The 42032-nt window shown below is 69.2% G+C and carries 47 protein-coding genes and 2 pseudogenes; 23 read left to right on the top strand and 26 right to left on the bottom strand.

What is annotated here, in order from left to right; translation table 11 throughout:
• The 6 genes from ACTWPW_RS47590 to ACTWPW_RS47615 form a co-directional block, all read right to left on the bottom strand.
• The coding region (locus tag ACTWPW_RS47590) for a hypothetical protein (protein ID WP_443172655.1) at positions 1-318 on the bottom strand (318 nt) is incomplete at its 3' end.
• Between the two features lie 1000 nt (positions 319-1318).
• Entirely contained in the window at positions 1319-2410 is a 1092-nt protein-coding gene (locus tag ACTWPW_RS47595; RefSeq protein ID WP_443172656.1) for a hypothetical protein, read from the bottom strand.
• Positions 2411-3553: 1143 nt separating this feature from the next.
• Positions 3554-4474: a TetR/AcrR family transcriptional regulator gene (locus tag ACTWPW_RS47600; protein WP_443172657.1), complete on the bottom strand. Its 921-nt coding sequence runs from the start codon at positions 4472-4474 to the stop codon at positions 3554-3556.
• 210 nt (positions 4475-4684) lie between these two features.
• Positions 4685-4900, bottom strand: a complete 216-nt coding sequence (locus tag ACTWPW_RS47605) for a hypothetical protein (protein WP_443172658.1) — start codon at positions 4898-4900, stop codon at positions 4685-4687.
• A gap of 14 nt (positions 4901-4914) precedes the next feature.
• Positions 4915-5478, bottom strand: coding sequence for a hypothetical protein (locus ACTWPW_RS47610; protein ID WP_443172659.1), 564 nt, complete (start codon positions 5476-5478; stop codon positions 4915-4917).
• Positions 5479-5593: 115 nt separating this feature from the next.
• A complete protein-coding gene (locus ACTWPW_RS47615; RefSeq protein WP_443172660.1) occupies positions 5594-6088 on the bottom strand; it encodes a hypothetical protein in 495 nt (164 codons plus the stop codon).
• A 30-nt stretch (positions 6089-6118) separates the two neighbouring features.
• Here ACTWPW_RS47615 and ACTWPW_RS47620 point away from each other — a divergent pair, with 30 nt between their 5' ends.
• Positions 6119-6253: a hypothetical protein gene (locus tag ACTWPW_RS47620; protein ID WP_443172661.1), complete on the top strand. Its 135-nt coding sequence runs from the start codon at positions 6119-6121 to the stop codon at positions 6251-6253.
• Positions 6254-6455: 202 nt separating this feature from the next.
• On the opposite strand, the pseudogene ACTWPW_RS47625 reads toward ACTWPW_RS47620, so the two are convergent.
• A pseudogene (locus ACTWPW_RS47625) lies at positions 6456-7249 on the bottom strand (SAM-dependent methyltransferase).
• A 549-nt stretch (positions 7250-7798) separates the two neighbouring features.
• Between ACTWPW_RS47625 and ACTWPW_RS47630 the strand changes: the two are divergent.
• From ACTWPW_RS47630 to ACTWPW_RS47645, 4 genes and pseudogenes are all read left to right on the top strand, one after another.
• Entirely contained in the window at positions 7799-8440 is a 642-nt protein-coding gene (locus tag ACTWPW_RS47630; RefSeq protein WP_443172662.1) for a hypothetical protein, read from the top strand.
• Between the two features lie 12 nt (positions 8441-8452).
• Positions 8453-9034, top strand: coding sequence for a class IV adenylate cyclase (cyaB, locus tag ACTWPW_RS47635; protein ID WP_443172663.1), 582 nt, complete (start codon positions 8453-8455; stop codon positions 9032-9034).
• A gap of 847 nt (positions 9035-9881) precedes the next feature.
• A complete protein-coding gene (locus tag ACTWPW_RS47640) occupies positions 9882-10310 on the top strand; it encodes an STAS domain-containing protein (protein ID WP_443172664.1) in 429 nt (142 codons plus the stop codon).
• Positions 10311-10408: 98 nt separating this feature from the next.
• Positions 10409-10777 (top strand): annotated as a pseudogene (locus ACTWPW_RS47645) (ATP-binding protein); the annotation flags it as partial.
• Positions 10778-10888: 111 nt separating this feature from the next.
• Here ACTWPW_RS47645 and ACTWPW_RS47650 read toward each other — a convergent pair.
• Both ACTWPW_RS47650 and ACTWPW_RS47655 read right to left on the bottom strand, forming a co-directional pair.
• A complete protein-coding gene (locus ACTWPW_RS47650) occupies positions 10889-11239 on the bottom strand; it encodes an STAS domain-containing protein (protein ID WP_443172698.1) in 351 nt (116 codons plus the stop codon).
• A gap of 287 nt (positions 11240-11526) precedes the next feature.
• Positions 11527-12444 carry a hypothetical protein gene (locus ACTWPW_RS47655; RefSeq protein ID WP_443172665.1) on the bottom strand — a complete coding sequence of 306 codons (918 nt, stop codon included), beginning with the start codon at positions 12442-12444 and terminating at the stop codon, positions 11527-11529.
• Between the two features lie 1518 nt (positions 12445-13962).
• Between ACTWPW_RS47655 and ACTWPW_RS47660 the strand changes: the two genes are divergently transcribed.
• Positions 13963-14262, top strand: coding sequence for a DUF4193 domain-containing protein (locus ACTWPW_RS47660; RefSeq protein ID WP_443172666.1), 300 nt, complete (start codon positions 13963-13965; stop codon positions 14260-14262).
• 246 nt (positions 14263-14508) lie between these two features.
• Positions 14509-15060, top strand: a complete 552-nt coding sequence (locus tag ACTWPW_RS47665; protein WP_443172667.1) for a hypothetical protein — start codon at positions 14509-14511, stop codon at positions 15058-15060.
• A 344-nt stretch (positions 15061-15404) separates the two neighbouring features.
• On the opposite strand, the gene ACTWPW_RS47670 is transcribed toward ACTWPW_RS47665, so the two are convergent.
• Positions 15405-15692: a hypothetical protein gene (locus ACTWPW_RS47670; protein WP_443172668.1), complete on the bottom strand. Its 288-nt coding sequence runs from the start codon at positions 15690-15692 to the stop codon at positions 15405-15407.
• Positions 15693-16501: 809 nt separating this feature from the next.
• Positions 16502-16720, bottom strand: a complete 219-nt coding sequence (locus ACTWPW_RS47675; protein ID WP_443172669.1) for a hypothetical protein — start codon at positions 16718-16720, stop codon at positions 16502-16504.
• 24 nt (positions 16721-16744) lie between these two features.
• Here ACTWPW_RS47675 and ACTWPW_RS47680 point away from each other — a divergent pair, with 24 nt between their 5' ends.
• Positions 16745-17587, top strand: coding sequence for a phosphopantetheine-binding protein (locus ACTWPW_RS47680; RefSeq protein ID WP_443172670.1), 843 nt, complete (start codon positions 16745-16747; stop codon positions 17585-17587).
• Positions 17588-17622: 35 nt separating this feature from the next.
• On the opposite strand, the gene ACTWPW_RS47685 is transcribed toward ACTWPW_RS47680, so the two are convergent.
• Genes ACTWPW_RS47685 through ACTWPW_RS47695 form a run of 3 tightly spaced genes read right to left on the bottom strand, consistent with a single transcriptional unit; the run spans position 17623 to position 19595 of the window.
• On the bottom strand, positions 17623-18249 hold the full coding sequence (locus ACTWPW_RS47685) for a response regulator (RefSeq protein ID WP_443172699.1): 627 nt from the start codon (positions 18247-18249) through the stop codon (positions 17623-17625).
• A gap of 2 nt (positions 18250-18251) precedes the next feature.
• Entirely contained in the window at positions 18252-19421 is a 1170-nt protein-coding gene (locus ACTWPW_RS47690; RefSeq protein ID WP_443172671.1) for a sensor histidine kinase, read from the bottom strand.
• Between the two features lie 3 nt (positions 19422-19424).
• A complete protein-coding gene (locus ACTWPW_RS47695) occupies positions 19425-19595 on the bottom strand; it encodes a hypothetical protein (RefSeq protein WP_253748043.1) in 171 nt (56 codons plus the stop codon).
• Between the two features lie 520 nt (positions 19596-20115).
• Between ACTWPW_RS47695 and ACTWPW_RS47700 the strand changes: the two genes are divergently transcribed.
• Genes ACTWPW_RS47700 through ACTWPW_RS47710 form a run of 3 tightly spaced genes read left to right on the top strand, consistent with a single transcriptional unit; the run spans position 20116 to position 21118 of the window.
• Positions 20116-20640: a hypothetical protein gene (locus tag ACTWPW_RS47700; RefSeq protein ID WP_443172672.1), complete on the top strand. Its 525-nt coding sequence runs from the start codon at positions 20116-20118 to the stop codon at positions 20638-20640.
• A 6-nt stretch (positions 20641-20646) separates the two neighbouring features.
• Positions 20647-20886, top strand: a complete 240-nt coding sequence (locus tag ACTWPW_RS47705; protein WP_443172673.1) for a hypothetical protein — start codon at positions 20647-20649, stop codon at positions 20884-20886.
• 46 nt (positions 20887-20932) lie between these two features.
• The gene (locus tag ACTWPW_RS47710; protein ID WP_443172674.1) at positions 20933-21118 is read left to right on the top strand and encodes a hypothetical protein; all 186 of its coding nucleotides are present in this window, start codon (positions 20933-20935) and stop codon (positions 21116-21118) included.
• A 454-nt stretch (positions 21119-21572) separates the two neighbouring features.
• On the opposite strand, the gene ACTWPW_RS47715 is transcribed toward ACTWPW_RS47710, so the two are convergent.
• The 4 genes from ACTWPW_RS47715 to ACTWPW_RS47730 form a co-directional block, all read right to left on the bottom strand.
• The gene (locus ACTWPW_RS47715; protein WP_443172675.1) at positions 21573-21878 is read right to left on the bottom strand and encodes a DUF6504 family protein; all 306 of its coding nucleotides are present in this window, start codon (positions 21876-21878) and stop codon (positions 21573-21575) included.
• Positions 21860-22492 carry an SMI1/KNR4 family protein gene (locus ACTWPW_RS47720; RefSeq protein ID WP_443172676.1) on the bottom strand — a complete coding sequence of 211 codons (633 nt, stop codon included), beginning with the start codon at positions 22490-22492 and terminating at the stop codon, positions 21860-21862. The genes ACTWPW_RS47715 and ACTWPW_RS47720 overlap by 19 nt, the downstream gene beginning before the upstream one ends.
• Positions 22489-22764 (bottom strand): hypothetical protein, encoded by a 276-nt coding sequence (locus tag ACTWPW_RS47725; protein ID WP_443172677.1) that lies wholly within the window; start codon positions 22762-22764, stop codon positions 22489-22491. The genes ACTWPW_RS47720 and ACTWPW_RS47725 overlap by 4 nt, the downstream gene beginning before the upstream one ends.
• Positions 22765-22935: 171 nt before the next feature.
• Entirely contained in the window at positions 22936-23856 is a 921-nt protein-coding gene (locus ACTWPW_RS47730; RefSeq protein WP_443172678.1) for a hypothetical protein, read from the bottom strand.
• Positions 23857-23986: 130 nt separating this feature from the next.
• Here ACTWPW_RS47730 and ACTWPW_RS47735 point away from each other — a divergent pair, with 130 nt between their 5' ends.
• Both ACTWPW_RS47735 and ACTWPW_RS47740 read left to right on the top strand, forming a co-directional pair.
• Positions 23987-24502, top strand: coding sequence for a SigE family RNA polymerase sigma factor (locus ACTWPW_RS47735; protein ID WP_443172679.1), 516 nt, complete (start codon positions 23987-23989; stop codon positions 24500-24502).
• Positions 24489-25217: a hypothetical protein gene (locus ACTWPW_RS47740; protein WP_443172680.1), complete on the top strand. Its 729-nt coding sequence runs from the start codon at positions 24489-24491 to the stop codon at positions 25215-25217. Before ACTWPW_RS47735 ends, ACTWPW_RS47740 begins: the two co-directional genes overlap by 14 nt.
• A gap of 15 nt (positions 25218-25232) precedes the next feature.
• Here ACTWPW_RS47740 and ACTWPW_RS47745 read toward each other — a convergent pair whose 3' ends face one another.
• Positions 25233-25559 carry a RidA family protein gene (locus tag ACTWPW_RS47745; protein WP_443172681.1) on the bottom strand — a complete coding sequence of 109 codons (327 nt, stop codon included), beginning with the start codon at positions 25557-25559 and terminating at the stop codon, positions 25233-25235.
• A 97-nt stretch (positions 25560-25656) separates the two neighbouring features.
• Between ACTWPW_RS47745 and ACTWPW_RS47750 the strand changes: the two genes are divergently transcribed.
• Both ACTWPW_RS47750 and ACTWPW_RS47755 read left to right on the top strand, forming a co-directional pair.
• Positions 25657-25860, top strand: a complete 204-nt coding sequence (locus tag ACTWPW_RS47750; protein WP_443172682.1) for a hypothetical protein — start codon at positions 25657-25659, stop codon at positions 25858-25860.
• 1153 nt (positions 25861-27013) lie between these two features.
• Entirely contained in the window at positions 27014-27790 is a 777-nt protein-coding gene (locus ACTWPW_RS47755; RefSeq protein ID WP_443172683.1) for a hypothetical protein, read from the top strand.
• Positions 27791-28418: 628 nt separating this feature from the next.
• Here the strand turns inward: ACTWPW_RS47755 and ACTWPW_RS47760 are convergent.
• Positions 28419-28715, bottom strand: a complete 297-nt coding sequence (locus ACTWPW_RS47760; protein WP_443172684.1) for a hypothetical protein — start codon at positions 28713-28715, stop codon at positions 28419-28421.
• A 148-nt stretch (positions 28716-28863) separates the two neighbouring features.
• A complete protein-coding gene (locus ACTWPW_RS47765) occupies positions 28864-29043 on the bottom strand; it encodes a hypothetical protein (RefSeq protein ID WP_443172685.1) in 180 nt (59 codons plus the stop codon).
• A gap of 296 nt (positions 29044-29339) precedes the next feature.
• Between ACTWPW_RS47765 and ACTWPW_RS47770 the strand changes: the two genes are divergently transcribed.
• From ACTWPW_RS47770 to ACTWPW_RS47785, 4 genes are all read left to right on the top strand, one after another.
• Positions 29340-29801, top strand: a complete 462-nt coding sequence (locus tag ACTWPW_RS47770) for a hypothetical protein (RefSeq protein WP_443172686.1) — start codon at positions 29340-29342, stop codon at positions 29799-29801.
• Positions 29802-30218: 417 nt separating this feature from the next.
• Complete coding sequence (locus ACTWPW_RS47775) at positions 30219-30557, top strand: hypothetical protein (RefSeq protein ID WP_443172687.1); 339 nt, start codon at positions 30219-30221, stop codon at positions 30555-30557.
• Positions 30558-31158: 601 nt separating this feature from the next.
• The gene (locus ACTWPW_RS47780) at positions 31159-31404 is read left to right on the top strand and encodes a hypothetical protein (protein ID WP_443172688.1); all 246 of its coding nucleotides are present in this window, start codon (positions 31159-31161) and stop codon (positions 31402-31404) included.
• A gap of 606 nt (positions 31405-32010) precedes the next feature.
• Complete coding sequence (locus tag ACTWPW_RS47785) at positions 32011-33969, top strand: hypothetical protein (RefSeq protein WP_443172689.1); 1959 nt, start codon at positions 32011-32013, stop codon at positions 33967-33969.
• A gap of 394 nt (positions 33970-34363) precedes the next feature.
• On the opposite strand, the gene ACTWPW_RS47790 is transcribed toward ACTWPW_RS47785, so the two are convergent.
• On the bottom strand, positions 34364-34552 hold the full coding sequence (locus ACTWPW_RS47790; RefSeq protein ID WP_443172690.1) for a hypothetical protein: 189 nt from the start codon (positions 34550-34552) through the stop codon (positions 34364-34366).
• A 501-nt stretch (positions 34553-35053) separates the two neighbouring features.
• Between ACTWPW_RS47790 and ACTWPW_RS47795 the strand changes: the two genes are divergently transcribed.
• Positions 35054-36196: a WD40 repeat domain-containing protein gene (locus ACTWPW_RS47795; RefSeq protein ID WP_443172691.1), complete on the top strand. Its 1143-nt coding sequence runs from the start codon at positions 35054-35056 to the stop codon at positions 36194-36196.
• Positions 36197-36390: 194 nt separating this feature from the next.
• Here ACTWPW_RS47795 and ACTWPW_RS47800 read toward each other — a convergent pair whose 3' ends face one another.
• Both ACTWPW_RS47800 and ACTWPW_RS47805 read right to left on the bottom strand, forming a co-directional pair.
• Positions 36391-36657, bottom strand: a complete 267-nt coding sequence (locus ACTWPW_RS47800; protein ID WP_443172692.1) for a hypothetical protein — start codon at positions 36655-36657, stop codon at positions 36391-36393.
• 503 nt (positions 36658-37160) lie between these two features.
• Positions 37161-37472, bottom strand: a complete 312-nt coding sequence (locus ACTWPW_RS47805) for a hypothetical protein (protein WP_443172693.1) — start codon at positions 37470-37472, stop codon at positions 37161-37163.
• Here ACTWPW_RS47805 and ACTWPW_RS47810 point away from each other — a divergent pair.
• The 3 genes from ACTWPW_RS47810 (at position 37428) to ACTWPW_RS47820 (ending at position 38777) form a co-directional block, all read left to right on the top strand.
• Positions 37428-37997: a hypothetical protein gene (locus tag ACTWPW_RS47810; RefSeq protein WP_443172700.1), complete on the top strand. Its 570-nt coding sequence runs from the start codon at positions 37428-37430 to the stop codon at positions 37995-37997. The two genes, ACTWPW_RS47805 and ACTWPW_RS47810, sit on opposite strands and share 45 nt — an antisense overlap.
• Before the next feature lie 103 nt (positions 37998-38100).
• Complete coding sequence (locus ACTWPW_RS47815; RefSeq protein ID WP_443172694.1) at positions 38101-38367, top strand: hypothetical protein; 267 nt, start codon at positions 38101-38103, stop codon at positions 38365-38367.
• Entirely contained in the window at positions 38364-38777 is a 414-nt protein-coding gene (locus tag ACTWPW_RS47820; protein WP_443172695.1) for a hypothetical protein, read from the top strand. Before ACTWPW_RS47815 ends, ACTWPW_RS47820 begins: the two co-directional genes overlap by 4 nt.
• Positions 38778-38994: 217 nt before the next feature.
• On the opposite strand, the gene istB is transcribed toward ACTWPW_RS47820, so the two are convergent.
• Both istB and istA read right to left on the bottom strand, forming a co-directional pair.
• A complete protein-coding gene (gene istB, locus ACTWPW_RS47825) occupies positions 38995-39867 on the bottom strand; it encodes an IS21-like element helper ATPase IstB (protein ID WP_443172696.1) in 873 nt (290 codons plus the stop codon).
• Complete coding sequence (gene istA, locus ACTWPW_RS47830; protein ID WP_443172697.1) at positions 39864-41489, bottom strand: IS21 family transposase; 1626 nt, start codon at positions 41487-41489, stop codon at positions 39864-39866. The genes istB and istA overlap by 4 nt, the downstream gene beginning before the upstream one ends.
• Positions 41490-42032 lie beyond the last annotated feature (543 nt).

The following is a 42032-nucleotide window of genomic DNA, read 5'->3' on the forward strand; positions in this document are numbered from 1 at the left end:
CGGCAGCCCGCCCGGCAGCCCGCCCGGCAGCCCGCCCGGCAGCCCGCCCGGCAGCCCGCCCGGCAGCCCGCCCGGCAGCCCGCCCGGCAGCCCGCCCGGCAGCCCGCCCGGCAGCCCGCCCGGCAGCGCGCCCGGCAGTGCGGCCGTCGGCTGCGCTCCGGTACACGCCGGCTCAGCCGTCTGACCAGGCGTCGCCGACTGTCGGGGGTGAGCGCGCAGCCGCGCGTTGTCCGCTTCCAGTTCGGCGATGCGCTGCAACGCCATGTCGAGCATGATCCGCAGTTCAGCGGGATCATCCCAGTTGTACCCGTAGACCACTCCACGATGATCGACACAGCGCCGCCTGAGCGCAGGAGAAGGAGAAAACATCCACAGATGCCCTGCTCCATCCGTTGAATACCGTTCCGTGCACATCCGTCACGAGGTCGTCGCATTGCGTCGTCGATCGGATGGGCGCGGCTGGTCGGCCAATCGCGCCAGCTCGACGCCATCCGCACCGACCCCGTCCACTCCCCTCCTTCACCACCGCCCCTCGCCACCTGTTCATCACCGGCTTCTTCACGGCGACGCCTGCACTGCCTCGGCGCTCCCTGCTCGCCGCCGGGGTGCGGCGAGGCGCTGCCCGACGCCGGCATCGCCGAGCGCACCGCATGCCGGTTCCGGCCGTACCTGATGATGCACACGGCCGACGATTCGTTCGTGCGTGCCCTAGGTAGCCCCGTTTTCCGCACATGCGTGATCTTCAGCTCAGCCGTGCGTCCGCTTACCCAAGGCAGTCTCGTAAACACGCATCGTCCACACGATCGTGACGCGTTCGTCCGGCCTGGACGGGCAACTCGCCAAGATCCCGAACCCGCCCCGCTGCTTTCATATCCGCATTTGCCCGATTACTAACAGCGAGCAACAGCTGATGGCGCACCATAGCCGTTGTCAGGGGGCAGAGGGACGCGGCGTTCGGCGGTTCCCACCGGAGCGGCAAACGCGAGCAGCCTACTTGCCTTACGTGGCTGACAGGCCTTCAAGCCGTTGACCAGCTACTTCGCTTGAGAACCCCAGATAACCATCGCGGGCGGTTGCGCAAGGCTGCCTGCCCCGCCCAAGGTCGCCTGACCTCGCAACCCGGAAGCGCGACGATTGATACCTGCAGGTGCCGCTCATGGCTGTCCCGCTGTATCACGCGTCAGTCCACCCCGGGCCCGTGGTGGCGGCGCATGGAGCGGGCAGCCTCGCCGCCGGCCCCCCAAAAAAGAAGACTCCCGCTTCGCGGGCCGCTGGCGGGAAACGCTGCAGGACGCGCGCACCTCAGGTGGAGGGCCGATCAGGTTTCGTCGATGACCTTGGCGAGACCCGGTGCCAGGAGCAGGCCGTTGGCCAGCGGAACGAGCAGGCCGTCGCGCTGGAGGATGCCGAAGGCCTGACGAAGGTCATCAGTCTGAGTGAAGGCCTTGACGAGCTGCTCGTCCTCGAGGACGTCGAAGTTGCCGGTGATGATGTAGGGCATGGCCACGGCCGCCAGATCCAAGAGCGCCTGATCGACGGGGATCTGGTCGCCGTAGCGGGCCAGGATGCGCTCGAATTCTTCGACCATCGGCGGGTCGGGTTCTCCCTCGCATGCGTCCAGCCAGGGATGGTGGGCGATCTGCTCCGGGGTCCAGGTCGTGCCGGTCACCGGGTAAAGACCCTTGACGGCGAACTGGAACTTGCTGGCATAGATCAGTTCGTCCAGCGTGGGAATCTCATCGGCGGGCAGCGGGTTGAGCCGGAACCGTGTATGCAGGTGGCTGGCGGTTGGCCAGCGGCGAACGTGCGACGGTGCGGGCGGCACCCGCTGCAGGAAGAGGCCGGGGGCATCGAGGAAACCGTCCGCCATGGGGGTGATCCAGCCGTCACGGTGCAGGATGCCGAGCGCTTCGCGCAGGTCGGACGTCTGAGCGAGAGCCGTGACATGCTCCGCTGTGCATTCGATGCCGTACTCGTTCCAGGTCGTGACACCGATGAAGGACCGGGCGCTGAGGTCCAGCAGCGCGACATCGGCGGGGATCTTCCCGCCGTAGCGGATCAGGACTTCCTCACGGGCCCGATCCACCTCGTCATCGCACAACTCGGGGATCCACTCCAAAGCCAGGAACTCCTCGGGAGTCCACCACTGGCCGTTGACAGAGACGTGATCATCGCCGGTGATCCCGTGCCGGACCGCCAACTGCTCCAGCGTCCCTGCCGTTTCGAGCGGAACCAGCCGCCTCACCGGGGGCTGCCAGCCGAGGTCGACCCACGTGGGCCCAGGCGACGGCAGAAGATCGCCCTTCAGCCCGTCTCGCGACTCCTTCGCGTTCATCTGGCGGCCGGCGCGCCGCTGCCTGCGACGTGCCGCCTTCTGCGCGCGACGCTGCTCCCGATTGGGCTTCCCCATGAGTTGTGTCTCCCCTCGCGGAATGACGTACCGCAGACTTTATAAGTAGCTTTGACTGACAGCAAAGGTGAGAGTAATGGTCCCACTGGAGCGATCCTGTTAAGTGCCCGCACCGATCTGAGACCCGCCGTGCACCAGGAACTCGATCGACGGGAACGACACCGCGACCTGCACCGCACAACCTGCACCACGGCACCGCCGAGTAGCAGGCGCGGCCACGTCCAGCGTCCCCAGCCTGGTGATCGACGGCCGGCCACCGGTCTCAGCCGTACCTGGCCGTGGGGCTGGACATGCTGCCAGAACAGTGGGGGTCAGCCCGCGCCCGTCGGCGGACGTCGGCCAGGGCCAGAGCGCTGACTTGCCCGCCGCCCGCGCCCATTGCTGTGCACCGGCACCACCGCCGTGGTGCCCCTCCACCGGACCTCTTTACCATCACCGGCTGACCGTGTCGATCGGAAAGCGCATCGCTGCCTGGGCATGCGCCGCCGCCCTGTGCCCCTGTGACACCCCGCCCTGGAAGACCGGTACTCCAGAGCGCGTTCGAATAGGTCAGTGCGACGCCGCTACGGCATACCCCCGTGCGCTGACCTCCGGCCCGTCCTACTCCAACCCCCCGCACATGGGGCGAGCAGCACCTCAATGGCGATCCAGCCCAGCACGGCCAAGATGATCAGCAGCGCGAACATGCACCACGCCCACCGCCTCATGCCGTCACCCTACGTGACCGACCATCGGGGCATCTGACCTGCGGGCGGGGACGCCCTCCCACCATGCAAGCGCATTCCATCCCGCCCCCGCGTCGCCGTTCCACCCCCGCGCATTTCCTGATACACAGGGCCACCGCGATCGTCGGAGGCACACCACCGCTCGTGCGGGCCGCCCGGCTTCCCAACGCACCGGGCTGCCCTCTCTTTCGCCTTTCTGTTGGCTCTGCTCCGTACCACCCCGGTACCGCGCCCAGGCGGCCCGGGTGAAGGGCGGGCCGGCCTACGCCCCGGCCCACCACCACCCCCGCAGGGCCGTGGACCGACGCCAGCCATGCCACCTCGCACACAGCCCCCGACTCCCCCTGCGGCAGGCACGAGCATGCAGGGCCGACACCCCTCCGCCCCCGGGGGTCAGCCCCGAGGATGTCTCAACGCCTCAGCACACGGGCTCACGCTCGCCCAGGCCGGGCATCTCCAGCATGGCCCGCAGCACCCTGCCCGCCACCTCGACGATCTGCCCCGTCGGCAGGTCCTCACCGTGATACCGCTGTGTCAGCAGCGCATCCACCGCCCCCGTCACCGCGCCCAGCACCAGCCTCATCCCCGCCACCCCCACACCCGCACCCGCCTCCGCGCCCGCGCCCGCTTCTGGCACGTCCACCTTCAGCACGCCCAGCACCGTCAATAGCGGATTCGGCCGCGCATACGCGCCGATCAGGTGGTGACGCTCCACATACACGATCCGATGCAACCGGCCATCGGCCGCCACCATCTCGACATGCGCCGCCACCACCGCGCATACCTCCCCCACCCAATCCCCGCCCGGCTTCCTCCACCGCGCCCGCGCCTCACCCGCCAGCTCCGCCGCGCAGCGATCTATCACCGCCGCCAGCAACCGCTCCTTACTCCCGAACAGGGTGTAGTACGACCGCATGGAGCACCGCGCCTCCCGCGCCAGGTCGCCAATCTGCGTCCCGGCCAGCCCCACCCGGCCGAACAGGTCGAACCCAGCCCCGATCAGCCGCCGCGCCTGATCATCTTGCTGTTGCCCGCCGCCCTTGCCACCCCACGCCTTCTCCGCAGCAGCCTGCCCCGCCGCCAACCCATCCCCGGCCGCCGCATGCCTGGCCAAACTGAAAGCCACCCGCGCCCGCCAACGGTTGCCCGTATCCATGGCCCGAGCCGCGTCCGAAAGCTCCGACTTCACCACTACGCCCTCAGCAGCCAGCCGCGCCAGCGCCTTGCGCAGATAATCCCGCGTCACCCGGACCGGTAACCGCAGCCGCAGCTCCTCCAACGTCAAACTCTCCGGCTCCACCGGCAGCCGCTCCACAATCTGCTCACGCACCACCGACACGCCCCACACTCCCATCATCCGTTTTATGCCGTCCTCATCGGATCGTTGTGAGCGGCTCTGTACCCCGGCGGTCAGGCTCCGGGTTCAGATCCGCCGCTCTGCTTACGCGCCTGTTCTCCCGCCGCCGCAACGCCCGCTGCCCGCGACCGGGACTCGCCCGGCAGATTCGCCTTGGTGTCACGTCCCCAGATCTTCGACGGCTGCTCATGCTCATGCCACAACCGCAGAAATTGCAGCCGTGCCACCCACAACAGCGTCGTGATACTGCCCCGAGCCACCCCCCAGCGCCACCGCCTCCGGCGTCACATGCTCCGCGTACGCGGCCAGCACTTCCTGGTTCCGCTTCGCCAGCCGCCGCCAGATCTGCGCCAGCGCCAGCACCTCAATAGTCCGCTCCTCATGCGAGACCACCGGCCCCGGCAGCATCCCGCCAGAACGCCTCAAAGTTTCGGCGACAGTCCGCCGTGACCCCGGCTGTGACGCTCGGCCAGGCCACGCGAATGCCAGTCGGCCAGCACATGACTGGTGATCGCGCGCTCACCACACCCCAGCAGCTCCCCGTCCGCAGGAGGGTCTGCCTCAGCACGCGCGTACAACTCCTCAGCCATCGCCGACCACGCCACCTCATACCGGTCATCGGCGCTGATACTCCGGCTCGTCCACCGCGACCGATACAGCGCCACCCGCTCCAGATCAGCCAGCGTCACAGCAAAGCGCAGCGGAGTCTCCGCCGCCCGCCGACGCACCTCCACATTCACCAGCGCCCACACTCCTGCCACGTTGTTGTCACCGAAACTTTGTGAGCGGCCCCCGCCACACCCGGCACAGGTGGGCAGGCGGGGGCCGCTGTCCCTGGTCGAGCGGACGATGCCGTCAACGCCGTCAACGCCGTTCAGCGCCGCCGTCAACGCCGTGATGGCCGGCCAGGGGAACGCGACCAGCCTGAGGACAACGGGGGCGTGGCCGGGGATGACCACTGCCCTCCATCCGATCGCCAAGCACATGCAGCACACCTGTGGCCCCCGGCCCGCCATGGCACCCACGACAGCCCGAGGGCTGCTCTTCCTGGCTCACTCGAGAGCGGCCCAGCGGCCGCCACCAGGAAGGCGCGACCAGACCTCAGGACGAGGAGTCGGAAACGTCCCCCCGCTGATCGCCCGCCTCATCCACGCCCAGCACCCTGCCCAGCAGCCACCCGTCAGGCATCCGCCCGTCACTTACCGGCGCGTCGTCCTCGCCCGCCCGCCCGTTGACCGGCGCCCGCAGCGCCGCCGCAGGCACGCCGCTCCACAGCAGCACGGCCAGCTCCGCGAACGCGCCGGCCCGCACGCCGTTCACGAACCGTTCCCAGACCAGGTTCGGCACCTCGAACACCTTCGGCTGCCAGCCCATCGGTGCCACCCCGTCGAATCGCTCCTCGATCCGCGCCCGCACCCAGTCGGGCCGCACCGGCACCCGCTCCGGCACATACCGGCCCCGATGCACCGCGAGCACGAACTCCGCCCACGCCTGCGCCCGCACCCGCAGCCCCCACCGCTGTCCCCACCGGACCTCCACGAACGGCCCGAACGCATCCAGCCGCGCTTGCAGGAACCCCGGATCATCGCCCGTCATCGCGCCACCCCCACCGGCCCGGCCCCGTACATGACCGAGGACCGTTCCCGCACCGCCCTCGCCACCCGCCGCGCCGCCGTCTCCACCGCCGACCCCGGACAACTCGTGAACCCCCCGCCGCCGCCCGGCACCGGCTCCACCGACCAGCGAAACCGCCACCCCTGATCGGCCCATTCACACCACACCGGCAGGCCGACAGCCCAGATCCCGACCAGCGCGATGCCCTCACACTCCGAAATCTCCGGCTTCAGCCCCAGCCGGCCCAGCTCACCCGCCAACGCCCGCGCCATCCGGCCCGCCGGACAACCCGCCTCTCCCCCGCTCCCGGCTCCTGCGCTCACGGCCGTCCGGCTCGCCACTGCCGTACTCATGGCCGCCGCCCCACGCCGCCCACGAAATCCACCAGCCCAGCGTCCTGCGCCGCCAGCTCTCCGGCCACCTCCGGCCGCCACAACGGCACCCGCACCAACCCCGGCTCCACCAACTCCGCACCCGCCACCGTGAAGAACCCCGCGATGTCCTCCTCGCTGCGCAACGCCACCGACGCCGACGCCCGCGCATACGCTGCCACCGCCCGCACGGTGGTCTCCGTCCGCAGCACATGCGACACCACCAGAAAGCTCCCCGGTGCCGTCCCTCCCATCAGGTGCCGCACGATGCCGTACGGATCCTCCTCAGGCAGCACGAAATGCAGGCTCGCCACCAGCAACACCGCCACCGGCTCACTGAAATCCAGCAGCTCAGCCGCGCACTCCACGATCGTGGCCGGATCACGCATATCCGCCTGAACCATCTCGGTATGCGCATCAGTCGCCAGCAGCGCCCGCCCATGGCAGAGCACCACCGGGTCATAATCCACATACACCGTGCGTACCGTGCCCCCCTCCGGCACCGCCTCCTGAGCCACCTCGTGAACGTTGCCATCGCCGGTAGGCCAGTGCCGATGTCCAGGAACTGACGCACCCCCCGCTCCGCCAGATACCGCACCGCCCGGCCCAGGAACGCGCGATTCGCCCGCGCACACTCCCGCGCGTACGGATTCAGCCTCAGCGCTTCCTCAGCCGCCGCCCGATCGGCCGGCTGATTGTCCTTACCACCGAGGTAGTAGTCATACATCCGCGCCACATTCGGAATATCCGGATCCATCACCCGGGACTCCATCGCACCCCGATGCCCCAGAGGATCCGTATCCTGCGCCGTCGCATTGCCTTCGGCGTTGTGTCGCCTTTCCGCACCGGCCGTATCCCGTGCCACGGGTCAGGACCTCGCTTCCTGATCGAGGGAGCCTTACAGCGCGACCACGCCTGCGGCTCCCGCCTTTGTGGCGTTCACCCACCCCTGACTGGATGGGCTCGTTGGGAGGCACAATGCTCTGCCCTGTGCCTAACCCTTCGTTGAACTGGGTCATCACGATCCCCGTGAAGGGCCCGCTCTGCCATCTCACCTGTGGTATCTCATGATGAGATACTCTTCTTGCTTGCTTCCGGGACAGGAGTCAGCGTGAGCCCTCAGGCGTATGACCCGATCGTCATCCCCCTCCGGTCATGGAGACTCCCGAGCACCAAGACCGCGCTTCAGGCAAGGGACGTACGCGCCTTGTTCGCCCTCGCAAAACACCACGGCGCAACCCAAACTCGCCTCGCCATCGCAACCGGAATGCAGCAAGGCAGAGTCAGCGAAATAATGCGCGGCGTCCGCACGATCACGGCCATGGACACCTACGAACGCGTAGCCGAGGGTCTAGGGATGCCCGACGAAGCGCGACTGATGTTTGGGCTTGCTCCCCAGCACCCGGCTGGCCTTGATCACCTAGGCCCGGTAGGGCGAGCGGAGGTCATCCGAACATTCCCCTCCCAGTCAACGGCGACCCAGGACATCCGTACTGCCACGCGCCACGCCACGGCTATCGACGTCCTCGCCGTCAGAGGACTAGGAATACTCGGCCTCAACGACTCCCTCCTGCGCCCCGAACTGATCGGGGAACCCGATGCCCCCCGCACTCTTCGTGTACTGCTTCTCTCCCCTGACGGTGAGGCCGCCGCTCACCGGGCCGAGGAGATCAACGAAACGTCCGAAACGTTCTCTTCCGGCATCCGGCTCGCAGAGGCCCGCCTGAGAGAACTGGGCACCATCGCCCCAACGCTCACCGTCGAGGCTTACCGGTACAACACCCTCCCCATCTGGCGGCTGATCATCTTGGATGACATCCAGTACGTGTCAGCATTCGGCCAGAAGTGGGAAGGGCACGAATCCGCCGTTTACAAGATCGCACCTACCCCCCAAGGGGCTCTCCACCGGGGTTTCCGTCGTCTGTTCGAGCAAACTCTCCGCACCGCTCAACGCATCATCTGAAAGTGAGGACATATGCGCATCGAAGCTGAACTGAAGGCCCGACTCCGCGATCCTGACCTGGTTGGCCAGGCACTGGATCAGCAGGCCGCGAGCACGACCAGCATCTACCGGGACACCTACTACGACTGCTCGGACCGCTCCCTCACCGCCATCGGCCGTGAGTTGCGCATCCGCACGGTGACCAGCAACGAGGGACGGCGGATCCTGCTGACCCACAAGTCGCCCATGGTGGACCAGGCCAGCCATTCCAAACCCGAGGACGAAACGGAAGTCGCCGACGCAGAGGCAACCGACGCCATCCTGAGGAGTCTTGGTTACCACCCGTACATCTCATTCGAGAAGCACTGCATCAATTGGCAGTTCCAAGCAAGGGGACGCGCCATGCTGGCAACCATGGTCACCGTCCCCGAACTGGACGGCACTTTCCTGGAGATCGAAACGATCGTTGATAGCCTCGATCAGCTTCCGGCCGCACTCCAAGCGGTGAGAGCGCAGATGTACGACCTCGGGATCACCGATGACGATCTATCGACCATGGACTACACCGAAGCAGTCACAGAGCATCGAGCCCACCATCGACCCACCAACCCATGAGGCCTACGTGCCCGCCTCAACCGCAGCTTGGCGTCTTGTCTCGGAGGAAAGCCGAAGGGCTTGAAGGCCCCGCCTTGCCGAATGCATCACTCCGCTGACCGCGCGGCTCCTGGCCCAGGCCGGCTGGGAGTCATGCAGGCCCTGGAGGGAGATGCGTGCCCGCCACGGATGGGCGTGCCGGAAGTAGTCGCTGACGTGTGCCGACCAGCCGCCATCGTCGATCACACCGATCGTCACCCTCCTCGCTGTAGGACGCCGGCCCGGGCCGTCGGCCGTCACCAGGGTCGGAGCCCGCCCTGCCGCGCGCCACGCCCTCGCGGTGCTCATCACCCCAGAGTGCGGAACGTCGCTCCAGGAACAGGGTGGCCGGCGAGGACCAGTCGCAGCCGATCCAGTGCTTCCTCCGGCGTACGGCCGAGCCCGTGATACTGCCAGGCGCCGCGAAAGACGCTGGCCACGTGTAGCAGGCTGGGGTCAGCCTCGGGGTAGGCGTCGTGAGTTATCTTTGGTGACTCTTGGTGTGCAGCAAGTACTTCAAGTAGTGTTGGCGGCTACTTGGCGCACAGTATCGGGGGGTCCGTACGGCATGTTGGGCAGGTCAGGGGCGCCCGAGCGGCATTACCGGGCTGAACGAGCGGTGGCCGCAGATGAGTCGGTTCCGAGCAGGACCGGCAAGCCCTCGCCGAGGCGATCCACCAGTTCTCGCAGCAGGAGAGCGACCCTGAGCGGCGGCTCACGGCCTGGGAGGCGCCCGAGACTCTCGGGCTTCTGACCGACGACCGATCGTGACGGCAAGGGCGTCCGGGACCGGGGTTCAGGAATCGCCCGTCCTGCCCCGGCGCCGAGGATGATGGCGGGCATGGATGAGCCGAGCAACTTCACCGAGCGCTTCACCGTCACCATCGGTCTGCACGAGGAGTTCATCGTCGCCCGTGTCGTCGGCGAGCTCGATTACGCCTCCGCCGGGTTTCTGCACCAGCAGGTCAAAGATGCCTGGGCGACGCAGCCGGCCGGGCTGGTGGTGGACCTGAGCGGGCTGACGTTCTGCGACTCGATGGGCGTCGGCGTGCTGGTGCTCCTGCTGCGCCAAAGCCGGGAACAGCAGAGCAACCTGGTCTTGTCCAGCGTCCCGCCCCTGCTGGAGCGCATCTTGACCATCACCGGCCTGCGCACCGCCTTCCAGGTCGAGGCATCGGTCGAAGAGGCCATCCAGGTCATCCAACCGATCCCGAGGCCGGCGGCCGAGCAACCTCCCAGTGAGCCCGAGCCCGCCTGAGTCCCCGAGCCCGCTGAACCGCCCGCGCTGCCCTGCATGAGGCAGCCGGTGATGGGAAGATTGGCAGGGTTCGTGCAGGCGAGGGAGAGGTGGCAGGCATGGAGGAACATGCCGTGCTGCGATGCCCGATCACCACCGACCTGGGGGTCCTGCGGGATCAAGTACGCGACTTCGCGGCGGCGGCCGGTTTCGCCGGCACCCGGCTGGACGATGTGCTGCTCGTGGTGGGGGAAGCAACGGCTAACGTCCTGGAGCACGGCAGCGGCTCCGGCACCCTCCTGGCGCGCTCCGACTCCGGCGGCCTGCGGATCGAGGTGTTCGATCCGGGCGGCATGCTGACCGCTGAGCGGTTCCAGCACCACATCACGACTGCGCCGCCCGTCGGCGGGCGGGGAGGGTGGGGACTCTGGGTCATCGCCCAGTTATGCGACGAGGTCAGCCTCGATCACCCCGGCGGCGGGAGCCGCCTGCGGCTGCGCCTGGGGCCGCACCGTGTGATCGTCTTCTCACGACGGCGCGACCGGCGGGCGGGCCTGCAGCGTCTGCCCGATGACGTCACCGCAGGCCAACAAGCACTCTCATCTGCGAGCTGGCCAGGCGGCGGCCTGAGTGAGGCCGGCATACGGCGGGAACAGGTGGACGAGTTGCGTGATGGTCAGCAGCCGGGCCAGGGTTCCCTGCACACCGATCAGCCGGACGGCGCCGCCCCGTTCTTCGGCCCGGCGTTGCCCGCTGATCAAGATCCACAGGCCATGAGAATCGCAGAAGCTCAGATCGCGGGCGTTGATGACGATTCTGGGAGTGGGCTCGTTCAGGAGCTGGTCGAAGACGCGCTGCAGGTCGGGCCGGGTCTGGTGGTCCAACGACCCGTCGAGGGCGACGAGGGAGAATCCGGGCCGTTGCTCGGTAGTGATCCTTAACTGAGTCATGGCGGAAGCTATGGGTCAAGCCGGGCGCCACGCCACCACAGGGAGACCGCGGCGGCGCCCAGCCCGGCGCGAGGACAACGTCACATCCCCCTACCCGGATCTCGCACGCTAACCGCGGCAACCAGTCCGGATCATCGAGCAGGTGCCATGCCAGTCGCCCGGCCCTCAGACTGCGGACTCTGTCACCTGAGTGTCACCCCACCCAGCTCATCTGGCGGCGGTCTTTCACACGGCTGATGGACATCTCGACGGCACGGGGAGCGACCATCGCGGCCGATCTACTTGCCCTACGTGCTAGAAAAGATCATATCGATCTGACCTGCGAGAATAGGCCAAGAATCCAAGATAACCGTCGCATCGAGCGGGTCTCGCTGAGCGAGTTGCACGCCGGAGACGGTGAGTGCCTTCTGCCCGTTGCCCCGCTCGACGGTGATGGTGATCTCTTGTGGGGCGATGGTGCGGGCCTTGCGACGAGGCGGCGCCGGCGGCGCGGGGGCGAACAGCCTTTCCTGCAGCGGGCGGCGGCACAGGCACCGCTCGTCGATGCTGGCGTGCTTGGCCATCTCCACCAGTTCCGACGAGGGAATCGGCCGGTGGATGTGAAAGCGGTCGTCGACGAAGCCTTGCGGACCGAGCCAGGTGCAGCCGGTGGCGTGCACGCTGAGCTCGGCGGTTGTGGCGCCCATCTTCCACATCTCCGCCAGCGTGACCATCGCTTCCCGGCCTTCGTGCGGCGGGTCGGTCGTCTGAGCCAGGCGTCTTTCCAGGTCCCGCAGGCTCACCCCGCGCGCCTGATCCCTCTTGCCGATCTTCCCTTGGGTCCGATCACGCTGGCGAGCTGTCTTGGCTTTCCTCTCCTGGGCTCGTACGGCGGCCAGCTCATCGTGAAGGGTCCCCAGGCTCTCCATCACGGGAGCCAGATCAGGGAAGGCCTTGGCCCAGGCACGAACCTCGTCCAGGGGAGCTCCGTGGTTGCGGCTGACCCAGGCGAGCTTGTGGGGCATCTTGGTGCCGGTGCGGATGACACCTTCAACGATCGAGCGGCGATAGGCGGCTACGGCATCGCGGATCTTCTGCTGCAGGTCAGGTTGATCACGGAGAAGGTCGCGGATCTCGGCTTCGGAGCGACGCATGATCCTGCGGGCCTTGTCCGGGCTGCCGGTCTTGCGCACGTGATGAAGAAATCGCTCGGACAGGTCGGCCATGGCCGGCTCCTCCGTGTGCGTCCCGGGTGTGGCAATGCACGCCTACTGGATCACCGTTGGCGGCGACAATACCGACGCGGATCCCGAGGCGCTACCCGGTGCCCCATGCCGGAAGCCTGGTGCGGGCATCGGCCGTGGTGCAGGAGGTGCGGCGCCGGGAGTTGTGGGCGAGAAGCGGAGCAACCCGGGCATGAACCACTCGGGGGATTCCCGCAACGCTTCGTGATGTCCGAGGGGCCAGCCAGCGTCGTGCCCCCTGACGTAGGCAGCTGATGCGCTCGGAGGCAGGCTTGCGGGAGCCGTACCGCTCACGAGAACCGTAGTCACGCCATCGGCGTCGCAGGAGGGGCGGAATCCGTGACGGACCCTTGTTCCCGCGCAGGTCACGCACGTTGATGGCTGCACCTGCCCTGGCGGGTGCGCAGTAGCACGAAACCACCTGCACGGCCCAGCAGCGGCTCCGCGAGTGCACACCGCCACCCCTCAGCCGGCAGCTTGGCTCCACGGGCAATGCGCCTCGATGACGTGCGCGGGGTCGAGGTCGGTTCGCGGCCAGAGGTAGCAGCAGGGGCGCCGGTGCCGAAGTCCCTCCCGAGCGGTGTCCACCAACACCTCAACCACCAGCTCGGGGGGGCGGACCTGCGTGTAGCTGATGGGGTCACGCTCACCGTCCGGACTCGACGCCCAGCCCAGCGGCAGAGGAGCCGACCACGGATGCTCCCCAGCCGCGGGGATGAGCAGGGGCGCCATGTCAGTGGCGGCCCCGCGCGGTGAGCTGGGTGGTGCGCCCGACGACGCGGAGCCATCCCGACGTCGCCATCCGCGAGCACCGGCCCGGGGCCCCAAGCAGATGTCGCCGGTCAGCCGGACAATCCATAGAAGCCATCCTCGATGGGCTGTACGGGCGAAGCCCGTTCCTTTTTGCTGTTCATGATCGGAGAACAAGATCGAAGATGGCGCCTTTACGTTGTAGATTAATAAAGTCCCCTGCATGCCTGCAGGTAGGAAGCGACCGACCGTAGGGGATTGCGATCCGCCACTCGGTGCGTAGCCTCGCCAGGCTGTGCTCCAGCTGGGCCAGCGGAGACAACGACCTGCGCCCGTTCCAGTCCTTCGGGTGCGGCCCCTCCGCGGCTGCCTGATGCCCGATGTTGTAACCCAGCTAGTGTCGGGGCCGGCCGAGCACCGACGCGGTACGCAGATGTTGTTGAATCAGCCTGACCACGCCTGGCCATATCGCTCTGCATGCTCGCCGCACAGGGAAGGGCCCGGCGCCGGAAGGCTTCGCAGGGCTGGGCGCGGGCCCTCCCGTCAACCCCTCCCTGACAGGAGTGGCCATGTTCAGCACATCGATGCTGGCACCCGCGGGGGTGTCACCGTCCAGTGGTTCATTCCGACCGGTTGGAGCCTGAAGGGTTCGGTGGTGGGTTCGGGCGGGCGCCGAACGGGAATCCCCGGCGGATCGGGTCTGCGGCCGGCGGCCCAGGCGAAGACGCGTAGATGAGGCGGACGGACATCATGGCGACCGACTACGACAGCCCCCGTAAGACCGACGACGACTCGGCGCAGGACGGTCTTGCCGAGCTCCAGGCCCGCCGTGTCGATGCCTCCTCCGGCAGCATCGACGTCGATGAGACCGACCTGGCTGAGTCGATCGAACTACCGGGGGCGGATCTGTCGGATGAGGAGTTGTCCGTGCGGGTGATCCCGCCTCAGGCAGACGAGTTCACCTGCTCGCGTTGCTTCCTGGTGCGCCACCGTAGCCAGCGCGCGCCTGGGCGAGACGATCAGCACATCTGCTTGGAATGCGCCGCCTGAGCGGGACGACGAGCGCTGCTTGTGCCGGGGCGGATGGACTCATCTTCTCTGGATCTTTCCACCCGCTCCTCTCGGCAGCCGAGACATCCAGGCAGGGTTTCTCCCGGGTGAACGGGGCCGTCGCGATCCACTGGTGCGCGGGCAAAGCCAGGACACCACCATTGACCGAGGCAGAGCCGACAGGCCCAGCGGCAAGAGCCCATCCTCGTGACCGGATCACCATCGTGAGAGCGCCATACTTGCCGCATGCACGCCATCAGCAGCACATGGGACGACGTGATCCCCACTGACGCCTCGGTACTCGACATGATGGCGGGCGGTTTCCGTTCCTACGCCTGCCTGTGCGGTCAGGCGCTTACCGACTACGCCGCGGCTCAGCTCCACGCCATCGAGACGGCGCAATGCTCGGTATGTCTGGGGCGGACGCGAGTGTCGCTGGCGCCCGGGACTGAGCACGGGTGCGGCTACTGCGGTGGCGCAGGGACGCGTGACGCGGAGCTCGCCGAACAACTGGCCCGGGGCGCCGTAGAGGCGGCCGTGGACCAGCACGCGTTCGCCCAGGCTGTCGCGAGCTTTCAGGGCCGCGAGTTCACCAAGACCGAGATCCACGAACGCCTGGCCGGGCTGGTCCCCGAAGCGACCACGCCGCAACTGGCCGGCCGCGTGGGGCAATTGATGCGACTCTTCCAGCGCAAGGGCCTGATCATGCAGGTGTCGGCTCCTACCGGCGTGGACAGCAACATCGTCTTCTACGACAATCCCCGCTGGCAAGCCACCACCTCGAGCGCCGAGCAGTGACGATGCACGACGACCCGGCAATACCGAGGCCCGTGTTGCGGCAGGTGATCCAGGTCCTCCGGGAACCCCCGGCCCTGGTCGCGGAGAACCCCGCCGAACGCCGCCGAACCCCGCCATCGCAGCGGCGGCCGGCTCACCTCCCCGTGGTGCGCGGCCCCTGGCGTGCCACGCGGGCAGAGGGCGGAGGCGCAGCGGATGGAGCCGCCGAGCGGAGGGAAGCTGCAGCGCCGGATCCTGCCACCCCGGTTCCGCCGTGTCCTGTCGCCCTTCCATCCGGGCAGGGGACAGACAGCTGACACTCGCCCCGGCCGATCCTCCGCCATCCCGGCCACACCAGGTGACGGTCAGGCGGTCTCCTCGCCGCCGACGTCGTCGACCTCGCGCAGGTCGGCCAGGTCCACGATCTCCTGCAACTCGTGCAGCTGGTAGTAGCCGGGCACGTCGATCGCATGCCCGGCCGGGGCGGTCACTTTGTACCAGACCTCGCCCAGCTGGGCGTCTGGCTCCCGCATCCTGGCGAACAGCCAATGTGGGCTGCCCGCGGTCAACGTGACCGGCTCGACCCGCAGGCCGTCAGCCCTCACCAGGTAGCGGCCCGTCACTCCGCCCACCCGATCGCGCTGTCCACGCATCCGACGATACGCCCGACGCATCGCAGGTCCAGGGCTGCACCCAGCGGCGGGCAGCGTGGCCGCGGGCCGGCGTGGTGACAGCCTCGCCCTGTCCACTGCGTCCGCGAGAGCCGTTCGGGCCAGCCCGAACAGCGAAAGCCGCCCACGCCGTCGCGCTGGCCGCCACCCCCGGGCCCCGCAGCGCGCTTTACCGGCGCGTTCAGGCCGGTTCGCCGGGGTAAACGCGGATCGTACGCTGAGTCCAGCGTGCCGCTGGACTGCTTTCTCCGTGGTGACCGGCCGCTTCGCCACCTACCAGTGCGGAGCGGCCTGTGCGGAAGGACCCGCCCGCGTCGAGCGATGAACCGGCCTGGGTGAGTAGCGATGACGGGACGTGACCCTCGAAGACGCCGGGCCGCCCGTTGAAATCGCCCCGGGCCATCATCAGCCACGCTGCGCGACGCCAGCTGTGCCGCACTGCTGCCGATCGTCCTTCACCGTGGCGCACAACGTCACGGTGGCTCGAAAGGGCGATCCAAGAGCTGGTGTGGCGCATGGTGCCAACGGGAACGCTTCTTGCGGCGCCGTCTCTGCTCGCGCACGCGCGGGACGGCGCTGCATCTCCTGCCGCAGCAGCCGTCAGCGGGTCCGCGACCTGTACCGGTTCCCAGCCCGGCAAGTACGGTGATCTGGTGTCAGAACGAGCCGTCAACGAAGTTGCGAAGCCCACAGGTGAGCCCACAGGCGATTCCGGCGGCCCAGCCGACACGGAGGCATGCTTCGTCTCTTTCCAGGCATGGCGGGAAGCTGCCCTCAAAGCCCAAGAGGCGTCACAGCTGCAGCAGGCAGACGAGGATCCAGACGAGCGCAACGCCAACATCATCGGTCCGCACGGCGCGCGAGTTCTTGAGGACCAGTGCACGACGTGCATCTATCACCCAGGCAACCGCATGGGGTTGAAGCCGCAACGGCTGAAGCAGTTGACCGAGGATACGCTCCGCGACGGCACCTGGATCGTGTGCCATGACACCGTCCCGCCATACCTCCATGGGAGCACTGTCGCAGGGGCAGCGATGTGCCGGGGCTTCTTCGAGCTCTACGGGGAGCGTTCCGAGGGCGTGCGCTTCCTGCGAGACGTCATCGGCCTGGACGAGATCGCACGGCCTGAGGACGGCTCCAACGCGGAGCATCCCAGTGCTGACGAGGACGGAGTACTCCGCGCCACGGTCCGCACCGTGCAGCCGGATCACGGGCAGCCGGATCACGGGCAGCCGGATGACGGGCAGCCGGTTGAGGCGCCGCCGACGTGGGCGCCGGCGCTGGACGCGGTGATGTCCGTGGTTCCCTGCGTGTTCCCCGGCGACCCGGTGCTGCGCATGGTGGTGCACATCGACGAGGTGGTGCTGGCCGGCGCGCCGCCGGAGACCGTGATCATCGAGGCGGCCGTCGACTCGGCAGGCGACGACACCGTACAGGCGCTCCTGGCCGACGCCGACGGCCGCGTGGTGGGACACCTGTCCGGGCTCCGCTACCCGGTGATCGACGCGCCCGCGGCGGCCGAGGAGGAGCTCCGGGAACCCGCGGACTCGTTCGCCGGCCTGCCGCCGGAGGAACTGCGCGAGCACGTCCAGACGGAGGTCCGCGCGGAGATCGCGGCCGTGATGAGGCTCGCCACGGAGGACCTGGCCGTCCGGCGTCCCCTCGTCGAGCAGGGCCTGGACTCGGTGATGACCGTCATGGTCAGGCGGCGGCTGGAGAAGCGCTTCGGCTGCCGCCTCCCCGCGACCCTGCTGTGGCAGCAGCCGACCATCTCCGCGATCGCGGACCATCTGGTGGGCCTGCTCACGACCCTGACGCCGAGACAGGACACCAGGGCCGAGGCGGTTGTCGAAAGCGCGCCGGCGATCGGAGGCTGAGACCGGGACCGCGGATGCCCAGGAGCCTGCGCCGTTCAGAAGAGTCGGTCGCGGGCGTAGTGGGCGGCCTCGGTGCGGTTGCGCACGCCGATCTTACCGAAGGCGTTGTTGATGTGCGTCTTCACCGTCGTCGCGGCGATGAACAGCCGGGCGGCGATCTCGGCGTTGCTGAGCCCGCGCGCGATCAGCCGGAGCACCTCCACCTCCCGCACCGTCAGCCCGTCCGGGCAGACGGTCACCGGCTCGGCGGCGCCCCGGGACAGCACCTCGACCAGCCGCTTGGCCGCCGCGGGCGAGAACGTCGACTGCCCCGCGGCGGCCGAGCGCAGCGCCGCGGCGATCTCGGCCCGCCCCGCGTCCTTGGTCAGGTATCCGCGCGCCCCGGCCAGCAGCGCCGCGTCCACCGACCGGTCGTCGTCGTACGTGGTCAGCACCACCACGGCCACCCCGGGATACTCGCGGGCGATCCGCCGCGTCGCCTCCACACCGTCCATGACCGGCATCCGCAGATCCATCAGCACCACGTCCGGCCGCAGCTCCGCCACCAGCCCCAGCGCCTCCTCGCCCTGACCGGCATCCCCCACGACCTCGACCCCGTCCACCAGGTCAAGCAGCGCCACGAGCCCTTCGCGCATCGCCTGCTGGTCATCCACCACCAGCACCTTCACTCCGGCACCTCCGCCCGCACCTCCGCCCGCACCTCCCACGTCCCGCCGACGGGCCCGGCACCCAGCGTCCCACCCGCCAGCGCCACCCGCTCCCGCATCCCGGCCAGCCCGTACCCGGTGCGACGCGCAGGCTGCTCTCCCGCGTGCTCCCGGGCAGGAGAGGGATTGCGGACCGTCAGGCAGACGGAGTGCTCGCCGTACGACAGCTCGAGCGTCACCGGCCGGCCCGGCGCGTGCTTGGCGGCGTTGGTGAGGGCCTCGCGGGCGGTGCGCAGCAGGCAGACCTCGGCCGCGGGGCTGATCGGCCGCCGCGTCCCCGTCGTGCGCAGCTCGGCCCGTACGGAGTGGTCCCGGCGATGCTCGGTCACCAGCAGGCCGAGCGCGTCCGGCAGCGGGGGCACGTCCTCGCGCAGCGCCGCCACCGCCGCCCGCGCCTCCACCAGCCCGTCCCTGGCGAGCCCGCGCGAGCGGCGGATGCGAGCCACCGCGCCCTCCACGTCCCCTCGCTCGGTCAGCAGCGCCTCGGCCACGTCGAGCTGCACCCCCAGCGCACCGAGCGAATGCGCGAGCACGTCGTGCAGCTCCCTGGCGATGCGGGCGCGCTCGTCCAGCGCCATGGCGCGGGCCCGGTCCTGGAGGGCGCGGCGGTACTGGCGGCGGTGCAGCGCGAACAGCACCGTGCACACCATCACCACGCCCTGGACCAGGATCGACGTCCGCGGCCTGTCGAACCAGACCAGGCTCCCGGCCATCAACCCCAGGTCGGCCGCGGTGACCAGGCAGATGGCCGGCATGCTCGGCGTCATGTGCGCCGCGTACAGCAGCAACATCGCGAACAGGAACACCGTGGGCGCCGCCGACTCCGACCCCGCCACCGTTGCCGCCACCGCGGACCCGGCCGCGAGCAGCACCGTGGGCGCTACGGGGACACGTCCGGCGAACGAGGCCCTGGCGGGCGTGGGGTAGCGGCCATCGAGCAGGACGAACGCCAGCCAGCAGAGCATCGCGACGCCCGGCGCCGACCACACGAGCGCCGCCGCCCGGCCCGGCGAGGCGACCACCAGCGACCAGGCGAGGACCAGGGTCAGCAGCACCCTGGTCAGCCGCCCGGTCTCGGGGTCGTCGGCGGCCAGCAGCCGGGTGACTCGCCCCCACACCTCGCGCATGTGCTAGCGGGCGTCCCGCAGGCTGAGAATCATGTCCACCAAGATAAGGCGGAACGCGAGGAACCCGACGACCACGATCAGGGCCACGACGATGACCGCGATCAAGAACTTCCCGTTCACTTTGCCCCCGTTGGCGTCCAGCAGGCGTTGCAGCAGTTCAAGCCGTTTGTCCATGCCAGAACGCTAAGAAGGTGGGTGGGTGGAGCGGCACCTCAGAAGGGTGGAGATGAGGGTGGAACCGCCGCGGTCTGCCCTACCGGCTCACATGTCCCGCCGGCCCACGACGGCGTGTTGCCCACGACGGCGTGTTGCCCACGACGGCAGGCCGCCCACGATGGCAGGCCGCCCGCGCGTCGCGCAGCCCTACTTGTTGTGCCCTGGCGGAGTGGTGGGGCCGTTGCCCTGGACCCGGCCCGGGGGCTCGCGTGTCTGGCCCGGAGGTACGTGCTCCGAGCTGGGGGCGACGGCCGGGGACGGGGTCCGGGTCGGGCGGGCCGCCTTCGTCTTGCCGGTCGTCAGCGTGCTCGCCGGAGCGGTCCTCGACGCTTCTTGGGCGCCTTCCGACGGCGGCACGGCGCCCCTCTCGCGGACCGGGCTCCGGCTGGAGCGGGGGCTGGTCTGCGGGATGGAGGGGGCGGTGGCGGCCTGCGGGACGGTCGAGGGGCCGGCCGGAGGCGGTGGGCTCGACGAAACAATGAAGCCTGACATCCTGACGGAGACGATCGCCCAATCGGTGATTGACGCCCAGGCCACGGCCGACGTCCCGCACGCCTTGCACGCGCACCAGTACGCCCGCAGGATCGCCTCGGACCTGCGCGCCGCAGGCATGGTCGCCCGCCGCCTGGCCACGGCTACCACCCTGGCCACCGCTGACGAGCACGATCTGCCCGCCTGGATCATCGACGCGATCGCCAGCGTCCAACAGCCCACGCCGGCCAGCCCGGAACGCTATCCCTACACCTACGCCTACGATTTCGTCCGCGAGCACCACCCTGCCTTCGGATTTCCCGACATGCCGAGCCGCGCCGACGTCGCCAGGTGGCTACGGTCCCGCCTTCAGGCCCACAGTGAGGACGCGCCCGTCCTCGCCGCAGCAGCGCGCCCTTGCCGACGCCTACCTGACCGAGCACAACGAGATCATGCCCGACGCGGAGCACGCTGGATGAGGCCGTGCCGGGCAGCCGTGCACGCTGGTGCGAGCGGCCACAAAGGGGGGTGAGCCGGCGTGAGCCTTTCGGCTGCGCAGATCGACCTCCTGCGCCGCGCCTACTGCGGCGACCTGTACGTCTACCCCGAATCCATGACCCGCCCCGGGGGCAACATCCACAGCAGCGACCTCGTCGCGCTCTCCGAGCGCGGCCTGACCTTGCTGGGCGCCCGGCATGACAAGGGCCGCCGGGTGGATCTCACCAAGCGAGGTGCGGCGCTGTTCAGGGCACTTGCCCGCGGCGTAGCCATAGGCTGAACAGGACCGCCAGACATGCTCGGTGTGAGAGATCGCTCAACGACCCGTGACTCCGTCCTGTAACGGCTTCGCGACGCGCCACAAGCCGCCGGGAAACGGCGGGATCAGGTGCCCGGCCTGGACGGTCGCCAGGCCGGGCACGGCGCTGTACGAGGCCGCGTCCATGTTCACGCTCGCGAACGAACTCTGGGCCCAGAGCGAGCTGCGGCCCGCCACGCTGCGCAGGTGCTGAGCATCGAAACATCAGCAGCAGGTCACAGCGACGATCGCGACAAATACGCGCTCCGCTCGCCTGCCTCGCGCTTGGCCTCTGACCGGCACGGCAACAAGGACGGCACAGCGGCGTTGCCGGGCCATCGCAGGCATTCCCCTTTCCTGGTGCCTCGCCCGAGCGCTCTACCGCAGCGCGCAGCCCCGCCGTCTTGACGAGCCTGTCATGCGGCCGCCGCGCGAGGTCGGCCGCCGCACGAAACGACGGCTCCACACGACGGGCACAGGTCGGCGCGAGAGCGCGCCTGGCCACACACGCCGAACGCCTGACGGCCTTCCACCGCTCCGCTCCGAGCGGCGCGCGACCTACGAGCCGGGCTGCGCCGGCGACGGCAACAAGAGGGTCGCGTCCGAGATCTCCGAGGACGCGACCCACAAGAGCGACCGTGGCGTCACCACTCCGCCGCCCAGCAGGGTCAACCGGCTTCGAACTTTTGCAGCGACCATCGTTGCCGGGCGACGTCCAACGACAACACCAGCACTCCCCCGCCATGTTGCGAACGGGCCTGCAAGCGGTAATGCCAGATGTCGAGTGGCGCCTTGAAGGGCAGATCGTCCCGCCACCATTGCCGGGTCGTCGCCCACGCCTGTAGGACCTCCTCCACCCGGTAGGTGCGTGCCCGTCCACCACGGCGTGTCCACGTGAACGTCACTGGGCGGCCCAGCGGGAAGGCGGGGTTGTCATCCTCTGCGGTGACAACCTCTACCTGCTGCTCTCCCATGTCGCCACGGTAGGCGGCCGAGCTGCGCGGGGGCGCCGGACGCGCCGCCACGCCACCTGAGCGTTGCGGCAAGCACCGTTCACCCCCGAGGGCGCCAGTCCAAGCGGCCCTTCTGCACGCGGGGATGCCAGCCGCGCACCGGCTCGCCGCGTTCCAGGGCGCGGGCGCTGGCCTTGAGCAGGGCCAGGTAGGAGGGCCAGACGTCCGTCGTCGGTGTGCAGGCCGTCCTCGTTGTGCCAGCTGCCGGTGCGGCCGGTGTCCGGGTCGACGAACAGGCTGCCGCCGGTGCCGTCGTAGCCGAAGGGAATCAGGCGGCCGTGCCACCAGTGCGGGCTCAACTGCGGGTCGTCGAGGGTGATGTCGCAGTTGCCCTGCCAGTCGTGCTGGATGCCGCGTATCGACATGGCGGTGTAGATCGGCGGGAAGGAGAAGCCCCCATCGCGTGCCCCGTCGTGGCGCAGCAGCGAGGCGCGCAGGTCGTCGGGCAAGTGCGCGCCCATGGCGGCCTCTGCCCGCGCGATCGCCTGGGGCGTGGCCGGCGGGCGCAGGCTCTTGTATGTGGCGGGCGCGTGCCGGGCCAGCCAGCGCTCGGTGCGCCGCCAGGTGGCGTTCACCTCGGCCGTGACGGCAGCGCGCGGGGGCGCACGACAGGAGCACGACGGGAGGCGTGGCGGGCGGGCAGGCATCCGGTGGCGCGCTTGTCCGCCTCGGTGGGCGGCTGCGGGGTCGGCGTGGGGGTAGGGGTCGGACGCGGCCCGCCCGCGCATCCGCCCGGCAGCGGGGCGGGCTCGGCGGCCCAGCGCAGCTCGCAGCTGCCGTTCACCGTCGGGTACGAGCCGCCCATCGCGGTGCCGTCCTCCAGCGCGGCGGCCAGTGCCTCCAGCATCGCCGCATGGGAAGGGAAGCCCGTCGGGGTACTGGTCGAACTGCGCGTTCACCACCAGCAGCCGGTTGTAGAAGATCGCGGCGGTGGTGGGGAAGTGGAAGCTCGGGTCGGTGTAGGAGTGCACCACCCGCGCACGCCGGAGCACTGCCGACGAATCTGGTAGCCGACTCATCAGGGCAGGGCGGGCACCGCGGGCGCGGCGTTCGTCCAGCCGGCCTCCAGAACGAGATCGATGTTGTCGTTGCCCGGCCGCTCGGCCTTGTGCGTGTCCGAGAGCAGGACCATGCCGGTGGTGTCGACGATCAGCCGCCGCGTTCTCTTCCCCTTCTCGGCCTTCGGGCCGGTGGCCTGCTGCTGGTCGATCGACAGGGCGGTGCCGTTCCCGCCCAGTTCGTCGCGCGCGGCGCCCTCGGCGTGCACGCCGGGCAGGGTCAGCAACACCTGGTAGGCCGCGGCGCGGACCTCCTTCGGCGCCGGGAGGCGGTAGAACAGGTCGGGCAGCAGGTCGGCGATGAAGGAGTCGGCGTTCCCGCCGCCTCGCACCTGGGCGGCCTTCGTCAGCCAGGACTTCAGCGCGGCCGGGTCCGCGGGCAGCCGCTGCACCTCCTCGTAGGTCAGATACTGCCCGGCGAGGAAGAACGTGGTGTTCTGGCCGCGTACCGGGGTGACGTGGCCCCTGGCCGGCCGCGTGGACAGCACCACAGTCTGGCCCGCCACGTCGCGGGTCCACCTGGCCGGCGAGCCGTCCCGCCGCCACGCCTCGCGGTCCTTGGCGCTCTTCGGGTACGCCCCCGCTTCCCTGGACCCGATCCAGCCCCTGATATCCGTCGTGTGCCACTGCTCGGTGAGGTCCTGCTTGACCACCCAGTACGGGTTCGCGCGGCTGCCGACCTGCCGGAAGTTGTCGCGGCGCGACAACACCCTGGTGTGCCAGTACGTGCCCTCCGGCGCCGACACGGCCGCCAGTCGCGTGACCGGTGCCTTGGCCTGCGCTTTCGTCAGGCCCGGCAGCGCCAGCATCGCGGCGGCACCCACCGCCAGGCACGTCCCGGCGACGATCAGCCGCCGCCCCGGTGCGGTCGCCAGCTTCATGTGCTTCCTCCGTGGTTGCGTGGTGACGCCCATCAATACGCTCGGGCGCCCCACAAGGTTGCCTGCGGCACACGAGCAACCTTGCGGACGGCCGAGGCGTATAAGGGAGAGTGAATAGGGACACAGCGCCGTGAGCGGCGGCGCGGAACATGACTTCGGCGCGTTCGTGGCGGCCAGGGCCACGACCCTGCTGCGGGTCGCTTACCTGGCCTGCGGGGACCCGTCGGAGGCGGAGGACCTCCTGCAGACAGCGCTGGAGCGTACTTACAGAAACTGGGACAAGGTGCGGCACGACAGCCCCGAGCCCTACGTGCGCCGAGTGATCGTGAACACCGCCATCAGCCGGGCCCGCCGCCGGATGATCCTGCGGATGATCCCCGTGCGCGCGCTGCCGGACACCCCCGCACGCTCGGACGACGTGGACCTGCGCGAGGTGCTCATGGACGCGCTGCGGGCCCTGCCGCCCCGGCAGCGCGCAGTGGTCGTCCTGCGGTACTGGGAGGACCTGAGCGAGCACCAGACGGCGCAGGTGCTCGGCTGCGCGATCGGGACGGTCAAGAGCCAGTGCTCGAAGGCGCTGGCCAAGCTGCGTACAGCGCTTGGCGAGGAATCCGTGGAAGGAGTGATCGGCCATGGCCGCGCTTGAGGACCGCATCCGCCACCTCATGGCGGAGGAGACCGCGACGCTGCACGCCCCGCCCGACCTCGGGACGCGGGTCATGCAATCCGCGAAGAGGAAGAGGAGGCGGGGCGCGCTCGCCGCGCTGGCCGTCACCGTGGCCGTCGCCGGCGCCGCCCCCTTCTACCTGGCGGCGGCCACGGGCTCCGGGCCGACCCCGATCGTCACCGAGACACCACCGCCCCCGCCCGCCATTGACGACCTGCCGCCCACGGGCAGGCCGACGCCGAAGGACCTCGGAGACCTCAGCGACGGGAGGGCGTTCGGGCACGTCAAGGTGGGCTACCTGCCCGACGGCCTGCAGTGGCAGAACTGGTCCCTGACCTTCGGCGACAGCTACTCGACCTCCTACGACTACAAGGGCGACAAGAACGGCTTCTACTGCGTTCAGATCTACGTGTTCGAGGACGAGGCCGTGCTGGAGGTCGACGACCGCATCAGCGTTCACCGGCAGGAGGGGGAGGGCGAGGAGGTGACCATCGGCGACCGCACCGGTTACATGGTCGTGCAGAACGTCGGCGAGGACGGCATGAAGGGCACCCCCACGCTGTTCCTGAACATGGGCGAGCGGCGGCGGGCCGAGATCTCGTTCAGCCCGGTCTACGCCAAGGACCTGCGCACCTCCGAAGCCGTCGACCGCGAGCTGCGCAAGATCGCCGAGGGCCTGACCTCGACGGACTGACGAGCGTGAAGGGCTTCATCGCTCGGGCGCGTGGATCCAGAAGTCGGCGACCAGGGCGGCGCCGGGCGCCGGGAGTGGGCCCCGCACCTGCAGGCACCAGAGAGGATGCGGCTCGTCCCCGTACCTGGCGGCCCAGGCGGCCGTGACGCCGGGGAAGTCGTGCACCGCGGTGACGAAGTACTGCGCGCGGACCGCGCCGGCCATGGACGTCCCGGCGGCGGCGCACAGCGCGTCGGCGTGGTCGTAGATCGCGGCGGCCTGTAGGTGACCCGCGTGGGCGAGGCCGTACAGGGCCGGCGAGATCCCCGCGCCGGCGACGGCACCGCCAGCCGTCACTCCCATCAGGCCCGAGGGCAGGAGAAGGTCGCCCGCCCGGATGCACGGTCCGAGCGCGGCGCCGTGCGAACAGATATTCGATCGGCTGCTAGCCTGTACTGCCATGAGAGATGAGCACCGCGTCGCACTGGCGGCCGTGCTGCACCCCGTCCGTCAGGCGGCCGAAGGGGTCAGCGATCAAATCTGGATCGTCAATGACCCGACTGCCACGCCGACCGCGGATGAGGCACTCCGCGCTCTCGACATGCTGCAGGCAGAGGTGGCACGCGCTCGAACTCTCGTTCAGCGACTGGGCCAACGAGACTGACACCCAGTACGGCGCGGCCTTGGCGCTCAAGAACCACATGAACGCCAGCATCCGTTATGTGGGCGGACAGGTATGTGGGCGGACAGGCGGCTCCCGCCACTCCCGGAGCGGATCAAAGTCATCCCCGGCCGGGTGTGGCGCCGAGTATGCGTCACGGGCATCCGGATGGGGCCACAAGGACGCGCCGGAACCGCGCACCCAGCAGGTCACGACGACGAGCACCGCGGCGGGGACAACTATCGAGAGTGGCTTCGTCCTCTGAGGAGGCTTCGGTACCGCAGGGGAGGGCGTCATGTCCCGCCTTGACGGCTGTCAGGCGATGAGGCCCTGTGTTTCAGGCGGTTCTCCCGCTTCGGCTGCCGCCATCCGGCCTTTCGGCGATCTAATTCGGGATGGTGGTGACCTGCTCTGCACCTTGGACACGGCAATGCCGTCTTCTGGGCCGGCGCCCGGTCACGATGACCCCGCCCCGAAGCGATACCAGAGGCCCGCAACAGCGGCGAGCGTGATCGCGTGGTGGCTGAACCAGGCGGGCCAATGGTCAGGCCTTTCTCGTCCAGCCAGACGCTCCGGCCGCCGGGGATCTGGCGCTGGAGCTCCTGCGCGGCGGTGGCGGTGTGGTGATGCTCGGCCGCGCATGTCCAGTCGGCCCCACACCTGACGAGCCCGGACAAGTATTCTGACTTCTTGTCAAACAGTTTTGTAATGTGAAACTGTGTGCCAACGGCGCAAATGCGACTCGTGATCCCTCAGATGCTGCTGGGATACGTGACGCGCTCTGTACAGGTCCAAGGCAGGCAAGGTGGCACCTCATGTCATCACCTACATCGGCCAGGTGGATGATGCCTCAGCCATTCACCGCGGCTGACTGGACGGTGGGCCGACAGCGGGAGAGAGCCGACCGGGGAGACGCCGAAACCGGACTGAGCGCGCCCATGCCTGACGCGAACGCAGACGTCCTGCCTGCCCAAGAGATGCCCTCCGGAACGCGTGCGAACGCACGCCGCGCCATGCAGCACCGCCCTCAGAGCTCACGCCGTCGCGCGAGCCCGTCAGCCCGACCGGCGGCGTCGTGACGTTCACGATGGAACTCCGCGCCGCACCCCCACGACGACGAACTCACCACGGAAGGCAGCACATGACCAGTCCGTCGATGACCACCAGTGACCCGGCCGCGTATGCAACCACTCTGGACGCTACTGCCGACGCCATCGACCAAATGAGCATGGACGATCGGCTCGTATTCCTTCGATCCATCAGGGAAGGCCCGGCCGCTGCACAACTCGGCGCGAGCGACCGCTGGCGCAACCTCGAAGGCGTGATCACCTTCTTCCGTGATCAGGCCATGGGCACGCCGGGCACCTGGGTGTCCCTCGTGAACGCCGGCGTCCTCGAGGGCGTGCAGCGCGGGCTTGCCATCGCGAGCGGACACACCGACGATTTCGGCAACCCAGGGGCGAGGGCATGGGCCGACTACCTCGCGCGGCTCAGCCGCAAGGAGCTCACCACCACAGGCGAGCACGACAGAGCGTGGGGTGTGGCCAAGCAGGTCAGCACCCACTACGGCGTGCTGCTCGCCGAACAGGTCAGAGGGCTCAAGCCCACTCCCGAGGAGCAGCGATTCCTCACGTTCGCCGAGTTCTACAACTGGAGCATGCAAAACCGGCCTGTCCTCAACATGATGATCAGCCTCGGCGAGTACATGGACCCCCGCCTTCAAGGGATCCAGCCCGAATTCGTCGACTGGTTCATCAACGTCGGTGACGAGCAGGCCGCTCGCGTGGCGTGCGAGATCGCCTGGCGGCTGGCTCACGAACTACGCCCTGGGGCCTCCGGCTTCTTCGGCCTACTCCACCTGGCACTGGCGGAGGTGCCGCAGCTGCTGGAGACATATCGCCACGCGCCCACGGGCCGCCCGGCATCCGGATGACGGTGGTCGACCGGCCGCTGGGTGGCACCGGAGCGTCACTGGCGTTGGAGGTGACCGGCCGGACCAGGCAGGACCGTGATCACGGACGCATTCGCTCGCCGAACACGCGGTACGGGCTACCTCTGAGGGGCCGCCGGCACACGTCCCCACCACGGCGGGGAGAATCGGCCGGAGTTAGCACAGAATTCGCCGACCGGTCCGGACGGGTCGGGGCGTGGCGCGAAGCAGGCTTTATCGGCCGTTGGAGGCCGCCGATAGTAGTCGAAGATGATCGTCAACGCCGACAATGCACCGCACCCCCATCCGGCCAGCGCAACCAGAAGTCCTGTGCCGGGTTCGAGCCGATCCCGCATCATCCATGCAAGGGTGCCGCATGTGGCCGGCAGCACGAACATCGTCCACCACATCAGGTTGTCAGAGCGGGGTCCCGGCTTACCGGCCATCCGTCTCCTCCTCGGCCTTGTCGGCAGGTGGCTGGTGAGAGGGGTTCATCAGCAGGACGGCGGACGCCGTCAGGCAGGACACCTACACGTGTTCGATGGGGACTGACGCATCAGCGCAAGACAGCCGGGTACCGCCGAACGGATGAACAGCGACCACAGTCACGCCCACTCCAGTGATGCCGTGATCAGTCGTGACCGAGGGCCGCCTCGAGGTTCTTGGTCTCGATCATCATGGCCGCGGACAACTGGATCAGGATCAGCTTGTACGCCGCCTCCCCGGCGTCCGCGTCGGCATACTCGTCAATGAGTTCCTCCAGGCTGTCGCAGCGTCCAGCCCGGCGGTGGATGTCCTCTTCGAGGCGTGCGTGATGGATCAGGACCACGCCCCGCTCTGCCGCCTGATCGAGGGCCTGCGTCATCGTGCGGATGGCCGCCCGGTCTGCGGCGACCAGGTCCTGAAGCGTGACAACCGATTCGTGCATACGTACTCATTCTTTGACACTCAGTGCTGGAAGGTGCATCTTCTCCCTCGCCTATCGTCGACGTCATGGGCAAGATGTGTCGCGACTGCCGCTCACGTTTCGGCGGAAAGTACAGCGATGCTGCGGCGATCCGCTCAGCGCGGCACCTTCAGGTGGGGGCGCCGAACGGGATCCCTTCCATCAGATGCTCAACGGTGCAGAGCCGTCGCGCCTGATGCGCGGCATCAGGTTCGTCGCCGAGCGAGACGTGGGCCGCCGGGCAACGGGCCAGCAGCGGGCCAGCAGGCCGATCGCCTTCTTCGCCCGGCAACGCAGCAGCCAGGGCCACGCGCCCGCACGAGGTCCTTGCCGACCTACGTGAGCTGCTGCCCGGACGTACGGGGACTGATCTGCCGGGGCACCGTTGAGCCTCGAGGAAGAGCCGGGCGTGCCCGGGTTTCCGGCCGTCCTGTGCGCCCCAGCCACCCAGGTGCGATCGGATGCCGCCGCCAACGCTCGCCCCAGAGATCCCTTCACCCCGATCGCTGAATGCGATGCGATGGGGGGTTGCTGACGTGCACGCTAGGGGCACTTCACGCCGGGCCGGCCTTTGGGCCTGGGCAGCTCCTGTGGCGCGGGTCTTTCATGAAGGAGGGGAAAGAGAAAGGGCAGACGATCATGTCCGGGTTCGTGCGGCGCCCCCTCATGGCAGCCGTGCTCATCTCCCTGCTCGGGGCCGGCGGCTGCGGGTACGGCGGCGGCCAGAAGGCGTGCGACATCAGGTTCCCGCCGCAAGAGGCGCCGGCCGTGGTGGACGGCCGCATCGTGGGCCGCATTTACGCCATCTGCGACCAGCGGCCGCAGGCGCACCACCTGGAGTACTGGCTGGCCAAGCGGAATACCAACGGCGCGTTCGCGGTCACCGGTGACCGGCGATCGAGCGATCGCATCCCCGCCAAGCGCAGGACGGACTACGATGCGGTCACGGTCAGGTGCGAGCGGGGTGTGTGGCGCGTCGAAGCCCGCGCCACCGGCTCGCTGGAGGGGATGCCCTTTGACTTCTCGACCTTCAGCGGGAATCTCGCGGTGGCTGCGTCGGACTGCTGACCAGGCCACGGCCGCCTGGCAGGTCATCGCTCCCCCGCCCCGGCGCTACGCCGACTACGCCGGCGAGCCCGGGCCAGCCGCACGAGCCCGCCGGACCGTAGGCCGCCTGCGGGACCTGCCGCAGGCGGTACGGTCGGTGCCCCAGGTGACCGGCGGAGCCCGGCAGCGGTGGGAGCGCGGCGCGTGGGTGATCCGCCCCTGTGTCGGCTGGCGGTCGTACTGGTTCGCGCCGCCCCTGCACCGCAACCCGGGCATCGCGCGCGAAGACGAGGGCGCGGCAGCGGATTGGGCACTTCGCGTGTACGTTGGCGGCTGACGGTAGGCGCCCGGGCGGCCGCGGGAGGGCCGCGGGAGGGCCGCGGGAGGGCCGCGGGAGGGCCGCGGGAGGGCCGCGGGAGGGCCGCGGGAAGGCAGGACATGCCGGATCCACAGCGCACGGGCGATGACGCCATTGACGCCCAACTGGACCTGGCCGACGCGCTCCGGCAGGAGCTCGCCGGTCAGATGGCGACGATGCAGGCCGAGGGTGTCATCCGCAGCGCCCGCATGGAGCAGCTTCGCGCCGCGAGCCAGAAGGCGTACCGGCGCATCGCCGACTTCGACCAGATATCGCGCGCCTGCATCTACGAGGGCGGCCAGATTGTCGGGGCCGGGCTGGATCAGCTGGGCGACGTGCTGGCCGACCTGCGCACAACCTGGAAGGCCGAGCGGGAGGCGACTGCCGCACTCGCGAGATGGCCCGATACCCACCAGTAACGCAAGCGCCGCACGGCGGCGAAAAGGCCCATCGGGCAGGCGGGTGCCGTCGGCCAGCAATCGGCGTACGTTGTCGGGATCGGGAGCGAACCGCGGACAACGGGCCACTATAACCATCGAGGCGTAGGTGTAGTCGTAGCCGGCGGCGATGAACAACTCCATGGCGGTCGACTCGTCCCCGCTCCCTGTACCTCGCAGGGGACCCAGGCACGCTCACTCAGACGGATGTGATCACCTCACATACGCCCCCGCGCCCGCTCCCGCCTACCCCGGGGAGGGGAACCGCCTCCCCTAACGCCCGAGCATCGCTTCGCTGGCGCGCAGGCCGCTTTGTTCCGCTTTCGGCCAACAGCCAACCCCGCGCGAATGTGTCCCCCGGGACGGCTGCTCACCGGCACCCCGGTACCGCATCCAGGCGGCCCGGGGCCACGGGGACGCGCCGCCCGATCAGGTGCGATCCGCAAAGGGCCCCTCGTGTCCCCATTTCCGGCCACACTGGCGCCCTGCCCCACCCTCGGTCCATGACGTGCCCCCACCGCTCTTAAGGCGTTGCGTGGGGCGTTGACCTGGGATTCGGACAGGCTCTGGTGAAGTGAACGGGATGTCGTCGACGCCGTCGTGGCCGCCGAGGAGGTTGCGGGCCGGCTCGCCGACCGTCGGCCCTACGACAAGAGCAAGCACCAGGGCGCCTGGGGCGGGAGCCATCGACGACCTCGTGGAGGGGCTGTCCCGGCTCGGCCCGCAGGTGCGGGCGGCGCTGCGGGACGAGCTTGCCGCCAGGCAGGCGGCCTTGCCCGGCCAGGCCGATCGGCCGGATCGGCCTCAGCGCATGAGGCCCATCGAGTGAACTCCTTCTCAGCACGCACGGTTCACCGCCGAGTTGCTCCCGCTTGCCGCCGTCGCCGAGTACGGCGAGTGAGTTGCGGCTGTTCATGCTCGCGCCTACGTTCGGCTGTGGAGGCACCGCAGGCCGGCATCTCCGCGACGCGTACGAAGCGAGGTGCCCATGCCATGGCCTCCGAGTAGGAGAATGGTCCGCTGGGCCGCCGCTACGTTCGCAGCCGCCACAAGCGGAGCAGCCGGCGCCGTAGCCATCAACCAAGTCCTCAACGACGGCGTGCTGAGCTGGCCCTGGCTGGTGGCGGCGTTCTTGCTGGCGTTGCTCCCGCCCCTGTTCGTGCGCTCCATAGAGCCTGGACATGCCGCAGGACAGGCCCGAGGAGAAAGCGGGCAGCATCCAGATCTGGATCACGTGGTCCGAGTGTGGGAAGCCGATCCGCTGCTGCTCGGCGTACACGCTTCAATAACCTCTGACGCGCTCGATAGGAGCGCTCAAAGCACCCATCCTCCGGCCCTACGGGGCGGTGACACGATGCCAACGTACTTCCGCAGAGACGCTGATGGCGCGTTGCTGGAATGGCTCCGTACCAAGGCGGCGCGCAGAGGTGGCTTCGTGCTCGTGACCGGGGAATCGTCGGTAGGCAAGACGCGGCTGGCTCATTGGGCGCTCATGACCGTGCTCCCGCGCTGGCGACTGATATCACCCCGCGACGGGACGGTCGTCAACGACTTGGCGGACTCGCCGAACCCGCCCGGGCGGCTCGTGGTTTGGCTGGATGAGCTACAGGACTACCTACAGGGCCCGTGGCAGCGGCAGGAGGGCAGCGAGCTCTCGCCGGACGCGCTCAAACGGCTCCTGCTGAGTGGCACCCGCGTCGTCGTAGTGGGCACCATGTGGTCCGATCGCTACAGGGAGTTGCTGCGGCTTGACCGCAGAGGCGCCCCTGTCTACCCCCGCGCATATCGGGCGCTCAAGTTGGCGGGCCATCATGTCGCCCTGGCCGCTTCACTGAGCGGGGAGGAGCAGGCTCGGGCCAAGGCCGTGGCGACCAGAGACGGCCGCATCGCCAGGGCCCTGTCGTCGGCCTCCGCCGGCTTCGGCGTCACCCAGGCACTGGCCGGCGGTCAGTTCTTGATCAAGCGCTGGGAGAACGCGTCTGAACCCGAGCGCTCACTGATCACGGGGGCGATCGACGCCCGGCGTCTGGGCGTGCAGTCACGTCTTTCACCGGAGTTGCTGCGCGCCCTGGCGCGGGCGTACCTGCACCAGCCTGCGCACGACGACGCGTGGTTCGAGACCGCCCTGGCTTATGCGACCGAGGTAAGGCACGACGAGGCGGCCACGGCCCTGCTGCTTGCTGTCCCCGACTCGGCCAACCTGGACCGCGTCGGATACGCCCTCGCCGAGTATCTGTTGCAGGAAGGCCTGAAACGGCGTGCGGGACACAGCGTGCCCGAACTCGCCTGGCAAGCCTTCACCGAACACGTCACAGCACCGGCCGATTTGCTCAGCCTGGGCGCGAACGCCGAGCGCCGCGGCATGCTGAGACACGCGGAAGATCTGTTCAGGCGAGCAGGCCGACGCCCTGCCCCGACCCCGGCGACTACCGGCGAGGCCGAGGAAAAGCTACGGCAAGACCTGGCGGCCGGTGACACCGAGTGCTGGGCCGAACTTGTACGCATCCTCCAGGAGCAAGGGCGGTGGGAGGACACCGAGGAGGTGCTCCGCGGGGCGGTTGCCGACGGCGAGGCGCAAGCTCGCACCGAGCTGGCCTGGCTCCTGGCCTCGCTGGGCAGGACGGCGGAAGCGCAGAAGGTCTGGCAGGACTGTCCCGATGCTCCTGAGGCTCGGCTGCAGGAGGCCGCGTTGCGCGATTTCCTGTCACAGCTGACCAGCGGGAATCAGCTCATGCGCATGACCACCATGGGACCCAGCGCCTGGAACTATTCGAGCGCGTTCGAGGCCGGAGACAAGCGCAGGGCGGCGCGGCATCTCGCCCGGCAGGTCGCCCTCTCCGGTGTGGCGAGTGCCTGGTTGTCGATCCGTGTTGGAGAGGACAGCCTCACGGGGAAGGCTCTGATCAAGCACTGGCACGACGCCGTGGCGCACGACGCTCCTGGCGCCCGCCACGAACTCGCCGCCGCCCAGGCACGGGGCGGCGACAAGGCCGAGCAGCGGTGGCGAGACGCGGTGGTGTCCCAGGTCCCAGGTGCCTGGCGGGAACTGGCCGGGGTGCTTGAGAACCGCCACGGCGCCGGCCACGCGGAGCGCGAGCTGCGCCAGGCCGTTGCCGCCGGCGACCCTGAGGCGCTGTGGGAACTGCAGCGCTTTCTCCGTCGGCGAGAACGCGACAGTGAAGTTGAGGGCGTGTGGCTGGAGGCCATCGTGGCGGGCGTCCCTGGCGCCTTCCGCGGTCTGCTCGGGCTGCTGCGGCGGCAGGGACGAACTACGGAGGCCGACCGGCTCTGCACCTACGGCCTGAACGCGGACGGTACGGCGGCGAGCCCACCGCCCGAATCGTCAAGCCACCCGGTGCCTGGGAAGGAAGTCATGGACTCCACGAATGAGTGAGGGGCCCTTGTCGCGCTGCCTTGAGCGAGATGAATCGTTCTGGGTTGGCGGCCTGATCGGCGGCACCATGGGAACCTTGAACGAAGCCGTGGCCGGCAGGGGGCCGTGCGAGCCGCTGGGCATCGTTCCCGGCCACGCTTCCGCGGTGGCGGTCTCACCACAGGCCTGCTGCCGGCGCAGATTTGGGTTGAGCAGTACAAGGCCGGCCGACTGACGCCGCCATCGCCGTGGCCGAAAGAATCCAGCCCACGAACTGCTCAAAGGCGTTACTGGGCACCTTCATAGCCGACAAGGAATCGACGATGACCACAGTGGGCCACCGTCTTCATCTCGGATGGTGACCCTCGTCCCAGAGAGCAGTGCGAGATGACGCTCCCGCGATCTCTTTCGTGAGTTAGGACGCCAGCTCACGAGCGGATACCCGTACCGGGGCAGGCAGCGGGATGGACCGCGCAACGCCGGTGACGCCCAGCAAGAACGCGGACAAGAGGTGCTCGCCGGTGCGCACGGCCGCGCCCGCACCGGCGTTCGCCTCCACCATGAGCATCGTGGTGTCCGGCGCCTCGGTGACGACGGCTCGCATCCGGATCCGCCACGCCGTAACCGTGATCTCTCGGATGCTCCGGTCCAGGCGCTACGGCTCGGCAGTGTACCGATCGATGAACCTGGCGGCCGGCGGTGCTGTCCGGTCGAGCCCATACGGCCACCTGCACGACACGGTGACCTCGTACGTGCGACCTTCACCCATGCCCGGCCACCTCGATCTCTTCCTCAAGCCGCTCCGCTCGGGCTCCTTTAGGGTCACCGCTTCAGCCTGCCAAGGCAACACTACGAGCGCAATCCCCTGTCCAGGCCGCCACAGGGGCTTGGCTGGTCGCCCTGACACATTCTGGCCTTCCTCATCGCCGCGCAGGGCCGTCGCTGACGTACCTCCAGGTGGAACCGATATCGCCGGAGCATGAGAAGCTGCCGCGGCAAGCATCGTGGAGGAGCCAGCCGCAGCGTCCCCAACGTACCGCTCTCACCGCTACAGTGATGCCGACTCATGATCAAATCACCATGGCGGAACGCAGAGGGAGATCCAGTGAGATATACCGTGCGGACCGGTGCCCGAACGCTGGCGATCGCGCTGACCGTCCTGGTGGGAGCCGCGTCACCCCATCCGCTGGCGGCGGCCGCGACGCCGCTCACTGGCACCAGGCCGGCACAGACGCCGCCCTTCGGGACGGAACTGCGCGGGCCGCTGAAGGGTCACACGCGCGGCATCAGCGCTCTGACGATCGGCGAGCGCAGCGACGGCACCCGGGTCATCGTCTCGGCCGGCTTCGACAAAACGCTGCGCGTGTGGAGCCTGGACACGGGCAAGCAGCTCGGCAAGCCCATCACAGGCCACACACGCCCGGCCTACGACCTGGCGATCGGCACGCGAAGCGACGGCACCCCGGTCATCGTCTCCGGCGGCGAGGACGGCACCGTACGGATGTGGAACCTCGACACCGGCAAACCTCTGGGCAAGCCGCTCAGAACCGGGCATGCGCTCGTCCACGCGGTAGCGGTCGGCAAACGCCGTGACGGCACGCCGGTCATCATTTCCAGCGGTGACGGCGCCAAGATGATGACGATCCACATGTGGAACCTGAACACGGGCAAGTTCGTCGGCAAGCCGTGGTGGGGTCACTATTCCACGGTCATGGACATCGAGGTCACCACGCGCGCCGATGGCACGCCCGTCTTCGTGACCGGCAGCACGGACGCGAGAATGCGGATTTGGAACGTCGACACCCGCAAACCCGTCGGCAAGCCGCTCAACAGTTGCCTGTCCTGCATGGTGTACGGGCTGGCGATCGGGCAGCGCAGCGACGGGCAGCGCGTCGTCATCGCGGCCGAAGCCCCGAACCACGCCTTCGGCGAGGCGGAGCCCGCAGCGCTGCGCATCTGGAGCCTGGAGTCGGGCAAGCCCGTGGGCGAGCCGTTAAAGCAGGAAGGCAACACCCACACATCCGTCGTGACGGCGAAGGACGGCAGCGGCACCCCGGTCATCGTCTCCGGCGGCGACGACCGCAACGTCTGGGTGCGCAGCCTCGACACCGGGCAACTTCTCGGCCGGCCCTTCGCCGGCCACACCGACACCATCACCACCCTGGCCGTGGGCACCCGCACGGACGGCACTCCCGTCGTCGTCTCCGGCGGCCTCGACGCCACGATCCGGCTGTGGAGCCTCGCCTGAGCACCCACCGGATGCGGACCAGTCCGGGAAATTCGCGGTCACAGCCGCCGATTGTGCAGCCGCTCGCTCGTCGGCCGCACGTCGAACACGGGGCCGTTGACCAGCGACGGGACGCTCACGTGCGGAATCCGAGCGGAGCCGGCTGCTGCCGGTGGCCCGCCCTCCAGAGCCGGGCTACCGCGCTGGTGCGACGGTCACCCGCCGCCTGCACTGCGTCTGGCCATCATGGCGGCCAACCACGCCCGGTCGGCGGCGACGGCTTGCGCGTCCGCCGGACGGGCGACGGCGCGGCCGCCAGGTTCGGGAGTGCAGTCAGCGAGTGCCGCGCCGGATCGGCGGTGCCGGTCGAGCACCTCCCGCTGAAAGACCTCTTCGGGTTCGGTCGCGCCGACCAGCGGCGCGGAGGGGACGTCGTGCCGGCCGAGGATCTCCCGCTGAAAGACCGCTTCGGGCTCCCTCATGATCCAATCCGGCACAGCGGGCACCGAGCGAGCCCCAGCGGGCCGCGGAGCACCGTTGCCGGCCTGCCCGGGCTGGCCGGGCGTGGACGAGCCGACGCCCGCGGGCGCTGAGACGCCGTCATCGGGCTCCTCCCCCGGAAGCTTGTTGATCACAGAGTTTGAATCCCGCTTCGCATCGCGCCATGTGACTGTTCCCGCATGGACAGTACCGACATCCCGTGGTCGCCGGTCAAGATCCGCAACTTCGCCGCACGGTGCTTCAACCAGGTCGCGCGGGCCTTTCGCGATCCGGCCCGCGCGACGGCACGAGCACCGGCCCAGGCTCCGCAGTCGCCACCATCGCGCCTCAGAGTCTCGCAAGCTCGGGGGTGTCCGCCGAGAGACGCCAGTCCGCTGCCGGTACATCGCCAGTGAACTGCCGTCGGCGGCCTACCAGGCCCCGACGTGCGCGCCGCGAGCCCGTCGACCGCGTCAGGCCGCGGCGGCGCGTGAACCGGCCGGTGTCAGCGCGGGATCCTGAGTGGTCCATTCGATGCCGGCCCCGGGCCTACGCCATCCGAACGCCGCCGCACAGCCACCTCAACGCAACAACGTCGACGAGCTTGCCACCACCTTCGCCAGCAGGCGGTACCCGTCATCGGTGCCGGCGAAGGCGATCGCCCTGCCTTCAACGGACACGATGACCGGTTCTCTGGCAGGCACCCGGTAGCCGCGCACGGTGTACCACCGCAGCACCGGTCCGTGTACCACCGCAGCACCGGTCCGTCGTCGTGCCGGACCTGGACGTAGGGCAGCTTGCCGCCGCGGTCGCGCACCGTCTGCTCGGCGGCCGCCAGCAGAGCGCCGCCGATTCCCCGTCCGCGCGCCTGGGGGCGACGGCGAGCAGTTCGACCTCGGCCACCGCCTGCGCCGGCCGCGCCTGGACCCTCTGCCCCTGGTCGACGCATTCCTCGACCAGACGAATCGGCGGGCACGTGTACGCCATCCCGAGCACCTGGTCCGGCTCGGTTGCAGGGCAGGAGACCATGACCAGACCTTGCCCGCGTGGCAACGGGATCCGGCCGCCGCTCTCATCGGCCGCCGCGGCGAACGCGCCGGGCATCGGCGCGTGGAGCGCCTTGGCCCGGTCGGCGCCCAAGGCGCTCGCGCCGAGCGCCTCAACCGCGCCACCGTCCCCGCTCCGGGCCAAGCGGATGCGAAACCTGCCGGACAACTCCGAAGCCATGGGGCAGCGCCCGCTGGCCGTGCCGACCGCCGAAGCCCCGGCCCGGCTCACCACACGTGATGAGCGGCGGATGTGCGACGGCTGCCGGGCCCACCGCCGCGCCGTAGCCGCGTGACTGGGCGGTGCTGGAACCAAGCTGCCCGGGCCCTGCTGACTGGCCAGTTGGCCTCCAGGGAACGATCTTGGGGGAAGCGCCCTTTCCCAGTAAGCTCTTTCCTATGACCGCGGACATGACGACGATCGAAGTCCCCGCCGCGTTGCGCGCCAAGCTCGACGCCCTGATTGCCGAAGGTGGCCGCGGTACCACCGTGGCCGATGTCCTGCACCAGCTTCTGGACGAGCACGACAGCATCCGGACGCGGCAGAAGCTCGCCTTCGACGCCCAGCTGCAGCGTGCCCAGGCTGACCCGGACGCCGCCGCCAGGGCCGACAGGACGGTGCGGCGGATGGTCGATCACCTGCGGCAGCGCAGCAGTGCCGCGTGACCACCGGGTATGTGCTGGACGATCTGACGCTGCATGAGCTCGGGCGCGGGGATATGACCATCACCAACGTGGTCGCCGCCCTTGATGCCCACGCCATCCGCATCAGCGTACCGGCCCTGGCCTTGACCGTGGCGCACCACGGCCTGCTCATCGATCAGATCGACGCCGTGCATGGCATGATCCACCGCCTCAAGCAGGTGCGGCTCGAACCACTGGCCACGCCCGAGGACGTATTACGCCTTTCGACCGTTTCCGCTCACCTCGGTGAGCGACCCGACCTGGCGGCCGCACATATCGCGGCCACCGCACGCCACCTCGACGAGCCGATCCTCACCCTGAGCCGCAAGCGATGGGATGCGGTTCAGGAACGGCTGCCCTGGACGGTCGAGCTGGTCGAGATCTCCGACTAGCGCATCTGGCCACGGCTCAGCATCTTTCAGACGAGGCAAGGGTCAGGGAAGAGCCTTGCGTCGTCGTCGGGGTGCCCACGGCGGACTGTTCGGCTCAGCCTCCCTGGGACCGGTGGCACCGCCGCGGCGACCTGCCCGGCTCGAACAGGTGTCGCTTGCCAGGGAGAAGGGACCACCTGGTTGCCACGAGGAAGGGACCACCTGGTCGTGTAGTCGATCATAGTGATCTCCCTTGGTTCGTCCCCGCCGACACCCCGGTGACCGGCGCGTTCGCGGGCTGGATGGTGGGTCGTTGACGCATCCGGTAGGACTCGCCTTCGACGATGAGGACGTGTGCGGCCGAGACCAGCCGGTCGACGGCGGACTGGGCCAGCAGCGGGTCGGCCATCATCGCCAGCCACTCGCTGGGCTCGCGGTTGGAGGTCACCACGGTTGCGGCCTTGCGGTGGCGTTCCACGACGAGCTCGTAGAAGTCGGCCGTCTCGATCTGGTCCAGCCCTTTGAGCGCGAAGTCGTCGATGATGAGCAGTTGCGTGTGGGCCAGGCGGCGCATCTCGGTCTCGACGCTGTTGTCGAGCCGGGCGGCCTTGAGTCGTTTGAACAGCTTGTCGGCGCGGGCCATGACGGTGCTGTAGCGGCGGCGGACGGCGATATGGCCGAGCGCGGTGGCCAGGTGCGTCTTGCCGGTGCCGACCGGCCCCAAGATCAATGCCCCGTTGCTGCCGTCGATGAAGCGCAGCGTGGTCAGCTCGCTCCAGAGCTGCCGGTCATAGGTGACGGCCGCGCTGTCGTCCCAGGTGTCCAGGCGCATGGCGGCGTCCAGTCCGGCCGCGCGGGCGCGTAGCGCGGCCGAGCCGGTCTCCCGGCGCGAGACCTCATCGGCCAGCACCAGTTCCAGGAAGTCGGCGTGGGCCAGGTGCTGCTGCTTGGCCAGGGTGAGGCGTTCGGGCAGGGTGTCGAGCATCTTGCCGAGTTTGAGCGCGCGCAAGACGGCCTTGAGGTCGGCGCTGATCGGGTCGCGAACCGACCGTCCGGCCTGGTTGCCTGCACTTGATGCCGGTGAGGCGGTGGCGGTGGTGGTCGGCGTCATGAGGGCCGTCCCGGGGTGTCGGTGGCGCCAGGTGCAGCGGCTTCGGCGCCGACCAGGGCCAGATGGGCGCGGCGGGGCGGGTTGAACTCGGCGGGATCGCGGGCGAAGCGGCCCGCGGCACCCGCGGCCGGGCGCGGCGCAGGAATCGGGACGTGCTCGGTGCCGGCCGCGAGCATCGCCGAGATCTTCGATACCGACAGCACGTCCAGCTCCAGGGCCTTGCCGCAGGCGGCGTCGACAGGTTCGGCGCCGTAGCGGCGCACCAGGCCGAGCAGCCGGTAGACCTGCCGCATGCGCGTCCAGGGCAGGCTGTCATCGAAGTGCCGTTCAGCATAGATGCCCACGTTGGTGCCGGCCCGATGGGCGGAGCGGATCAGCGTGTCGATGTCGCGCATCGCATAGGTGGCCCGCTCGGCGGGCAGGTCGGCCCGGTCGGTGCTGCGGCCGCCGGCGGCCTGGCGGGGGTGGGTTTTGATCAGCCGCCCGCGGTCGAACAGCTTGACCAGCGCTCCGTCGGCGCGGGCCAGCAGGTGCCGGCCGATGTATTCGCCGGGCATCGAGTACAACGCCTTGCCGATCTCGACGTGGTAGTCCTTGTGCACCTTCACCTTCTTGAAGATCGGCACGTCATAGGAGCGTTCGGGCAGAGCCAGCAGGCAGGCGGCCTCCCGCTCGGCGAACACCTCGGCCGGACGCGCGCAGGTGGTGCCATGCAGGCGCAGTCCCGCCGTGGTGCGGCACCAGGCCTCGGCGCGGGCCTGGGCATCGGCCAGATCGGCGAAGTCCTCCCCGGCGAAGAAGTTGCCGCGCACGTACTGCACCATCCGCTCCACCTTCGGCTTGTCCTTCGGCGCGCGGACCCGCGCTGGGTCGGTGGCGAAGCCGGCGTGCTGGGCGTAGTCCAGCCAGCCGGCGGTGAAGGTCGGGTTGATGGCGTCGGCATCGGTGATGACCGGGCTCAGGTTGTCGGGAATGAGCACCTTGAACACTCCGCCGAAGAACCGCCACGCCTGCTCGCAGCCGGCGATCACCGCCTCCAGCGTCTGGGAGAAGGTCAGCCAGATGAACATGTGCCGCGAGTAGACCGCCGTGAAGATCAGCACATGTGCGGCCCGCCGCCGCCCGGCCGCCGGGTCGTAGATCAGCCCGAGCCGGGCGAAGTCGACCTGGCACTCCTTGCCCGGAGCTCCGTCCAGCACTCGGACGGTGGTCTTGCCCCGGCTGAACGCGCACCGCTCCACGCAGAAGCGGTGCAACGTCCGATACGGCACCTCCACGCCGAGCCGGACCAGCTTCAGGCGGATCTTCTCCACCTGCAGGCCCTGCTTGATCCAGCCGCGGATCTGCTCGTGGCGCTCCTCCAGCGCCGCCAAGCTCGCGCCGTGCCGCCCATCGGCGCGCACCGGCCGCACCCGATCGACGACCTGACCGATCAGCTCATCGGTCAGCTGCCCGGCGCCGCCCTCGCGCACCAGTCCCGCCGCCTGCGCCGCCTCGACATACCGGCGAGCCGTCTTACGGTCCACCCCCGCCTGCTCGGCCACCTTGCGCAGGCCGACCCCCGTCAGCCACGCCCGCAGCACCTCGCGTACCTCGATCACCGAAACCTCCCGGAACGCCATGCCCCCGAACCCCCGCCATGTCGGATGACCTGGCAGAAGTCGTAACCGGAAGTGATCAACCACCTGAACGTGACACGCCGGGTGGTCCCATCACTGGCAACCGGGTGGTCCCATGCTCGTGGCAGAAACTCCTCCCCAGTGGTCCCATGAAGCTGGCCGGCGACAAACAGGGCCGGACCGGCCGCCTTGGTCAACCGCCGCCGGCAATGGCGCCCGGCGCTTCGGCCGAGACGATGTGGCCCAGAGATCGCAACAGCACGGCTCTCGCCGCGACGTGTGAGGCGGATGCACGCAGGCTGCGGTCCCGGCGACACGACGACCGTTTGTTCGCCGCGCTGTGCTCTGGTCTGTCTCCAGCGCCCGCACGATCAGATGCCACCGGGAACAGAACGGACCTCCTGATCGCCGGACACCGCCTTTGATCACGCAGGGGTTAACGCTGATCAGCCGTTGAGCCGTCGACGCGTAGGGTCCGGACATGCGTGCAGGCATCACCGGGACAGTTGTTGCCGCGACCGTGGCCGGCTGCGCCGGCCGTTGGTG

This window comes from Nonomuraea sp. KM90 (assembly GCF_052246675.1).
Taxonomy (GTDB): Bacteria; Actinomycetota; Actinomycetes; order Streptosporangiales; family Streptosporangiaceae; genus Nonomuraea.

Excerpts from the sequence above, each read along its gene's own strand:
- ACTWPW_RS47715 (WP_443172675.1), bottom strand. The coding sequence starts at position 21,878 with ATGGGAGAGCAGCAGGTAGAGGTTGTCACCGCAGAGGATGACAACCCC.
- cyaB (WP_443172663.1), top strand. The coding sequence starts at position 8,453 with ATGCGCATCGAAGCTGAACTGAAGGCCCGACTCCGCGATCCTGACCTG.
- ACTWPW_RS47690 (WP_443172671.1), bottom strand. The coding sequence starts at position 19,421 with ATGCGCGAGGTGTGGGGGCGAGTCACCCGGCTGCTGGCCGCCGACGAC.
- ACTWPW_RS47755 (WP_443172683.1), top strand. The coding sequence starts at position 27,014 with ATGACCACCAGTGACCCGGCCGCGTATGCAACCACTCTGGACGCTACT.
- ACTWPW_RS47740 (WP_443172680.1), top strand. The coding sequence starts at position 24,489 with ATGGCCGCGCTTGAGGACCGCATCCGCCACCTCATGGCGGAGGAGACC.
- ACTWPW_RS47760 (WP_443172684.1), bottom strand. The coding sequence starts at position 28,715 with ATGCACGAATCGGTTGTCACGCTTCAGGACCTGGTCGCCGCAGACCGG.
- ACTWPW_RS47615 (WP_443172660.1), bottom strand. The coding sequence starts at position 6,088 with ATGACGGGCGATGATCCGGGGTTCCTGCAAGCGCGGCTGGATGCGTTC.
- ACTWPW_RS47700 (WP_443172672.1), top strand. The coding sequence starts at position 20,116 with ATGAAGCCTGACATCCTGACGGAGACGATCGCCCAATCGGTGATTGAC.
- ACTWPW_RS47660 (WP_443172666.1), top strand. The coding sequence starts at position 13,963 with ATGGCGACCGACTACGACAGCCCCCGTAAGACCGACGACGACTCGGCG.
- ACTWPW_RS47770 (WP_443172686.1), top strand. The coding sequence starts at position 29,340 with ATGAAGGAGGGGAAAGAGAAAGGGCAGACGATCATGTCCGGGTTCGTG.
- ACTWPW_RS47655 (WP_443172665.1), bottom strand. The coding sequence starts at position 12,444 with ATGGCCGACCTGTCCGAGCGATTTCTTCATCACGTGCGCAAGACCGGC.
- ACTWPW_RS47670 (WP_443172668.1), bottom strand. The coding sequence starts at position 15,692 with ATGCGTGGACAGCGCGATCGGGTGGGCGGAGTGACGGGCCGCTACCTG.
- ACTWPW_RS47815 (WP_443172694.1), top strand. The coding sequence starts at position 38,101 with ATGACCGCGGACATGACGACGATCGAAGTCCCCGCCGCGTTGCGCGCC.
- ACTWPW_RS47650 (WP_443172698.1), bottom strand. The coding sequence starts at position 11,239 with ATGACTCAGTTAAGGATCACTACCGAGCAACGGCCCGGATTCTCCCTC.
- ACTWPW_RS47610 (WP_443172659.1), bottom strand. The coding sequence starts at position 5,478 with ATGTGCTTGGCGATCGGATGGAGGGCAGTGGTCATCCCCGGCCACGCC.
- ACTWPW_RS47750 (WP_443172682.1), top strand. The coding sequence starts at position 25,657 with ATGAGAGATGAGCACCGCGTCGCACTGGCGGCCGTGCTGCACCCCGTC.
- istB (WP_443172696.1), bottom strand. The coding sequence starts at position 39,867 with ATGACGCCGACCACCACCGCCACCGCCTCACCGGCATCAAGTGCAGGC.
- ACTWPW_RS47630 (WP_443172662.1), top strand. The coding sequence starts at position 7,799 with ATGGACACCTACGAACGCGTAGCCGAGGGTCTAGGGATGCCCGACGAA.
- ACTWPW_RS47595 (WP_443172656.1), bottom strand. The coding sequence starts at position 2,410 with ATGGGGAAGCCCAATCGGGAGCAGCGTCGCGCGCAGAAGGCGGCACGT.
- ACTWPW_RS47725 (WP_443172677.1), bottom strand. The coding sequence starts at position 22,764 with ATGCTGGAGGCACTGGCCGCCGCGCTGGAGGACGGCACCGCGATGGGC.
- ACTWPW_RS47620 (WP_443172661.1), top strand. The coding sequence starts at position 6,119 with ATGACCGAGGACCGTTCCCGCACCGCCCTCGCCACCCGCCGCGCCGCC.
- ACTWPW_RS47675 (WP_443172669.1), bottom strand. The coding sequence starts at position 16,720 with ATGGAGGTATGGCGGGACGGTGTCATGGCACACGATCCAGGTGCCGTC.
- istA (WP_443172697.1), bottom strand. The coding sequence starts at position 41,489 with ATGGCGTTCCGGGAGGTTTCGGTGATCGAGGTACGCGAGGTGCTGCGG.
- ACTWPW_RS47730 (WP_443172678.1), bottom strand. The coding sequence starts at position 23,856 with ATGAAGCTGGCGACCGCACCGGGGCGGCGGCTGATCGTCGCCGGGACG.
- ACTWPW_RS47745 (WP_443172681.1), bottom strand. The coding sequence starts at position 25,559 with ATGGGAGTGACGGCTGGCGGTGCCGTCGCCGGCGCGGGGATCTCGCCG.
- ACTWPW_RS47605 (WP_443172658.1), bottom strand. The coding sequence starts at position 4,900 with ATGCTGCCGGGGCCGGTGGTCTCGCATGAGGAGCGGACTATTGAGGTG.
- ACTWPW_RS47790 (WP_443172690.1), bottom strand. The coding sequence starts at position 34,552 with ATGCGAGCCGTCGTCACCGAGGCGCCGGACACCACGATGCTCATGGTG.
- ACTWPW_RS47775 (WP_443172687.1), top strand. The coding sequence starts at position 30,219 with ATGCCGGATCCACAGCGCACGGGCGATGACGCCATTGACGCCCAACTG.
- ACTWPW_RS47640 (WP_443172664.1), top strand. The coding sequence starts at position 9,882 with ATGATGGCGGGCATGGATGAGCCGAGCAACTTCACCGAGCGCTTCACC.
- ACTWPW_RS47780 (WP_443172688.1), top strand. The coding sequence starts at position 31,159 with ATGTCGTCGACGCCGTCGTGGCCGCCGAGGAGGTTGCGGGCCGGCTCG.
- ACTWPW_RS47680 (WP_443172670.1), top strand. The coding sequence starts at position 16,745 with ATGTGCCGGGGCTTCTTCGAGCTCTACGGGGAGCGTTCCGAGGGCGTG.
- ACTWPW_RS47695 (WP_253748043.1), bottom strand. The coding sequence starts at position 19,595 with ATGGACAAACGGCTTGAACTGCTGCAACGCCTGCTGGACGCCAACGGG.
- ACTWPW_RS47665 (WP_443172667.1), top strand. The coding sequence starts at position 14,509 with ATGCACGCCATCAGCAGCACATGGGACGACGTGATCCCCACTGACGCC.
- ACTWPW_RS47800 (WP_443172692.1), bottom strand. The coding sequence starts at position 36,657 with ATGAGGGAGCCCGAAGCGGTCTTTCAGCGGGAGATCCTCGGCCGGCAC.